We start from the raw sequence: 57,671 nt of genomic DNA on the forward strand, positions 1-57,671 counted from the left end.
TCCTTGACGACCCAATGATACACGATTGCGCACACGCCTGAAGGCGCTGTCGTGTGAGCGCAAGCGGTTTGGCTATCGGCGTTTGCATGTGATGCTGGTCCGGAAGGGCTGGCATGTGAATCAAAAGAAACTGCGGCGGATCTATCGGGAAGAAGGTCTTCAGGTGCGGAAGCGGGGTGGGCGTAAACGGGCATTGGGAACACGGGCACCGATCCGCCGGCCTGATGCGGTTAACCGGCGGGGGGCACTGGACTTTGTGTCTGACGCCTTCAGTGATTGCCGGCGGTTCCGTATTCTGGCCATTGTTTATGACTATAGTCGCGAGTGTCTGGCCTTGGTAGCCGTCCTTGTCCGGGACGCGCGTCACGCGGGTTCTCAATCAACTGATTACTGCTAGAGGCAAGCCGGAGACCATTGTCAGTGACAACGGTACGGAGCTGACCAGTATAGCCGTCCTCAAATGGGTTCAGGACAATGGTGTCGAGTGGCAGTACTGTACTGGCCGAATGAAGCTGGATTAGAACGCCATCAGCGGCTCATGGTAGCAAAACTCAGCTGAAATTGCCAACCAATCAGGGCATGAATTTAACCAAAGGCTCTACTTATAAATGGATGAAAGTTAGGGCCCAGGTCAACAAGTACCGCAAAGGTACTTCAGGTGCGGTGCTGATGCATCGGCCCTTTTCGTTTCGGCCAAGAAAAAATGGCCGGTATCCGTTAAGGAAAACCGGCCATCAAGTTTGCAGTTTGCATGGCTTCATCGGGGGAGACCGACGAAGCCGAGGGAGGTCTCACCTGTCGAATATCGCGATGTGATCAAGGGTCAGGGGTGCAATCTTCCCCTTGCATCGTCAGGACATCCGCATGCACCGTTCAGGGCGGTACATCGGCGAGAGCATCAGGCCGCTACAGCCTGATCACTGAGCTTCTCGAGGAATTCCAGACATTCCTCGATCTGCGAAATTTCGATAAATTCATTGGCCTTATGGGCCTGTTTGATACTGCCAGGACCGCAGATGATCGACGGGATATTGCCCTGCTTTTCGAAAATCCCGCCTTCGGAACCATAGGAAACCTTGCCCGAAACTTCCGGGACGATGTTGCGAACCAGCTCGAACGCTTCTGCATCCGTGCAATCACCCATTCCGGGATAGGAAAAGATTTCTTCCCATTCAAATCCGGTTTCGGCTTCTTTGGCTTTCATTTCCGCATCAAGGGTTTCAAGGATTTTCTCTTTGATCCCATCAAGGACGGCCTTGGCGTCGTGTTCCGGCAGATGGCGAATTTCGAACGTGAATTCACAGAAATCCGGTGTGACATTGGTCGCTGTTCCGCCGCCAATGGTGGTGGTCAGCATGGTGCTATGCGGCACCGTGAAGTCATTGTCGAAGGGGCCGTTTTCTTCAAATTCACGTGCCAGATCGGAAATCATCGTAATGGCGCGTGCCGCATATTCGATGGCGTTGACATGGCGGGGGGCAAAGGATGAATGCCCGGCTGTTCCGGTGACGGCAACCCGCATCGAAAATTTGCCCTTCTGACCATTGATGACTTTCATCTCGGTCGGTTCGCCAATCACGGCAAGGCGTGGAGGAGTTTTAAGGTTTGCCAGATGATCGACCATCGAACCCACGCCAAGGCAACCGACTTCCTCGTCATAGGACAGGCAAAGATGGAACGGGATCGCGAGATCGCGTTTGACCAGTTCCGGAACCATTGCCAGCGCACAGGCCGAAAAACCTTTCATGTCGGCAGAACCGCGACCAAACAGTTTGCCGTCGCGTTCGGTCAGTTCAAATGCCGGGCTGATCCAGCTTTTTTCAAGGGCGGGAACCACGTCAGTATGCCCCGAAAGCGCGATACCAGGGACATCCTTGGGGCCGATGGTTGCCAGAAGGTTTGCCTTCTCGCCCGTTTCGTCATGGAACAGTGTGCTTTCGATGCCATATTGCGCAAGATAGTCACGGACAAAATGGATCAGACCGAGATTCGAGTTCTTGCTGGTGGTGTCGAACGCCACAAGTTTGCCAAGCAGATCAATGGCATTATGCAAGCGGGACATGTTTGGTTTGCTCATTTTATTATCGCTTCTCGTTTCTCGGAATATTAGGCCGACTGCGCCGTATTGCGGGACTTCTCGCGCCATTTCTGCCATTCACGGCGAATGGTCAGGGCGATGAACAGGACGGTCAGGGCAAAGAACGCCCATGAAATCCACGAATGGAAAAATACGCCCAGATCGCCGCGCGAAATTGCCAGCGACCGGCGCATATTGTCTTCGAACATCGGCCCCAGAATGAAGGCGATCAGGAATGGTGCTGCCGGAATGTTGAGGATCATCATGACGAAGCCGACAATCCCCATGACCAGAAGGACGCTGACATCAAACGGGCTGGCACCGATCGAATAGATGCCAAACACGCACAGAACCAGAATGCACGGCAAAAGCAGCGTTTGGGGAATTCGCGAAATTTTCGCAAAGGCACCTGCCGTCAGTTTGCCGGCAACAAACAGGAACACCGAACTGAACAGGATGCCGATAAACAGCGAATAGACTTCACCGATATTGTTCTGGAATAGCAGCGGACCCGGCGTCAGGCCATGGATCATAAATGCGCCCAGCATCACACCTGTAATGACGTCACCCGGAACACCGAGTGCCAGAAGCGGGATCATGGTCGCCCCGCAACAGCCATTGTTGGCAGACTCGGATGCCGCAACGCCTTCCAGTTCGCCTTCGCCGAATTTATCGCCGTTTTTCGATGTCCGGCGGGCTTCGCTGTAGGAAAAGAAAGCGGCAGTTGACGGCCCGATCCCCGGAATGGCGCCGAGTATCACACCGATAACACTGCCCCGCAGGATCGATTTCACGCTACCGCGGAATTCGGCCATGGTCAGGCGGTTATCGCCAAGCTTCATGGCCGCATTGTTGTCCTCGGGCCGGAAGACGATCATCTTGATCAGTTCAGGCAGGGCGAACAGGCCAATTAGTACCGGCACAACCCCAAGACCCGATTTCATGTCTTCGGTTACCGCAAAGCGGAAAGAGCCATAAATATCCTCGCCCACGGTTGCCAGAAGCAGACCGAGACAGGCGGAAATGATGCCAAGAACAAGTGACCGGCCCGAAATGCTGGCAACGATGGTCAGCGAAAAGGCCATCAGCATGAAATATTCCGGCGGTCCGACCCGAAGTGCAAACATCGCAAGCGGCATTGCCAGGAAGAACAGCGAGATATTCGAAATAAAGTCGCCAATGCAGCTTGAAACCAGCGCCATATTAAGCGCCTTGCCACCTTTGCCCTGTTGGGCAAGGGGATAACCATCAAGAACAGTACAGGCCGCAGACGCGGTGCCCGGTGTCTTGATCAGGATAGCCGAAATCGATCCGCCATAGGTTGATCCCTTGTAAAGGGCTACCAGCAGCAAAATGCTGGTGACCGGCGGCAGATAGAAGGTGAATGGCAGGGCAAGGGTCACGGCCATCGTACCGGTCATGCCCGGTATGGCACCGATGATCACACCACCCCAGATCCCGGCCGCCATGGCAATGAAGTTGGGCAGCGTTGCGACGGCTTCAAAGGCGTAAAGCAGTTCATTCCACATGAAGGGGCGCTTTCAAATCAGATCAGGGTCACAAAATCGGCCGCTAATGCCGAAAACAGATGGCCTTCGGGGAAAGGCGTGTGGGTGACTTCGGTGAAAACAAGATAAAGCAGGATCGGAAATACGATGGTCAGTCCGATCATCCAGATTTTGCGGCTGTAATTGCCGGTCATCAGGAAAAGATAGGCCAGAAGCAGAATGGTCGCGGGGACAAAACCGATCTCTGGCATCGCATAGGTGAATGTGGCAAAGCCGAGCAGGACTCCGGCAAAACGCACAATCAGTTTACGATTTCGGTGCATTGTTGCGCCAATTGACATGACACGGTCGTTCGCGGCCGCCCGCATCTTTGGAATGGCAAAAAGAATGGCAAGGATGCCCATAACCAGCCCGACCACGGTAATAACACGTGGCCACATATCAGGTGGTGGGGCAAATCCGGGAATGAAAGACGGAACCTTCACATAGATCGGGATCAGGACGAACAGGACAAAGGCAAAGAATGCCGTTGCGATCAGTCCGGTATAAAAATCGCGATTGGGAGTCATGGTTCCGTCTCACATTCAGAAAATTAAGGGGTGCGGATTACTGAATGTAACCGAATTTCTTGGCCATGCCGTTATAGAGCTCGTACTGGCTCTTGACGAAGGCAGCCGGGTCCTGGTCACCAACGACCGAGACAGAGCCGCGTTTCTTGGCAAGATCAAGCCACTGGTCGTTGGTTGCAACGTTCGAAAGGATGTCTTTCCATTTTGCAACAATGTCTTCCGGCAGATCTTTCGGGGCGAACAATGCGCTCCAGCCGTCAACCTGTCCGGCAAGATTGTAACCAAGTTCCTTGGCAGTTGGAACGTCAGGAAGGGCATCCATGCGTTTTGGAGCGTAAACCATCAGTGCACGCATTTTGCCAGCTTCAATGTGAGGCATCAGCGAACCGGCCGCAATAGCCAGGAAGTCGACGTGACCGCCAAGAAGAGCTGCGGCAAGGGCGCTGCCGCCTTTGTATGGCACGAGGGTGGAAGCAGACAGCGGATCCAGATCGGCATCGGCGAGAAGGGCCTGAACCGTAAAGCCGTCAATCGCGGTGGGGCCGGATGCAGCATAGGTGGTCGCGCCATTGCTTGATTTGATTTTGGCAAGCAGCTCTTCAACGGTTTTGATGTCCGAGTTTGCATTGACTGCGAGGATCATCGGGGTTGATTCAAGAATGCCAAGGAAGGTGTAATCATCCCAGGCAACTGGGCTGTCGGTGTAAACGGCCGGGTAAAGCGCCATGCCAACGCGTGACAGCAGCAGGGTGTAACCATCCGGCTTCTGTTCGGTGACGTAACGGGCACCATTCATGCCACCATTGCCGGTTTTGTTCACAACCACGACCGGCTGTTCGTTGGTGTAATTGCGCGCGGTTTCAGCCAAGGCACGACCGGCCAGATCCGATGCGCCACCTGCGCCATAAGGCACGACAAGGGTGATGGCTTTTTCTGGATAGTCAGCGGCCTGTGCGGTCGAAACCAGTGTTGTGGTTGCAAGAACTGCAGCCGCAAAAGTCGCGGCCTTTTTGAGCTGTCGAAACATTTTTCATGTCTCCCTGTTTGGTGGTGGCAGGATTGCCCGAGCTCGTCGTTTTTTGTTTTGTATACATTCCATCGCAAACTATAACTCGTGACGCAAAAAATTAATTTCAGTATAACTAATTTACATACTGAAATTAGTCGCAGGCCAACCGATGAATTTGCGAGAACTTGAAAGCTTCAACGCCTTTATGACCTACGGTTCCGTCACCAAGGCGGCACAGGCCATGAATATCAGTCAGCCCATGGTCAGTCGGTTGTTAAACAGTTTTGAAAAATCTGTCGGGTTTGCGTTGTTCAATCGCAAACGAAACCAGCTTTCGCCAACGACCGAGGCATTGCAGTTTCACACAACGGTTCTGCGGTCGCTTAACTCTCTGCGTGAAATCGAAACACAGGCCCGGGCCATTGCCAACGAGCAGCTTGGCAGCATCCGGATCGCGGCCCAGCCGATCTATGTTGATACCTATCTTCTTGATGTGGTTGCAAAGTTCAAGTGTGTCCACACCAATGTTGCTGTCAGTATTACCGATACCGGTCTTGAAGGGATGCTTGATATGGTCACGACCCGGCAATGTGATTTGGGAATCGGCATCACGCTTGATCTTCAGGATCCCAATATGGAAGTCATGCCGCTTGCGCAATGTCGCGCGGTGTGCCTGATGCCGCGCGATCACCGGCTGGCCGGGTTTGAAACCATTGATATCGATCTTTTGCGCGGTGAAAGCTTTGTCGAACTTTCGATCGGATCGCCGCTTCGCACCAAGATTGATTACATTTTCCAGATCGCAGGCTGGCCGCGCAAGATCGCGGTCGAAGCACGCACCATCCGAACCATTTCCCGACTGGTTGAACGCAATGTTGGTATCGCTGTTATTGATCCGTTCGCCACTTTGCTGGTCGATGAGGAAAAGGTTGTCGCACGCCCGCTGACCCCGGCAATTGAATGGGATGTCGCACTTTTCCGATCATCGGGTGAACTCAGCGCGGTCGAACGCAGTTTTCTAAGCTTCCTGCGTGCAGAATTGCCCGACCTGCGAAAGGCGGGCTGTGTTCTGTGATGTGTGTGCTATGCCCGTTTGTCAAAAGCCAGCCGGGCGGCAAGTGCCAGAAATACGCAACCGGTGAAGATCTGGAACGTGCGTGCCAACCGGGCCGAGCGTGACAGAAACTGGCCAAGCTTTCCGGCAAAACCGCCCACCAGACAGTTGATGATCGTGCCGCCGATATTGAGGATCACACCAAGGATCAGAAACTGCACCAGAACCGATCCACGTGCCGGGTCGACGAACTGCGGAATAAAGGCCAATACGAAAACGATGATCTTTGGATTAAGCAGGTTAACCACGATGCCGTCGCGCCAGGCTTTCATGGCGGTTGCCGGTGCAGTTTTCGCCGGTTTTAAAACGCTGCCACCGTCCCGGAACGACTGAAACGCCAGCCATACCAGATAGCCAATCCCCGCCCATCGCAGAATTTCCAGCGCAACCGGATGGGTGGCAACCATTGCTGCCAGTCCCAAGCCAGCCAGAAGCGTATGGATCATGGCCCCCGTCGCAATCCCGAAGCTGGCGGCCAAACCGGCACGCGGCCCGGATTTGATTCCCTGCCCCAGACAAAACAGCATGTCGTTGCCCGGCGTCATGTTCAGCGCCAGCGCGGTCGGAATGAAGATTAGCAGGGTTTCAATAGGGATCAGCATATCAGGGACTCCGGGTGGGGCGTTTAGCTGCCTGCGCCATATCGATGCAGGGCTGAACCGTTCTTTTTTAACCAGTGCTGCTGTTTTTTTGACGGACCATAAAGGTCTTCGACCACTTTCCAGAACCGGGCACTGTGGTTCAGTTCCTGAAGATGGGCGACTTCGTGGGCAACCACGTAATCCAGTACATCTTCAGGGGCGAGGACGAGTCGCCAGCTAAAGGACAGATTGCCGTTCGATGAACAGCTTCCCCAGCGCGTTCGCGTATCTTTCAGCGAAATGCGATTGACCTTCTTGCCGATCTTATCGGCATAGGCGTGCGCACGAGGCGCGATTTCAAGCTTTGCCTGCTTTTTCAGCCAGTCGGAAACCCGGCGATTGGTATGTTCCGGAAGTCCCGAAACCCAGATCACACCGGCTTCGGCCCAAACACCGCGTTTGGCGTCGGGCACCGTACGAATTGCATGTTCGTTGCCCATGAACGGCACCCAGGCCCCCGGAACGAACTGCACACGTTCCGGAAGGCGGCTCATATGGGCGGTGACCCAGTCACCATGCTGATACAGCATCGAGATCGCTGTTTTGCGCGATATGCCGTTCGGAACGACGATTTCAACACCGTCAAAGGCCGGATCGATCCGCAATTTGAGTCGCGTCGCACGCGCGCTTGGCCGCAACCGGACCGGCAAGGGGCCGATTTGAGGCAGATCGATTTCGGTTTCTTCGATATTTCGCAGCATTCAGGGTGAATTTTTCCAAAAGCGGGGTGGAATTTTCGTACTTTTTGCGCCTTTTTGGCCGGAAGGGCATCTTGCCCCTTGCCCGGCAGTAGTGTTTTCCTATACTCCGCGCTCAAGGTCTAGGGGACTTTTGCAATGTGTGTGTTGCAACCCCGCAAGGGACGTTGGCCTGAATGTGCCGCGCCCCGGTTTACATCGGAAGAAGAAAGGCGTCACTCCAATGAGCGATCAGGTCAAAAAGGTGGTGCTTGCCTATTCAGGCGGGCTTGATACCTCCATCATCCTGAAATGGCTGCGCGAAGAATATAACTGCGAAGTCGTGACTTTCACCGCCGATCTCGGCCAGGGCGAGGAACTGGAACCTGCCCGCAAGAAAGCCGAGATGTTTGGCGTCAAACAGATTTTCATCGAAGATCTGCGCGAAGAATTCGTTCGCGACTATGTCTTCCCGATGTTCCGCGCGAACGCCCTTTATGAAGGTGTGTATCTGCTCGGTACCTCAATCGCGCGTCCGCTTATTGCCAAACGCCAGATTGAAATCGCCGAAGAAGTCGGTGCAGATGCCGTTTCCCACGGTGCCACCGGTAAGGGCAACGATCAGGTCCGTTTTGAACTCGGCTATTATGCCCTTAAGCCGAACGTGAAGGTCATTGCGCCTTGGCGTGAATGGAAACTGAATTCGCGTACCGCCCTTCTTAACTTTGCCCGCGAACATCAGATTCCGATCTCGGCTGACAAGCTGGGCGGGGATGAGCCCCCATATTCAACCGATGCCAACCTTCTGCATATTTCCTATGAAGGCAAGGCGCTGGAAGATCCCTGGGTCAAGCCTAACGAACAGATGTTCGAACGTACCGTGTCGCCGCAAAATGCACCCGATGCGATCACCACGATTGAAATCGAGTTTGAACAGGGTAATCCGGTTGCCGTCAATGGCGAACGTATGAGCCCGGCGAACCTTCTGACCAAGCTGAACGACGTTGCGGGCAAAAACGGCATCGGTCGTCTTGATCTGGTCGAAAACCGTTATGTCGGCATGAAATCGCGCGGCGTCTACGAAACCCCGGGCGGTACCATCCTGTCGGTTGCACACCGTGCCATGGAAAGTATCACGCTTGACCGTAACGCCGGTCACCTCAAGGACGAGCTGATGCCGCGTTACGCCGAGATGATCTATAACGGTTACTGGTGGTCGCCGGAACGTCAGGCCCTGCAGCGCCTGATCGATGAAACCCAGAAAACCGTCAATGGTGTTGTTCGCCTTGACCTTTACAAGGGCAACGTCACGGTTACCGGCCGCAAGTCGCCGAACTCGATCTACTCCGAAGAGCATGTCACCTTCGAAGCTGATACCGTTTACAACCAGCGCGACGCAGAAGGCTTCATCAAGCTGAACGCTCTTCGCCTGCGTCTTGGTTTTGACCGCGACGGTGTGAAGTAAGTTTCACCGTTGTGATCCATTACGAAACGAGGGGTGATCATCATCCCTCGTTTTTGTTTTGAAGCTTGGTTATAAGCACCCGATGCAGCGCTATAAATGTACCGTCGAATATAATGGACGTCCCTATCACGGGTGGCAGTTCCAGGATGAGGTGATCTCGGTCCAGCAGGTTTTTGAAACCGCGCTGGAAAAGTTCATCGGTCAATTTGTGCGCGTATATGTATCTGGCCGTACTGATGCCGGGGTACATGCCTTTGGCCAAGTCGTGCATTTTGATCTGCCGCGCACCTATCCCGCCGATGCCGTAATGAATGCAATCAATCATCACCTCAAACCTGACCCGGTTGCCGTGATTGACTGCGTTGAAGTCGGTGAAGACTTTCACGCCCGGTTTTCATCCAAGAAACGGTACTATATGTATCGCATCGTCAATCGGCGGGCGCCGCTAACCGTTGATGCCGGGCTTGCCTGGGGTATTTTCAAGCCGCTTGATATTGATGCGATGAACGAAGCTGCGGCCTATCTTATCGGCACGCATGACTTCACAACCTTCCGCGCAAGCGAATGCCAGGCCAAAAGCCCGATAAAAACACTGGAAAAGCTTGTCGTGACGCGCAGCGAGCATGATCCGCTTGATATTCGTGTTCATACCGAAAGCCGGTCGTTCCTGCATCATCAGGTCCGTAATATGGTTGGAACCCTTGTTCTGGTTGGCAAGGGAAACTGGAAATCGATTGACGTCAAAACAGCACTTGAAGCCCGTGACCGTGCTGCGGGCGGGCCAACGGCCCCGGCTGACGGGCTTTATTTCGTAAAGGTCGATTACTGAAAGCCAGGGCTTTGCCGGGCATGGGCCATTTTGCGTGTTTTGATCATTTTTTGCACAAATGTTCACCAGTTTTGAATTTGCGTTCTTGAACTGCCATTTAAAGATAACCAAATCTCAACTACATAAGCGCGATTGTTAAATCGCTAAAGTGTTCAAGTCTGATCCAGCCTGACTAACAGTCAGGAATCTGGGTTGTGGGCGTGGTTATGCATTGGTGTCATGGGGGCCAATGCAAATGGGGTCAGGGGACGATCGATTATGTCCAGAAGCATTGTCTTCAAGGTTGCACTGGCAGCTTTGATCATTCTAGTCAGCGGTATTTTCCTGCTCGGCTTTGTTATTATGCAGCGCATTGATCAGCAGGTCAGCGATACCAGTCTTGAAACGCAGAAACTGAACCTGCGTGTTGCGGCACTTCTGCTGCAGGATGCGGATCCGGAACTGAAAGTTACCATCGGTGCTGATGGCGAAACGACCAAATTGATTATGCCGGAAATTCCGGATCTTTCATCGCATACTTTGATTGATCGTATCGGAACGGCAACAGGTCAAACCGCAACCGTGTTTTCCTGGGTTCCAGCGGAAAAGGATTTTGTCCGCATTTCCACCAACATCATCAAGCCTGATGGCCAGCGTGCGGTTGGCACAATGTTAGGCAACGGAAGTGCCGCTTATGCGCCGACAACATCGGGAAAAACCTTCCGCGGTGAGGCCGTCATTCTTGGTACTGCCTATGTTACGCAATATACGCCGATCTTCAATCCGGCTGGCGATGTGATTGGCATTCTGTATGTCGGGATCAAAAAGGCCGAAGTTACCGAGGTTGCGTCTGCAATTCAGCTGCGTATCGCGGTTGCAGGTATCATTGTTGCTTTGATTGCTGGTGTCGTGCTGGTTGTCCTGCTGCGTTGGCAGCTTGGTCCGCTACACGTTCTGGGTAATACAATTGCTCGCTTTGTGGATCGCGATTTTTCTGGTGAAGTAGCCTATACAAGCCGAACCGATGAAATTGGCGCAATTGCCGATGGTCTTGTCCGCTGGAAAGAAACAGCAGGCCAGATTAAGGAAGCGGAAGAAGCACGTATTTCTGCCGAAAAGCGTAACGAGGATGAGCGCGTTCAACAGCGCAACCGCCTTGCTAAGGAGCTTGAGGACTCTGTCGGGCAGATCGTTTCGTCGGTTCGTCAGGCAACCGAGGGCATGATGCGTTCAACCCGTCAGATGCGTGAATCGGCGGATCATTCGGTCCGCCAAAGCAGCCATGTCAGCGAAGCCGCCAATGAGTCGGCCCGCAGTGTTCAGACCGTTGCTGCCGCGACCGAGGAACTTTCGGCGTCGATTACCGGCATCGGAAGCCAGGTGGATGAATCAACATCGATTGCGGAGACCGCCGTTACCGAAGCATCGCGAGCCAACGAAATGGTCAGTGGTCTTGCCGATGCGGCCGAACGAATTGGTGAAGTTGTCAGCCTGATTAACGATATCGCAGCGCAGACCAACCTGCTGGCACTGAACGCTACGATCGAGGCCGCACGTGCCGGTGAAGCAGGCAAAGGCTTTGCCGTTGTTGCACAAGAAGTCAAAAACCTTGCCAATCAGACGGCAAAGGCGACCGATGAAATCGCCCAGCAGATCGGTGCGATCCAAAGTGAAACCAAACTGACGGTCGAAGCCATCGAAAAGGTGACGCAGACCATTTCTACCATCAACGAAATCACCAATGGTATTTCGTCGTCGGTATCGGAACAGAATGCCGCCGTTAGTGAAATCGCTAACAGTGCTTCGACCGCATCAAGTGGTTCGACAGAGGTCGTCAGCAATATCGAGGAAATCCATCAGGCCGCTAGTAGCAGCGGTGCTGCTGCAAGCGAACTTGATACAAATGTCGGTGCGCTGTCAGGACAGATCGAAACCCTGCACAGAACCGTATCTGACTTCCTTAAACAGCTACGTGCCGGATAAGGCTTTGGGCTTCGGGTGAGTTTCGGCTCACCCGAAGAACCAATGCCACAGGAATGGCAGGGTGAGAGCGGTGGCCAGCGTATTTAAGCCCATCGCCAATCCTGAAAACGCCCCGGCTGTTTCATTGACCTGAAACGCCCGTGCCGTTCCGATTCCATGTGCGGCAACTCCCATTGCAAATCCGCGCGCCCGCCAGTCTTTCAATCGGGCCAAATTCATCACCATCGGGCCCAGTGTCGCCCCGACAATGCCGGTTGCGATCACGCAAACCGCAGTCAGGGCCGGGACACCACCAATTTCATCGGCAATACCCATCGCAACAGGTGTCGTAACTGATTTCGGTGCCAGGGACGCCAGTGTTTCCGGGCTGGCCCCAAGGACCCAGGCCAGCACAACCGTGCTGACACTCGCAACCAGCGATCCGAACAGCACACCGAAAATAATCACCGGCAATGCCCGTTTCAGTGTTTCCATCTGGCGAAATAGCGGCACGGCAAGGGCGACCGTTGCCGGGCCCAAAAGAAAGTGCACAAACTGCGCCCCTTCGAAATAGGTGGCATACGGCGTGCCCGTGCTTTCCAGCAGAAGCGCAATCAACGCAATGGCGATCACCACCGGATTGCAAACCGGATTGCGGTCGGTTTTCTGATACAGCCAGAACCCGATGGAATAAGCGACAAGCGTAATGGTAAGGCCGGTCAACGGCTTGGTTGAAAGATAAACCCAAAGCTGTGTGATATCTGTCTCGCCCATTATTTTGCCTCCCCTTCGCTAACGGATGCCTTTGGTTTGGGAAGAAGTTTCGACATCAGAAGGGCGGTCAGAACCATCGCAAGCAGGGTGGAAAAAATCAGGGCCGCGGTAATCGGCAACCAGTCCCCACGCAGCCGGTCAAGCTGTGTCACCACACCGACACCGGCCGGAACGAACAGCAGCGAAAAATGGATCAGAAGGTTATCGGCTGCATCCGTCAAAACCCTGGGCGGGCGGCGTTTGACAATCAGCCCGATAAATAAAAGCCCAAGCCCGATCACAGGGCCGGGGACCGGCAGGTCAAACAGTTCCGATATCACCTCGCCAAACAGTTGGCAGACGAGGATCAGGGCAAACGCAGCAATCATCAGCAACCTCCCGACATTTATGTCTTTGGATTAGACATAATGACTTTGCGCCCGTTCGACTTTTATTAATAACGAAAAACGCCCGTGCGGAAATGGCACAGGCGTTTGAAGTCATTCGATATTTCAGGTGACGCTAAAGAATTTCCAAAACACTTTCCGGCGGTCGCCCAATGGTGGCCTTGTGGTCATTGACCACAATCGGGCGTTCAATCGCGCGCGGATGGGCGCAAAGGGCCTCGATCAATGTGTCACCACGAAGATCCCCAATGCCTTCTTCTTTGGCTTCTTTCTTGCGCAGGATATCTTCCGGGGCCATGCCCAGCATGCCAAGAATTTCTTTTAATTCCTGTGGGGTGGGTGGTGTATCCAGATACTGGATCACGTCGGGGGTAATTCGCTGTTCTTCGATCAATGCAAGGGTCTGGCGCGACTTGGAACAACGCGGATTGTGATAGATGCGGACCATCATATTCATGGTTCTCCTTCACGCAAAAGGCAGTCTGTATCGGTTCTTTTTAGGGGCTCGATCCCGAGTGCACCAGTCTGTTGTTGCCTATTTCATCATCATCCAGATCGCCATGGCGACCATCATGATGTTCTCTGTCAGTGAAATGAAACCAAGCGGAACATTGCTGTCCCCACCGACACAGGCGCATTTGAGGTTGCGTTTGTCGATATAAACCGCCTTGAAAACTGATATCGCCCCGATTGTTCCGATGAAAAGGGCAACAGGAACGGCAAGCCACATAAGGGCGCCAAAAATCATAAGGACCCCTGCCAGTGCCTCACCAAACGGGTAAAGATAGGCATATCGTACCCACCGTTGCGCCAGCAGGTCATAACCCAGAAACATGTTCGAAAAGCTTTCCAGATCCCGAAGCTTCAGGATGGCAAGAATGCACATCGACGTCGCGATGAACCACTCAATCGCCCGAACCGTCAGGAAATCGCCAAATGCGGCCCAGCTAAGGCCCAGCGCCATAAGTGCCGCCATGCCGAAAACGGCAATGACCGGCTGATAGGTAACCGAATTGCCATCATTTACCGGCTTGCCGAAATATTCCCGCAATTCGTCATGGCCGCCGATCCGCTCTTCATCAATGAATGTCTGAGGGGTCGTTTCGACATTGTATTCTGCCTGAAAGTCGTCAGTTTCTTTTCGGGTGGTCAGCCAGTGATCATCGACGGCGTATCCTTCCCTTTTTAGAAGGTCGCGCGATTTCAGGCCGAACGGGCAGATATGGTCGTCCATCACCATCCGGTAAAGCGTTGCCTTGCGTGTATGTGCGGTCATGACTTGATCTCTCTCGTCTTGCCTTCGGGTCTACGCCTTTATGGAACTTGTCGGGGTGACATTTGTTCCACGCAATGCGGAAACGCAGTCTTTCGGTGCCCGAAAAACGCCCGCGCAGCAATCAGATGCCGTCAATCATGGATAACAGATCGTTCAGGTGTTCCAGATCGCCATCAATGATCCGGGTGGCGGTGTCATAGCCAAATCCCTGCCGGGCAAGTGCGGCCAGATCCTTGTCGCGTTTTTCATCGCGCTGGTCAGGCCGACGAAATGGTCCAAGCCGACGGCGTCGGGCGTAGGCTGCGGCGGCGGCAAGGTTGGGATCGGTACCCCGGATATCTTCATAGGCCGCCTGATCGGCTTCCTGTCTGAGGTCGGTGATGGTGTCATCAATCATGTGCGATGCAATGCCGCGTGCGTTCAGATCTGCGGCGATAACCCGCATGGCCTTGCCCTTGCGCAAAAGCGATCTGGCACGTCCCTTGGCATAGGCGGTGTCATTGATAAAGCCGGCATTCTCGCAAGTGTTCAGAACGCTTTTCATCCATTCTTCGGCTTCCTGCGGATCGGTGCCGTATTCTGCGACCGAAAGCCTGATCTTACCGCGCATCAGTTTTTCAAGCCGGGCGCGTGACGCGGCAAAGCGTTCCAGATACCAGGTGGCATAATTCATCAGATAGTCGCGCGTTACCCGGCGCGGCTTTTTGGGTTCGCGCGGGTTGCGATCTTTGCCTTTGGCGGCACTTTTGCGGGAAAAACTGGCGTTACCGCCAAATTTTTCCGCCTTGCTGTCAGGCGCTAAATCACTGCGGTTTTCGTGTGATTCTTTCATTTCATCCAATGCTGATCAATACGCACCCTTGCACTTGATGCCCAACTCTCCCTATTTTACCGGCAATTGTCTGCATTTTTCCGAAGGATTTTTCATGCAAGAGCTAGCACCGCGTCAAATGGGCGCGATCAACTGGCTCGGTCTGTGGACGCTTTATGCCAAGGAAGTTCGACGTTTTCTGAACGTCCATCTGCAAACCATCGGAGCACCGGTGGTTACCAGCCTGTTATTCATGGCGGTCTTCCTTCTGGCACTCGGGCGCGCGGTCGAGACGGTCAATGGCGTTCCCTTCGCCACCTTCCTTGCCCCCGGTCTGGTCATGATGACCATGGCCCAGAATGCCTTTGCCAATACCTCAAGCTCGATCATCATTTCGAAGGTACAGGGCAATATTGTCGATGTTCTGATGCCGCCGCTTTCGGCCGGTGAAATGGTTGCCGGTTTTGCATTCGGTGCGGTGACACGCGGGATCATGGTTGGTGTTGCCACCACCATTGTCATGGCGTTCTTTGTTGATGTCGGCATCCACAATATCTGGGCGATCCTGTATTTCGGGATTTCGGCGTCGCTGATGTTGTCGCTTCTGGGTATTGCCGGTGGTGTATGGTCCGAGAAATTCGACCATATCGCGGTTGTCACCAACTTTGTCATTACCCCGCTTTCTTTCCTGTCGGGCACATTCTATAGCGCCGAAAACCTGCCCGAAGCTGGCAAGGTACTGGTCCATTACAACCCGTTCTTCTACATGATTGACGGGTTCCGCTATGGTTTTACCGGGGTTTCGGACGGCACGGTAATGACCGGAGTTGTGGTCTTGGCCGTGGTCAATGTCCTGCTTTGGATTCTGTGCTATCGCATGATCAAAAGCGGCTACAAGCTTAAGGCCTGATCGCCAAAACAGTGCGGCTTTCAGCATTAAATTCCGTTTAAGGGCAGCATTCCGCATCGGATGCTGCTCTTTTTCATATCAGCCCTGTCCGTATACGGGGTTTTGCGTCGTTGACAGAGGTTAGGAATCTCTTGATACTCCGCGGCTTCACGGTATTCTGCCGGAACTGACCTTCTGGTCAGGAATGATTTTTTACCCCTGATTGAGGAATGAAGAAGTGATTACTCCCGTCATGCCGACCTACGCGCGGGCCGATCTGGCCTTTGAGAAAGGTGAAGGACCTTATCTCTATGCGCAGGATGGCCGACGATTCCTCGATTTCGGGTCGGGTATTGCGGTGAATACCCTTGGCCACGCGCATCCGCATCTGGTCGAAGCCCTGACCGAACAGGCCAAAAAGGTTTGGCATACGTCGAACCTGTACCGGATTCCGGGGCAGGAAAAACTGGCGGTACGTCTGGTTGAAAATACCTTTGCCGACACGGTGTTCTTCTGTAACTCCGGGGCGGAGGCCAACGAAGCCGGCATCAAGATGCTGCGCCGCTACCAGTATGTCAGCGGCCATGCCGAAAAGAACCGGATTTTGGTGGCAACCAATGCCTTCCACGGTCGGACGCTTGGTACCCTGACGGCTGGTTACAGCGATAAATACCGTGAGGGCTTTGGCCCGATGCCAGATGGTTTCGACCGCGTTGCATTTGGCAATCTGAACGAATTGCGCGATGCGATCACGCCTGAGACCGCCGGTATTCTGGTCGAACCGATCCAGGGTGAAGGTGGTATCTGCAAGGCCCCTGAAGGGTATCTTGAAGGGCTGCGCAAGGCGGCTGACGAGTTTGGCCTGCTTGTGATGTTTGACGAGGTCCAGACCGGCGTTGGCCGTACGGGCAAGCTTTATGCCTATGAATGGTCGGACATGAAGCCCGATCTGATTTCATCGGCCAAGGGGCTTGGCGGTGGTTTCCCGGTTGGCGCGTTGCTGGCGACCGAACGCGCGGCACAGGCATTGCCTGCGGGGATGCATGGTACGACCTTTGGTGGTAATCCGCTTGCCATGGCGGCGGCCAATGCGGTTCTTGACGTCATCCTTAAACCCGGTTTCATGGACAATGTTCTTGCCATGAGCCAGTTGATCCGTGACGGCCTTGCGGCCATTGCCCGCAAACATCCGGGCTTTATCGCGGAAGTTCGTGGCATGGGCCTGCTTTTGGGCATGAAAACTGTGCCGACCAATGTTGATGTTGTCGCCAAGTTGCGTGAACTGGGTCTTTTGACCGTTCCGGCAGGTGATAATGTGGTGCGCCTGTTGCCGCCGCTTAACATCACCAAAACCCATGTCGACGAGGCGCTGGCAGCAATCGATGCCGCCGCGGCAGCCTTGGCGCAATAAGGAAGACTGAAATGACTGATATCAGGCACTTTCTCGATCTCGACAAAATGTCGGCGGGAACGCTGAACGATATTCTTGAACTTGGAGCGGTGGAAAAGGCAGGCAAGGCACCGTTTGGTGACAAACCGCTGGCGGGCAAAACACTTGCCCTGATCTTTGAAAAACCGTCAACACGTACACGTGTGTCTTTCGAAGTCGGCATGCGACAGCTTGGCGGTGACGTTGTCATCCTTGATGCCGCAAGTTCGCAACTTGGCCGTGGTGAAACCATTGCCGATACCGCGCGTGTCCTGTCGCGGTTTGTCGATGCGATCATGATCCGTACGACGGACGAATCGAAACTGCTGGAATTGGCGAAATATGCCACCGTTCCGGTGATCAATGGCCTGACCGATCAAAGCCACCCCTGCCAGATCATGGCCGACCTTATGACCGTTAAGGAACACAAGGGACGCCTTGATGGGTTGAAATTCGCCTGGGTCGGCGATGGGAACAACGTTTCGGCATCCTTTATACATGCGTCGCCGAAATTCGGGTTCTCGCTTGATATGGCCTGCCCGGCGGGTTATCGCCCCAATCAGGGCCTGATCGAAACGGCCAATGCCGAGGGTGGCAAGGTCCGCATGACCGATATGGACAGCGCGCTGGACGGGGCCGACGTTATCGTTACCGATTGCTGGGTTTCGATGGGGGACGATGACGCCGATGCCCGCATGGAAGCATTGGCCCCCTATCAGGTCAATTCCGCCGCGATGGCAAAGGCAAACAAGGATGCGATCTTCATGCATTGCCTGCCTGCCCATCGTAACGAAGAGGTCACCGACGATGTGATCGACGGGCCGCAATCGGTGGTGTTTGACGAAGCCGAAAACCGTCTGCATGCGCAGAAAGGGGTTCTGCTATACTGCTTTAATGGCTTGCCTTCCTGACGGTGCAGACTAAATAAGCATCAGAATTTCGGGGCGGACAGTGATGTTCGCCCCTTTGTTTTGGCGTGACATGGCTGGACAATGCGGTTCTGCTGTTGTTATACGCCCCGGAACACCTAAAAACGCGGAACCCGAAAATGCAGATCGCTGTCGATTTTTGTCAGCCCTTCACGCTGGATCATTCCAATATTCGCGGCCGTTTCGCCCGGCTTGGCCCGACGGTGCAGACCATCATCGGTCAGCACAGCTATCCTGCGCTTGCAAATCATCTGCTGGGCGAGATTATCGGGCTGGCTGTTCTGCTGTCCTCGGCGCTGAAATATGAAGGCCTGTTTACCCTTCAGACCTCGTCTGACGGTCCGATTGGCATGATGGTTGTCGACGTCGATAGCGACGGCAACATTCGCGCCTGTGCGCGTGTTGACGAAGACCGCCTCAGCACCATGATTGCGGCCGAAGACGGTGGTGAAGATGCCCTGCGCGGACAGGTGCACAAGCTGATGGGGCATGGCCACATCGCCTTCACCGTCGATCAGGGCGGCGATCACGAACGCTATCAGGGTATTGTGTCGCTCGAAGGCAATACGCTTGCGGAATGCGCCGAGTCCTATTTCCGTCAGTCCGAGCAGATCGAAGCTTCCTTCAAGCTTGAAGTCCATCAGGGCGAACAGGCCAATGACTGGTGGGTTGGTGGGCTGTTCCTGCAGCGTCTCCCGGCCAGTGCGTCGGGCGAAGCGGCAACTCCGGAAGACGCCGAAAAGATTACCGAGGACTGGAACCGGTCCAAGATCCTGATGGCGAGTGCGACCGAAAACGAACTGGTCGATATTTCGCTTTCGGCGCATGACCTGATCTGGCGTCTGTTCCACGATGAAGAACCGCGCGTGTTTGATCAGACGGCGTTACAGTTCAAATGCCGTTGTTCGCGTCAGAAAATCGAAGGTGCGCTTGTGTCCTATCCGCTTGAAGAACTTTTGGACATGCGCGAACCCGATAGCGGCGAAGTCGCGGTTTCCTGCCAGTTCTGCAACACGCGCTATGGCTTCAACGAGGCCGACCTGCGTGCGCTTAAATCCGGCGATGAAGCATAAGTTGCTGCATCGGCGCGGTTTTTGATTGTCACAGCCTTGCCTTAATCATCAAGCAACGTCACCATGCCCACACAAAGGTATGGTGGCGTTTTTATTTGAGGCAGGAGAAAGACTTGATGAAGGCATTGTCCATCAATGGAATGCGCGTGGCCCTGGCGGGTGCAGTTGTTGCCCTTCTGGCGGCCTGTACCAGCGCACCGGTGCAGACCTATCCCGATGTGACCTGGCGCCATCTCGACCCGATTGTATTTGCAGCCGGGCCGATTGAAAAAGTGGCGGCCTATCCGGTCGGGGGTGACAACAACCTTGAAAGCTATCTGCCGTTCAGCCTTGGCAAGATGGCGATGAACTGGCCTGATGACCGCATCCAGACGGCAGGCACCAGTGATATTCTGCGTTATAGCGTGACCGAGGCATCCATCACCTCAAACGCGCTTAAAACCACCAAGGGTTTTTCGGGCGTCTTTACTGATGATCAGTCCGAAAAGGTCGAAATGAAAGTTTCCGCCAAGCTTGAGGTTCTTGATCCGAATGGCACCCAGAAGGGCGAAGTTGCCGCAACCGCGGTTCGCACCCGGACCCTTGCAGAATCGATGTCCGTCGCCGAACGTGAAAAGGCGGTCTATGACGAAACCGCAACGCTGCTGATGGACCTTGATCGTGAACTGGAACGCCAGATCAACGCCAATTTGGGACGTTTCCTCTTGCGCTAAGGCGCCGGGCATAGCGATCTAATCAGAACCCCGATGGTCATCCTGCCATCGGGGTTTTCTTTCTCACATATCCGCAAAAGAAAACCCCGGCACATTGGCCGGGGCTCTATGTCGGATCGCTTTGCGATGTGAGCTTTAGCGGAACATCATTACCGGCACATGGCAGGACCGAACCATTTCGGTGGTGGTGCTGCCGATGATCAGGTTGCGGATGCGCGAATGGCCGTATGCGCCCATGATCAGAAGGTCGATGCCATCCGCCTCAATCCGGCTTTTGATCACGTCTTCAGGTTCACCGGCCTCGAAACCGGCGTCAACATCGTACCCTGCCTTGCGCAAAATGGTCGCCGCGTCATCAAGCTTTTCCTGAAGGCTATCTGTTGGTTTGCCAACGCACAGCAAGACGCACGGAAGTCCGGTAAACAGCTTGCCACCCGCAATGTGGCGTACGGCCTTCATCGCACTTTCGCCGCCGTCAAACGCAATCAGGAACTTGTTGATCGGCTTGAATGCGCGCGATGCGACCAGAACCGGTTTGGTCGCGGACCGGACAACCCGTTCAAGATTTGATCCCAGATGCAGTTTGGCAAAATCGGCGGCCTCGCCCCGCTTGCCAATGATGATCAGGTCGGCATCGCCTTCAAACTCACCAATCGCATCAATCAGATCGCCATGGCGAAGTTTGGTCGAAACCGATGAAAGTCCGGCTTCTTCAAGGCCCGATTTGGCTTCTTCAAGCAACAGCCGCCCGCGTTTCAGCTCCAGCTTGGCCTTCTGTTCATCAAGGTCGGCCAGTTCCTGCAAAAGGGCGCTACGTGCACCAAGTTTGAGGTTACCACTAAGGTCGGCGGGTTCGGAGCCCACGCCGCGACGGCCCAGCACATGCATCAGCTCAACCGATGCTTCGTTGCGTTTGGCTACCCAGCAGGTCAGGTCGCGAACGCTTTGCGAATAGCCCGATCCATCGATCAGTGCGATCAGATGTGTCATTGAACGTTCCCCTTAGTGGCCCATCAGGCGTTCAAGCGCGCCGGGCTTGTCATGGATCGCCAGCTTATCAACAATTGTCTCGCTGGCTTCATTGAGACCGATCAACTCGACCTCGGCTCCCTCACGGCGGAATTTCAGCACGACCATATCAAGGGCCGCAACACTTGAAATGTCCCAGATATGGGCGTGGCTGACATCAATCGTGACTTTATCAAGTGCCTCGCGGAAATCGAATGCCTTGGTGAAATCCTCGACCGAGGCAAAGAAAATCTGCCCGCGCACTTCATAGGTCCGCTGCGTGCCATCGTCTGAAAGCGTGCTGGTAACCCGAAAGATCTGCGCGATTTTCCATGCAAAAAATATCCCGGAAAGCAAAACACCGATCAGTACGCCAATTGCAAGGTTATGCGTGCCGACCACGGTTACGACGGTTGCCAGCATCACGATGGATGAACTGCGTGGATGTTCGCGCAGGTTCTTGATCGAAGACCAGCTGAATGTCCCGATTGATACCATGATCATGATCGCGACGAGTGCTGCCATCGGAATGATCGCCACCAGATCGCCCAGAACCACAATCAGGATCAGAAGGAAAATACCGGCAAGGAAGGTCGAAAGGCGGCACCGCCCACCCGATTTCACGTTGATTACCGACTGGCCGATCATCGCACAACCAGCCATGCCACCGATGAAACCGGTAAAGAAGTTGGCAATCCCCTGACCATAGCATTCGCGAATGCGGTTTGACGGTGTATCGGTCAGCTCGTCGACGATCTGCGCGGTCATCAGGCTTTCGAGAAGCCCGACCGCCGCGACCGCCGCCGAATAGGGCAGAATGATCAGGAAGGTATCAAGGTTCAGCGGCACATTAGGCAGATAAATCGCCGGGAAGGCATCAGGCAATGCGCCCATATCACCGACCGTGCGCAAATCACCATCAATAAACAGCGACAGGATCGTCAGAACGATAATGCAGATCAGTGGCGAGGGGACAATTTTCGTGATCCGCGGGAACAGGTAAATAATTGCAAGGCCACCGGCAACCATCACATAGGTCATGATGCTGACATTGGTCAGTTCCGGAAGCTGCGCCATGAAAATCAGAATGGCAAGCGCGTTGACAAAGCCCGTCATCACCGATTTCGAGACAAACCGCATCAGGTTTCCAAGCCGAAGCGCCCCGGCCAGCATCTGGATCACCCCGGCAAGCACGGTTGCCGCCAGCAGGTAATCAAGCCCGTGATCGCGTACAAGCGAGCCCATCAAAACGGCGGTTGCCGCGGTCGCGGCCGAAATCATGCCCGGGCGTCCGCCAAAGATCGCGGTAATCACCGCAATCGAAAAGGATGCATAAAGCCCGACCTTGGGATCTACCCCTGCAATGATCGAAAAGGCAATGGCTTCGGGGATAAGTGCAAGTGCCACCACAAGGCCTGAAAGCACATCACCACGGATATTGCCAAGCCATTCGGCTCGCAAACGCGGAAGGAAATCGGTATTCACAGAATTTCTCCGTATCAAACAGCCCAGTCTGTCCCCGGGGCTGGAGTATCATGTGGCGGCATGAAAGCCGTCCCTAGCGGTCAGTGTTGCAATGCAGAAGGCTGTACCTATACCAATTTAAAATATGGCACAACCGCAGGGGACGTTATCCGTGCAGCGTATTTTTCGCGGAATGACACAGAAAGCGAAAAAACCCGCCGAAATGTCGGCGGGTTTTGTCCTGAAGTCCTGATCGGTCTGAATTGCGCAGATCCGTCTATTTGCGGTTCTGGCGATTTTCGATCAGATCATCAACCACACCCGGATCGGCAAGGGTTGATGTATCGCCAAGCTGGTCATATTCATTCGCGGCAATCTTGCGCAGGATACGGCGCATGATTTTGCCCGAACGGGTTTTCGGCAGTCCCGGCGACCACTGGATGTAATCGGGGCTGGCAATCGGGCCGATTTCCTTGCGCACCCACTGAACCAGTTCCTTGCGCAGTTCTTCGGTCGGTTCTTCACCGGCATTCAGCGTGACATAAGCATAGATGCCCTGTCCTTTGATGTCGTGGGGAACACCGACCACGGCGGCCTCGGCCACCTTGGAATGCGCGACCAGTGCACTTTCAACCTCGGCGGTGCCCATCCGGTGGCCTGAAACGTTGATCACGTCATCAACGCGGCCCGTGATCCAGTAATAGCCGTCCTCGTCCCGCCGTGCACCGTCGCCGGTGGTATAGACATTGGCGAAGGTGCTGAAATAGGTCTGGATGAACCGTTCATGATCGCCATAAACCGTGCGCATCTGCCCCGGCCAGCTATCCTTGATCACAAGGTTGCCATCGGTTGCGCCGGTCAGTTCCTTGCCTTCATTATCCAGAAGGGCAGGCTGAACACCAAAGAACGGAAGCGTCGCTGACCCCGGTTTAAGGTCGGTTGCCCCCGGAAGCGGAGTGATCAGGATGCCGCCGGTTTCGGTCTGCCACCAGGTATCGACAATCGGGCAATTCCGTTTGCCGACATGCTCGTGATACCATTCCCATGCCTCGGGGTTGATCGGCTCGCCCACCGAACCAAGGATCCGCAGGGACGAAAGATCCGCCTTGTTGACCCAGCTTTCGCCTTCGCGCATCAGGGCACGGATTGCGGTCGGCGCGGTATAGAAAATATTGACCTTGTGCTTCTCGCACACCTGCCAGAAACGCGATGCATCCGGATAGCTCGGCACACCCTCAAACATCAGGGTCGTTGCCCCGTTGGCAAGCGGCCCGTAAACGATATAGCTGTGTCCGGTGACCCAGCCAACATCGGCCGTACACCAGTAAATATCGCCTTCGTGATAATCAAAGACATACTGATGGGTCATCGATGCATAAACAAGGTAACCGCCCGACGTATGCAGAACGCCCTTCGGCTTGCCGGTCGAACCCGAGGTATACAGAACAAAAAGCGGGTCTTCGGCATTGACCTCGGTCGGCGGGCAATCAGGGGATGCTGCCTCGCAGACCTCGTGATACCAGACGTCGCGCGCATCGTTCCACGCAATGTCCTTGCCGGTATGTTTGACGACAACAAGCTTTTCGACGGATTTGACGCCCGGATGCGAAAGCGCTTCGTCCGCATTGCGTTTTAGCGGCACACCGCGACCGCCACGAAGGCCTTCGTCCGATGTGATGACAACCTTCGCACCACAATCTTCAACGCGCCCGGCCAATGCTTCGGGGGAAAATCCGCCAAATACGATGGAATGGATCGCACCGATGCGCGCGCAGGCCAGCATCGAAACCGCTGCGGCCGGGATCATCGGCAGATAAATGACAACGCGGTCGCCCTTACCCACACCCATCGATTTAAGCGCGTTGGCAAACCGGCAGACACGTTCATGCAAATCTTTGTAGGAGATATGTTCGGAAACGGACGGATCGTCGCCTTCGAAAATGATCGCGGTCTGATCACCGCGTTTTGCCAGATGACGATCAAGGCAGTTGGCCGCAACGTTCAGCGTGCCGTCTTCATACCATTTGATATAAAGGTCCTTGGTGTCAAAGCTGACATTCTTGACCTTGGTAAACGGCTTGATCCAGTCGATGCGTTTGCCATGTTCGCCCCAGAAGCCTTCGGGGTCTTCGACCGACTGCTTGTACATGGCGTCGTATTTTGCCTTGTCGATCAGCGCGCCCTTCGCGATGTCGTCGGATACGGGATAAACGTTCGCAGACATATGTGGCCTCTTGTTCGTTTCCTGTTGTCTGTACGTTCGCACCGGTTACCTGCCCGCTGAAAGGTCTTTGGGCCGGTGCGATATTCTTGTGCGTTTCAGGTACCGGTTTTCGCAGTCGCAATAATTGGTGCTGGACAACCGAACGGGCGATGCAAGATCATCCGGTCGATATGGCGTAAATCGTTTCCTGTCGCTTGCGCCCTATGCTAGTGCGCTGATGGATTTCAGGGAATACAACTTAAGGCGGGGGGCAAAATGGCGCGCAACTGCCGCGGCACCGTCCTGATTTCCCTGCCTTGCGTTTGGATGCATTGTTGCAACACAACCAATCCATCCCTGCAATCCTGTCTGGATGCTGACAAACGAGCATTCCCTGAAGTAGGTAATTGAAACATAGTGATATTATTGCGATTTCGCCAGTCACGATCTGACGTTTTGCGACGTTTCACAGCGATATATCAAATCGGTTGCGTTCTGGATTTAATGGAACAAAACAGATACAAAGAAATCAGGTTATAACCAAACGGTGGGAATATGGATCCGATCTCTCTTGCAGCGGGCGCAATTGCGGCACTTGTCGTCGCACTGGTTTTCAGTGTGCTGATGGTCAAACGCACCAAAGAAGCCGTGATGGCAGAGGCAGAGTCGCGAACCGCCTTGCTGGCAGCACAACTCGATCAGGTCGATGCAGCCCGGCGTGAACTGGCAAACGAATTGGCAACCACGCGTAACCGGCTTTCCGAAGAATCTGAAAAGCGCGCCATTGCCGAAACCAGACTGGAAAAGGAACGCGAGGCCACCACCGAAAAGCTCGCAATGCTTGATGATGCGCGCACCAAACTGCTTGATAGCTTCAAGGCATTGTCGTCTGACGCGCTTAAAGTCAACAATGACGAGTTCATGAAGCTGGCGCGTGAGAATTTCTCGCGCATGCAGGAAGGGGCCAAAGGCGATCTGGAAAAGCGCCAGCAGGCCATCGACAGCCTCGTCAAACCGATTCAGGAACGTTTGCAGGCGTTTGATACCAAGGTCAACGAACTGGAAAATTCGCGCAAGGAAGCTTACGGCGAATTGCGTAATCAGGTCGGTCAGCTGGTTGAATCGCAAAGCCGTCTGTCCAAGGAAACCCAGACGCTAAGCTCTGCCCTGCGGTCTAGTTCGTCGGTATCAGGCAAATGGGGTGAATTGCAGCTGCGCCGGATCGTTGAGCTGGCCGGCATGCTCAAACATTGCGATTTCGAAGAACAGGTGCATTTCAATACCGATGAAGGCGCGCAGAAGCCCGATATGGTCATTCATCTGCCGGGTGGTAAAAACATCGTTGTCGATGCCAAGGCCCCGACATCGGCCTATCTTGAGGCGATCGATGAAAAGCACGACGACATCCGTCGCGAGGCCCTGATGGGCACCTATGTGACCAATGTGCGCAAGGTGATTTCCGACCTGTCAAAAAAATCCTATTGGAAATCGGTCGATTCGCCCGAATTTGTTGTTCTGTTTCTGCCCGGCGAAAGCTTCTTTTCGGCGGCCCTTGAACGAGACCCCCGCCTGATCGAAGACAGTTTCCGCGATGGTGTCATTCTGGCTACCCCGACAACCTTGTTGGGACTTCTGAAGGCGGTGGCTTATGGCTGGCGCCAGGAAGCCCTGGCCGAAAATGCCCGCGATATCAGCGAAATCGGTCAGCAGCTTTTTGATCGCCTGGGGACTCTTGCCAAAAACTTTGCCTTGATGGGCAAGTCGCTTGAAAGCACGGTCAAAAACTACAACAAGACTCTTGGCACGCTTGAAGGAACGGTTCTGGTTTCAGCGCGCAAGCTCAAGGAAAAGCATATCGTTGCCGACGACCGCGCCATCGAAGAACCACTTCATGCGGAAACCCATGTCCGCGAAATCACCAAAACCGAATTGCTTGGCGCACCTTCTGATGTTTTGACGGCCCAAACCGATGATGATGACGATGAAACGCCCCATACCGGTACCGATCATGGGTGAGTTGCACGTTAATCGCGTTAATATGGGGCTGTTGCTTGACTAACCTGCGACGAAACCTTATCTCGAAGCGCTGATTTCGCTATAATGCGATGAACGCATAGATTTCCAGACCGGACAAAAGACACATGGCCCTGCGCGACATTCTCATTGTTCCCGATCCCCGCCTCAAGCAGGAATGCGAAGAGGTGGCAGAGGTGAATGACGAAATCCGTGAATTGCTCGATGACATGCTTGAAACCATGTATGCGGCACCGGGTATCGGACTTGCCGCGCCCCAGATCGGCGTGATGAAGCGTGTGGTTGTCATGGATGTGTCCGATGACAAGGACAAACCCCAGCCGCTGAAACTCGTGAACCCGGAAATCATCTGGGAATCCGAGGATACATCGGTTTATCAGGAAGGCTGCCTGTCGATCCCGGAACAATATGCCGATGTCGAACGCCCTGCCGAAGTTGGCCTGCGCTATCTGGATGAAAACGGCAAGGAGCATGAAATTGAGGCCGATGGCCTGCTCGCCACCTGCATCCAGCATGAACTTGATCACCTTGATGGCATTCTGTTCACGGATTATCTCAGTGCGCTCAAGCGCAACATGATCCTGAAAAAAGTGCAGAAGCTGCAAAAGACGAAAAAGTCTGCCTGATCAGAAACGCATCACAGAATTCAGGGGCCGGATTTTCCGGCCCTTTTGTTTTGGAAATCTGACAATGCGGTCGCCTGCCTTTTAAGGCTTGGCTTGTCATTTGGCCAAGATAACGCCAAATTGCCGCCAACCACCTGATTGATGACGATAGGACGTGACCGATGACCAAGCTGCGCATTGCCTTTATGGGAACCCCGGATTTCGCCCTTGTGGCACTTAAGCAACTGGTCGCAGCCGGTCATGATGTTGTCTGTGTCTATTCCCAGCCGCCCCGTCCTGCCGGTCGCGGGCAAAAGGAAACGCCGACCCCGGTTCATGCATGGGCGCAAGAACAGGGGATCGAGGTCCGCACGCCTGTTTCCCTGAAATCAGACGAGCAGAAAAAGGCCTTTGCCGACCTTGATCTCGATGTTGCGGTGGTCGCGGCCTATGGCCTGATCCTGCCAAAGGCTATTCTCGATGCGCCGAAATATGGCTGCCTGAACATCCACGCATCCCTTCTGCCGCGCTGGCGTGGGGCGGCCCCGATCCAGCGCGCCATACTGGCGGGGGATGACAAGACCGGTGTGACCATCATGCAGATGGATGTCGGGCTTGATACCGGTGACATGCTGTTGGTCGGTGATATTCCGATCACGTCCGAAACTTATGCCAATGCCCTGCATGACGATCTTGCCGAGCTGGGGGGCAAAATGATTGTCGAAGCGCTTGAAAAGCTTCCGCTTGGCGGATTACGGGCAACCAAACAGCCTGAAGACGGCGTGACATACGCTGCCAAGCTTGAAAAATCCGAGGCAAAGCTTGATTTCACCGATGATGCTGCGGCACTTGAACGCAAGATCCGCGCATTTACCCCATGGCCGGGTGCCTATTTCGAATTCGGCAAGGAACGTATCAAGGTGCAGGCTGCCATCGTTACCGATCAATCCGGTCCGGCAGGCACCATCCTTGACGATCATCTGACGATTGCATGCGGTAGCGGCGCCCTGCGCCCGACCCGTATTCAACGGCCGGGCAAGGCGGTTATGGATACCGATGCCGTTCTGCGAGGCTATGACAAGCTTGCCAAGGGCGTTGTCTTACAGGGTTAGGTCTATGGAAATGGTATTCGACATTCGCAAAGCCACCAATCGGGATGGTGATCAGATCGCGACCCTGATTGCGGACGTCTTTGCTGATTATCCCGGTTGCATCTTTGATCGTGCGGGCGAGTTTTCCGAACTTGATGCCATCGCTGATGATTTTAGTGCTGATCACGGCTGCATCTGGGTGGTCGAGGGGCATGGGCGTGTCCTGGGATGCCTTGGCATCAAATACGATCCGGCGCAAAAGCAGGCGGAATTGCACAAGGTCTATCTGGATCGCGCCACCCGCGGGCAGGGCGTTGCACAACGCATGCTGACAAAGGCCCTTGATTGGCTGGTGCAAACCCATCCCGATTGCACCGAACTTGTCCTTTGGACCGATACACGGTTTGAAGCCGGGCATCGCTTTTATGAAAAATGCGAGTTCACCCGAACTGGCGAAACCCGCATTCTTGATGATCTTAGTGCCTCGTCGGAATACCGGTTCAAAGCTCGACCGAACGATGTTCTGCTTCGGATTACCTGACCGTTTGCGAACTCAGCTTTGCTGTCCGGTAACGGGGGCTGTAATGGCCTTGGTTTCGGTAACGGCTTCGGGTTTGCGGACCGAACGCGCATCGCGCAGGCCCAGTTCCCATGGCGGGATCGGGGTGAATTTTTCGGCCAGAAAGTCTACAAAGGCACGAACCTTTGGTGACAGGTGACGTTTGTGTGGATACACAGCTGAAATCCAGGCCAGATCGTGAACATATTCCGTCAGAACCGGCGTCAGGCGGCCTGCACGGATATCTTCATGGACCAGATATTCCGCCAGTCGCGCCATGCCCAGTCCGGCAACGACTGCTTCGTGCAATGCGTCACCGTCATTGGCGGAAAAGCTGCCCTGTGCGCGGAATGAAACATGGCCTTCGGGGGTATCGAAATGCCAGTCGTTAAAGCTTTCGCGCGATGACAGATGCAGACAGTCGTGGTTTTCAAGTTCCTGTGGTTTACGCGGAATACCGTTCTTTTCCAGATATTCCGGCGATGCGACGATCATGCGGCGGTTGACCGCATATTTGCGTGCGATCAGGGATGAATCTTCAAGCGCGGACAGGCGAATCGCCAGATCGTAACCATCGTTGACCAGATCGGTGAATTTATCATCCAGCGTCAATTCAATCCTTACATCGGGATAACGCGCCAGAAATTCCGGAATCAGCGGCACGACCTGATATTTGGTGAAGGCCACCGATGCGTTGATACGTAACGTTCCGCGCGGGGCTGCGTAAAGCTGGGTTACGACTTCTTCAGCTTCTTCGATCTCGTTTAGGATCGTGCGGGCGCGCTCGTAAAAGGCACGGCCTTCTTCCGTCAGGCTAAGCTGGCGGGTGGTGCGCATCAAAAGACGCGCGCCAAGCCTGTCTTCAAGGCGCGAAATGTATTTTGAAACCGCCGAAGGTGACAGACGCATGGTCCGTGCAGCAGCTGAAAAGCTGCCTTCTTCAACGGCATGGACAAAGATTTCCATTTCTGCGGCGCGATCCATCGGCATGTTTCCTATTTATGACGCATATTCACAAGTAATGTGCATATTGAGGTAATTCTCTTCTGCCGTAAAGGAAATTAGATTGGGTTCATCAAACGCGACACGTTGTCGCAATGAACCAAATTCTCAAAGGAGGTCTGCCATGACCACTTATGCTGACATCACCAAGCTGAACATCAAAACCAGCGAGATTGAAGCTGGCGTGCGCAAAGGCCAACAGCTTCGCGCTGAATATATCGGCAGCCTGTTCCGCAGCCTGTTCAAAGGCTCTGACAAGTCCGCCGACATCAAGCATCCGGCTGGCACCGTTGGCGGTGCTGCCTAATTGACGACCTCGCGGTCGAGCGACGTTTGATCTTCCTCCCCAAACGACGCTCCCGCGATAGACTACCGCGTTTTTTCTAGCGTCTTCCTCCCTAGACGACGCTGTTTTCCCGACTGGCCCGGGCTCTTTTGAGCTCCGGGCCATTTTTTTATCTCATCGTCGATTTCCGACTTTGAAATCCCCCGGCCTTATTCACCGGTTTGGCGGGCGACGCCCGGCGGGATATAGAAGCCCGGCCGTTCCGACATCCATGACAGCACCGAAACAACCGCCATTGCCACGATGGTGATCCAAAGCGTCGTGCCGATATCAATATCGGCGGCAAACATCCAGCCATAGATCGCTGGGCCAATCGCCGATGCCAGAACCATTACCGCAGTCAAAGTGCTTCGAACCGCACCAATTTCATCCAGTGGCACCAGTTCCGGGATAATCGCGGTACGTAATGTTGTGGCAAAGCCGGTGGTGATCCCCAGCATCCCCATATAAACCGGGATCATGACCGGGGTTTCGGTGATCGCCAGCAACGATACCGCCCCGATGGCCGGGATCAGATGATAGGGGAACAGCTTGCGAGCGGTATGGCTGTCAATCAGCGGTCCGCTGCCAAAGGCCCCGATCACCGATGTGATAGCGAAAACCGTAAAGCCCGCTGCAAACCAGGTGAGGTCGATGTCTTTACTGGCTGAAATCGATCCCTGATGGAAGAACAGGGCGGTCATCACCAGCGGTGGGGCGGCCAGCATCGGCATGCAGAACCAGATATAGCGCGACCGGAACAGGCGCGGATGGCTGCTTGCGGGGGATGCGTCCTGATCGGTGCTGTGATCAGTACTGGCGGCTTTGCCATCTTTTTCTGTTTTGCCCGGTGCCTCACGGAATTTTGGATTATCGCGGATCAGCAGTATCGCAATCGGCATCAGGATAACCACGATAAAAATACCGGCCCCGGCATAGGTCGCCCGCCAGCCAAATCCGGCGATAAGTGCCAGCAGAGTTACGGGCATGATTGCCTCTGCCAACGGAAAGCCGAAGCTTGCAATGGCGAGGGCACGTCCACGGCTGCGGTCAAAATAACGCGCAATGCCGGTCATGCTGACATGGCTCATCAATCCCTGTCCAGCCAGACGCAGAATAAACAGGGCCGCAATCAACATCCAGGCCGACTGTGCGGCGGCAATCACAAGGCAGCCGATGGTCAGCAACACCATGGTCGCCAGGCTGTAGCGCAGCATATCGATGCGGTCGATCAATCGCCCGATGAAAGGCAGGCAGAGTGCGCTTGCGATGGTGATCCCGGCATAGATATTGGCAAACTCGGTTTCATTGATCGAAAGGCTGGCGCCGATGAACGGAACGAAAAGGGCGACCAGAAAGGTCTGGCCGAATGACGAGCCAAAACTATGAAGCGCCCCGAATGCCAACGGGCGGGGTGCCTGACGCAAAAGACTGAGGAATTGCATGAGGTTCAATCAATAGTATGAGGAATTCTTCCGGCGATATTATCTATGGCGGTGAAAAGCGTCTACTGCCCGAATGCATAGGTATTATGTAAGCAAATAGTACGAAAAAGCCCCCGCAAGACATGTTCTTGCGGGGGCTTTCGGATCAAAGGTAAGTCGTTTCAGCGGGGAAATCAGGCGGCTATTTTGGCTGCCGGACCATCCGAATGACGGCCTTTCCACCAGTTCAGGCCCAGTATCGCCAGAATGACGACCGTTCCTGCGATCTCTGCCCGAATGTCAGGATAGAAGATGCCAATTGTCGCCGGAACAATCAGAATGCGTGACACCAGATCAATCTTGGCAAACATGAAGCCTTCGAGTGCAGCGGCAAAGGCCGCCAGCGACAGGATCGCGGTAAAGCCAGTCCAGAGCACAAGCGGCAGCGGGCCGCCAGTGATGATTTCCGGATTGAACACCATGAAGGCCGGGATCAGATAGAGGCCCTTGGCAAATTTCCAGGCCTGCATACTGGTTTCCAATGGACTGGCTCCGGCAATCGCGGCCCCGGCAAAGCCGGCCAATGCAATGGGCGGTGTCACGTTACTGTCCTGAGAATACCAGAACACCACCAGATGCGCGATCAGCAACGGAATGCCGAACTCGTTGGACAGTGCCGGTCCGACCAGAACGATCAGAACGATATAGGATGCCGTCACCGGCAGGCCCATACCGAGAATCAGGCTGGCGATCAACACCAGAACCAGTGCCAGAACGATATTGCCACCTGAAAACGCGATCATCATCGACGAGAATTTCAGACCCAAACCGGTCAGTCCGACGACGCCGACAATAATACCGGCAACAGCGCAGGCCATGCTGACCGCAACCGCATTTTTTGCACCGAGTTCAAGGGCGGCAATTGTAATCCTGACGCCATTGGCAAGTGCAGCCTTGAGGCGGTCATGGCTTGCCTTTTCGCCGTTCTGGGGCGCGACATAGAAGAACCAGATCACGTATCGCAGGGCGGCAACCGCAAGGACCGAAATGATCGCCCAGAAACCGACACGCATCGGTGAAATGTTCAGCACCAGAAGGTAAATCAGAACGCCGAGCGGCAGAATGAATTGCCAGCCTTCCTTAAGCACCTGCTTCCAATCGGGCAGTTCTTCGACCGGCATGCCGCGCATACCGTTTTTCAGCGCGACGATATGGACAAACAGATAAACCGTGCCGAGATACAGGATCGCCGGGAAGATCGAAATCATGACGATTTCAAGATACGGAACCTGTGTATATTCGGAAATCAGGAATGCACCTGCCCCCATGAGAGGTGGCGTGATCTGGCCGCCGGTCGAGGCAGCGGCTTCGATACCACCGGCCTGTGCGGGGCGATAACCCAATTTTTTCATCAGTGGAATGGTAAAGGCCCCGGTGGTGACAACGTTGGCAATCGCCGAACCGCTGATTGATCCCATACCTGCAGACGCCAGCACCGCGGCCTTTGCGGGACCGCCAGCCTTTCTGCCGGTCGCCGCATAGGCCATGTCGATAAAGAATTTACCCGCACCGGTCACTTCAAGGAATGCGCCAAACAGGACGAACATGAAGATGTAAGTCGCTGCAACTCCCATCGGCAGGCCATAAATGCCTTCCTGACCAAGATAAAGCTGACCGACTAGGCGATCCACATCAGCGCCCCGGTGGCTAAGGATGCCGGGCAGCCATTCACCAAGCCATGGCAATGCACCACGTGGACCGGAAAGTGCATAGACGATTGCAACGATGCCAATCACAGTCATGCCAAGGCCAACAGCACGACGGCTGGCTTCGAGTACGGTGACGGTTGCAATGATGCCGATGATCAGATCGGTACTGGTCCAGAAACCCGCACGGTTGAAAATCTCGTCCAGATAGAAGGACAGATAGAACCCCGTAATGAACGCACCAGCCAGAAATCCCAGATCGATGACCCAGCCAAGAACGCCCCGTTTGCGGTTCGATCCGAAAACGGGGAACATCAGAAAGGCCAGAAACATCACAAAGGCCAGATGGATCGAACGCTGATAAAACAGGCCAAGCGGCTCGATCCCAGCGCCATACATCTGGAACAGTGAAAGTGCAACGGCGACAACAGAAATTGCCAGTACAACCAGTTTGGGTTGTGGCAGTTTGTCCGCCAAGGACGGAAGCGGTGCCGGTTCAGACATGAAACTTATTCCCCGGTATCAAGGCGGATGGTGACACGGGTGTGTTCAGCCATCTTTGAAAGATATATTTCGTCACCCTCTGTCGTGACGATACGATGGTCGACTGCAAGACTTCCGACGCGCAGGGCATAGGCATTGCCCGGCACAGGTTCGTCGATGTCCTCGATCCAGTATCCGCCACCTTTGGCGCTGGTCAGGACTCCACGACCCGGATAATGGCCAAGACCTGCTGCAAAATCGGGTTGGTATGTACGATGCAGGACCATCCTGCCCAGATCATCGACATAACAATCGATAACCCCGTCACCAGTGACCGAATGGTTCCAGTAAAGGCACCAGCCAGATTGGCGTGGAATTCGTGTTCTGGCCAAAACCGATCCGTCAGCTGCAATGACTTCCAGGTAGTCCGTTGCCGTACCCGGCGTGGTTTCAGCATATGGAGCTGGCCCGCTGCATGCCGATATCAGAAGGGTAAAGGCGGCCAATGCTGGCCGCCCCCAATTTAGTGAAATCATGGATAAAGCTTAGGCGGAATCGGTGAACCGGTTTCTTCGTAGTAACGAAGGGCACCCGGATGCATCGGAATCGGCGTCGAGTTCAGAGCGAAATCAACGGTGGTGTCGTTGGCAGCCGGGTGAATGGCGATCAGTTCATCAACTTTTTCAAACAGGGTTTTGGTGATCTGATAGGCCAGTTCGTCATCCATTTCTGCATTCACGAACAGAACGTTCGGGGTTGAAACGGTGTTTACCGGTGCGGTTACACCGTCATAGAGCCCTTTACGCAGCGCATAAGGTGCGAAGGTCGGTTCAGCATCAAGGGCTGCAACGATCTCCTCGTCGCTCAGAGCGATCAGCTTGATCTCACGCGTGGTTGCGAGGTTGAGGATCGAGCTGGTGGGCGGGCCGACGCTCCAGAAACCTGCATCGATATCGCCGTCACGAAGTGCGTCGGCGGTTTCGTTGAAGTTCAGGCGCTGTTCTTCGATGTCATCATAAGAAATGCCGTTGGCTTCAAGCAGGGTTTTGGCAGAAACTTCGGTGCCGGAACCTGGCGCACCAACAGAAACGCGTTTGCCTTTAAGATCGGCAAGGCTGCTGATGCCGCTATCTGCCATTGTCACGATCTGAACGGCATTCGGATAGATCGAAGCCAAAGCGCGAACATTATCAAGTTTGCGGCCTTCGAATTTGCCTGTACCCGTGAAGCCAGCATAAACAGTGTCGGCCAGACCGATTGCAATGTCACTGTCGCCACGGGAAATAAGGCCCATGTTTTCAACAGATGCACCGGTGACTTCGGCAACTGCGGTCGTACCATCAACATATTTGCTGATCAGTTCCGCAAGACCGCCGCCATACGGATAATAAACGCCACCGGTACCGCCGGTCGCGATGGAAAGCTGACTTTGGGCGAATGCCGGGGCACCGAACATCATCAGTGCTGCCGCTGCAGAAAGCAGATTCCGCAATTTCATACTTAGTCCTCCCTAGGATTAGTGTTTACTGCGTTGATAACAACAGAAACGGTCAATAAAGAAATATTGGCAGTTATCTTTTGGTATCTCCTCAGTTGCTGGTCGTCCTGTTCTCTAACGAATATGGTGTCGGGTGGGCACTTAACAGGTCGTTGGGATAATAAAGCAGTGTCCGATCCGGTCGCCAAATACGCCACGCGCAAATCGCCCGTGAAACTGATTCACAAGGATGCTGTCAGAAATCCGACAAAATGCGGTAGCGTTCAAATGCGATTGACCCGTTATCGGGCCGATCAAGCGTCATGCGATGAAAGCATGCCTTCCCGGACATTGGTTATTCTCCCTGACGAATGTTGTTTATTGTTTTGCCCTAGTGATTGGCAAACATCATGCCAACCGGGGATTCTATTTTTCTTTTTATATATCAATCAGATACAAAAATCAGCCTGATCATGTCGGCGGAATCTTGCCGATGTACCATTTCTTTTTCGGCGGATTTTTGCCGATAGACCTTATTCACAAATATCCTAACACGTTAAAGCTGCGGGACAAATTATCGCTATTCAATGGTATCACGGCGAATGTTCAGCTTTTTCATTTTTTCGTTCAGGGTGCGGCGTGGAATGTCGAGTTCGTCCATTACTGTTTTGACGTTGCCGTTATGGCGTGTCAGTGCATCGCGGATGATGTGCTGTTCGAAATGGCGAAGCTGATCTGCGAGTGATCCGGTTTTGTCGGCAGGATCGGCGGCACTATTGCCAATGCTGTTGCCAAACAGGCGCGCCCAGCGTTCTTCGGCGTTGCCGGTCAGGAGCACGTAGCGTTCCGCGAGGTTTTTGAGTTCGCGCACATTTCCCGACCATTCATGAGCCAGAAGTCCGCCCCAAAGTTTTGCCGGCGGTTTTTCATACGGGCGATCAAAATTTTCGGCCGCCCGTTCGGCAAAAATGTCAAACAGCAGCGGCAGGTCATCCTTGCGCTGGCGAAGGGGGGCGATTTGCAGTTCGAATGTGTTGATCCGAAACAGAAGGTCTTCGCGGAAACGTTTATCAGCAACGGCGGTCGGCAAATCTTCGTTGGTGGCGCAGATCAGCCGGAAATTAACCTTTACCGGGGTGTTTGACCCAAGTCGGACGACTTCGCGCTGTTCAATGACGCGCAGAAGCTTGGCCTGCAAGGCCAGCGGCATGCTTGATAATTCATCAAGAAACAGGGTGCCATTATCGGCATGTTCGATCCAACCGATCCGGCGGTTGGCTGCGCCGGTAAAGGCCCCTTTTTCATGACCGAAAAGTTCGCTTTCGGCAGTGCTTTCAGGAATGGCCGCACAGTTGACGGCAACAAATCGCCGATCATGTCGGACACTCAGATCATGGATGGCACGCGCTACAAGTTCCTTACCGGTACCGGTTTCGCCGGAAACCAGAACTGGAACTTCGGTCGGGGCGATATTGGCGATTTCGGCCTTTAGCGCACGCATCGACGGGCTGTTGCCGATCAGGCGGCTGTCAAGCGTGCCCTGTTGGGCGATTTGCGTGCGCAGGGCGCGGTTTTCGATGACAAGTTTGCGTTTTTCAATCGCGCGCTCAAGACTTTCGAGGATGTCGGTCGGCTCAAACGGTTTTTCAACGAAATCATAGGCCCCGCTTTTCATCGCTTCGACCGCCATCGGGACATCGCCATGACCGGTCATCAGGATCACCGGAATGTCACGGTCGATTGCCAGAACCGATTTGGTAAAGGCGATGCCATCAAGCTTTGGCATTTTGACATCGGTCAGGATGACGCCAGCGAAATCGGGTGTGATATCTTCAAGGGCTGAAATCGCGTCGGCATGAACACAGATGGTGTAGCCTGATAGGTCAAGCCATTGCGACAGGGAAACACGCAGGGCTTCTTCATCATCGACGATGATCACCTGTGCCGTTTGTGGTTTTGCGCTGGTCGTATCAATTTTTGAGTGCGGCATTACTTTTGCGTCCCCCGCATCAGTGGCAATTGTATTTCAAAGCAGGCCCCGCCACCCGCCCGGTTATAGGCGCGGATCGTTCCGCCAAAGTCACGTACAATCCCGTATGTCACCGAAAGCCCGAGCCCTACCCCTTGCCCCGGATCCTTGGTGGTGAAGAACGGGTCGAACAGCAAACCAAGGGTTTCCTCGCCAATGCCCGGACCGGTATCGGATATGCGAATGGTGGCCTGATCGCGTGTTCCTGACAGGTCGATGATGATCCGTTTTTTTGCCTTTGGATCCTTGTCATCGATGCTGGCCATGGCATCAAGGGCATTGCGGATGATATTGACGAAAACCTGTTCGATCCGAACCAGATCGGCATGGACAATCAGATCACCGTCAAATGCCGACTGTTCAAGCACGCAGCCCTCGTTATGCAACTGCGATGACAGCAGCTGTATCACATTATCAAGGGCGGCCCGGATATTGACGGGTTCAAGCACGCCGGTTGATTTGCGCGAGAAGGTTTTAAGTTGCCCGGTGATCGATCCCATGCGTTCGGTCAGGGCAGAAATCTGTTCGATATTGGGGCCCAGGTTTTCCGGCTTTCCGCGTTCCAGCATCAGTCTGGCACTGGCGCAAAAGGTTCGGATTGCAGCAATTGGTTGATTGATTTCATGAGCAATTGCGGCCGACATCTGACCCAATGCAGCCAGTTTACCCGCCTGAACCAGTTCATCCTGTGTGCCGCGCAATTCCGCCTCTGTCTTGCGGCGTTCGGTGATTTCCTGTTCAAGACGGGTGTTAAGCGCCTGAATGCGGGCAAATTCCATGGATTTGCGCTGGGATGCCAGTTTCAATTCACGTTCGCGCAGGAACAGCACAATCAGTATGATCAATCCCGATCCGATCAGGGTGATCAGCATGACGCTTGTGCGTCGCTCTGCGACATAGTCCATCGGTGTCAGATAAAACAGATTCCACTCACTGCCGCTGATCGGTTTGATGTCAAACAGGAAGCGTTCATTACCGATTTCAAGCAAGCCATCCTCGCCAGAAGGATTTTCATCAATGTTCAGTGACCGGAGTTCCTGACCGGAATATTGGCGATTGCGCAAGATGCGCTCACGGTCGGTTTCGGTCAGCGGGCGAATGGTGCGATATTTCCAGTCGCCGCGACTGGTTAACATGATCACACCGTCGGCATCTGAAACAAAGACTGTTTCGCCCCCGTCCTGCCAGTTCCGTTCAAGCTCATCGAGTTCAATTTTGACAGCAACCACCCCGACAATTTCGCCGGATTTTGATATCGGATGGGAAATGAACAGGCCTGATCGCCCGGTGGTCACACCGATCCCGTAGAAAAATCCTTCCTGCCCGTCGAAAGCTTCGGTGAAATAGGGTCGGAAACTGTAATCCTGACCTACGAAACTGTCGGGCGTTCCCCAGTTGCTTGCCGCGACCGTTTTGCCGGTTCGGTCCATGACATAAAGTGCGGCCGCGCCCGACCGGCCGTTGACCTTTTGCAGATATTGGTTGGCAATATCGACGGTGCCGCTTCCGGTGACGACATTGACGATTTCATGATTGCGGGCCACGACATAGGGCAGATATCGATAACGATCGACAGCGGCGCGCAATGTGCTTTCATAAAGTGCAAGGCGGGCCTGGGATGTTTGCTGTAACTGGCTGATGGCAAGGGTTTCGGTCGAATTGACAGCAAGCCAGACGACCAGTCCGGCGATGATAATCCCGGTAAAACTCAACGATGCGCGACTATAGGTGCTTAACCAGTAGAACAATCCTGCCTCTCGCGCGTTAGAGTTTGGTCTTTTGATTCAGACCGGGTGCTGTGGCGTCCGATCTGCTGACGGGGATACCGGTTTTCCTGTTCGGGTGCACGATAGTTATGTGGCATCGGGATGGGGAGTCAATAAAGACGCAGGGCAATACCGATATTGAATGTCGCTTTCCCATAGGGTGGAGCAGCAGAAATCAGGTAGGGTCTTTGTGTCGTACATGAACAAAGCCTCAAATATGCCTCAAGTGGTTATTTTTTCGCCACAATGGGATGTATTTTGTTAGGCTTGTTTCAAATTTTAATCTGTCTAACTGACGAGGTTCAGGTGAGTAAGATCGCACTTGTTGATGACGACCGTAATATCCTGACATCGGTTTCGATGGCGCTTGAAGAAGAAGGTTATGAGGTCCAGACATATTCCGACGGGTCTGAAGCGCTGCATGCGTTGACCAAGGAAGAGCCCGATCTTGCCGTGCTCGATATCAAGATGCCGCGCATGGATGGCTTGGAGCTTCTGACGCATCTTCGCAAAAAGACCCAGATGCCGGTCATTTTCCTGACATCCAAGGATGACGAGGTCGATGAATTGACCGGTCTGCGTCTTGGGGCAGATGACTATATTAAAAAGCCGTTCTCTCAGCGTTTGCTGATCGAGCGTATCCGTACCTTGCTGCGCCGTGCCGAAATCATGCGCGCAGGCGGTGTTCGCCCGAGCGGTTCGGAAGACGTTATTCAGCGCGGGGAACTGGTTCTTGATCCATCACGCCACATGTGCAGCTGGAAAGGCCAGCATGTGAACCTGACAGTGACGGAATTCCTTCTGATTCAGGCGTTGGCAAAACATCCGGGCCACGTGAAAAACCGTGATCAGCTGATTGATGCGGCATACGGCGAACATATTTATGTTGATGATCGTACCATCGACAGTCACATCAAGCGTCTGCGCAAGAAATTCCGCGAGACAGACAAGGAATTCAAGGAAATCGAAACCCTCTATGGTGTCGGTTACCGTTACCGCGATACGGCAACGGTTGCGGGTTGATAGCATAACACTCTTGTCGCAGTGCCGGGCCGGTTGGCCCGGCCAGAATTGCGGGTCTGAATGAGCGATTTACCTGCCTCGGCTGAACAGCAATCCGTGCCGCAACACGAAACCCGTGTTGCGCGGATAGAGGAACGTCACGGACTTTTTTCCCCGTTAACCTGGCGCATTCTGGCGGTGAATGCGCTGGCTCTTTTTGTGCTGGTTGCGGGTATCCTTTATCTTGGCCGTTACAAGCAGGAACTGATCCATTCCGAACTTGAAGCCATGGCCGTGCAGGCGGAAATGTATGCTGCGGCATTGTCGACGTCGGCAGTTGGGCAGGGCGATGACGCGACCAATCGGGTGAAGCTTGAAGTCGCGCGTGAAATGGTGCGCCGTCTTGTCGGGATTACCGGGGCACGGGCGCGACTGTTCGGGGCGAATGGCCAGCTGATTGCGGATAGCCGTAATGTCCGGACATTTGGCAGCGGTGCGGTTCAGGCAGAAGAGCTGCCAGCACCGGGTGAAGATGACCAGCTAGCCGAAATCATGCGCAAACTGACCGAGGGGATTCTTTCGGTTTTTGAAGGCGAGCAGCCGCTTCCGCTTTATGTCGATCCCCCGGTCGCAAGTGCCAGTGATTATCCGGAAGTACGTGCTGCCCTTGCCGGATATTCACGGGGCGTGGTCCGTGTGGATAGCCAGGGGCGCCGGGTTTTGTCGGTTTCGGTGCCAGTGCAGCGTTTCAAGCAGGTTCTGGCGTCGATCATGCTGACCAAAAATGGTGATGCGATCGAAAATGCCCTGCATGCGGTTCGGCTTGATATCCTGAAAATCTTTGTTTTTGCGTTTGGTATTACGGTTCTGCTGTCGATTTATCTGGCCGGGGTGATTACGCGCCCGCTAAACCGGTTGGCACGTGCGGCCGAACGGGTCCGGCGCAGCAAGAACCGTCAGTTTACCATCCCCGATCTTTCGGATCGTCGCGATGAAATCGGTGATCTTTCGACAACGCTTCGTGATATGACCGAAACGCTTTGGGATCGTATGGATGCGATTGAACGTTTTGCCGCCGACGTCGCACATGAAATCAAGAACCCGCTGACGTCGCTTCGCAGTGCGGTTGAAACCGCTACCCGTCTGAAAGACCCGGAACGCCAGCGCCGTCTGATGGAAATCATTGCCGAAGACGTTCAGCGCCTTGATCGCCTGATCAGCGATATTTCCGATTATTCACGCATGGATGCCGAATTGTCGCGTGCAGAAACCGAAGAAGTTGATCTGCGTGTTTTGCTGCAAACCCTTTGCGAGCTTTATAACGCCGATGCGGATGGCCCGCCGGTCAAGGCATCGGTGCCTGAAAACCTCATTGTCCCGGCCCTTGAAAGCCGATTGGTGCAGGTGTTCCGCAACCTGATTTCAAACGCGATCACCTTTACCCCCGAAGGCGGGTCGGTGCGGGTGCGTGCATGGCGGGATAAGGATCAGGCGGTGGTAACGGTCGAAGATGACGGACCCGGCATTCCCCCCGGCAAGGAAGAAGCAATTTTCAATCGGTTCTATACCGAACGCCCATCAGGCGAAAAATTTGGTCAGCATTCCGGTCTGGGACTTTCGATTTCCAAACGCATCGCCGGGGCGCATAACGGCGACCTGACAGCGACGAACCGAATCCTCGATGGCGAGGTCAAAGGCGCGATCTTTACCCTGCGCTTGCCGCTTGAAGAAGGTGTGTAATCCGTCAAATTGCCGGTAATTTCTATCCATGAGGATAGACCTGCATGTTTCACGTTTGACAAGCCGGTATCACCCGCGCATCGTTTTGGCCGCTATGACACAAATCCATGCAAATTGTGTCGCGCTTGGGTCCTATGCGATTTTGTTGCGCGGGCCATCAGGCAGCGGCAAATCCAACCTTTCGCTGCGGCTTGTCCGGGCCGGAGGGCGGCTTGTTTCTGATGACAGGACCGACATTTTGGCGCGCGATGGCAAGCTGATTGCCAGCGCGCCGACACAGATTGCACGATTGTGCGAAGTGCGCGGGATTGGTATCGTCCGCGGGCTTGCCCATCAGGCAGCAGGCGATGTGAGGGTTTTGTTCGATCTGGTGACCGATCCGGCCGAGGTGGATCGGATGCCCGAGCCCCGTTTTGAAACGTTTTATGGTATTTCGATTCCGTCATGGAAAATCTGGCCATTCGATATGGCAGTCGACGCCAAGATTGAGGTCGCCTTGTCCTTGGCAACAGGTGAGATGCAGCTCGAAACATGACCGATGCAGACAATGCAATAGGCCCGATAAACACCGATGGCGGCACCGGCGAGAATAGCGAGGATACGCGACTTGTCCTGGTGACCGGGGTTTCCGGTGCCGGACGAACGACGTCGCTGAAAATCTTCGAGGATTTCGGCTTTGACGCGGTCGACAACCTGCCGTTGCGGTTGCTGCCAGCTCTGCTGAGCGGGGGGACCGACCTTGATCAGCCGCTGGCGATTGGCCTTGATATCCGTACGCGCGATTTCGGTGTCGATCAGTTTGTCAACATCGTCAGCTCTTTGCGCGAGCAACCTGGCGTTAACCCGATGGTGGTTTTTGTCGATGCCGAGACAGGCATTTTGCAGCGTCGCTTTACCGAAAGCAGACGACCCCATCCTTTGACCCATGACCGGCCGCTTGTCGATGCGATTGAACATGAAAAACGCCTGATGGCGCCGATTGCGGCGACGGCGGACATGATTATCGATACCTCGCGGCTTAAATCGGCCGAGCTTCGCAAGATCCTTCAGGACCAGTTTGCGATTGGTGAAAAGGATGCGATGGCGATCTTTGTCAAAAGCTTTTCGTTCCGTCAGGGCGTGCCCGGCGAAGCCGACCTTGTTTTTGACGTTCGTTTTCTGCGTAACCCACATTATGATCCCGAACTTCGTTTGCTGACCGGGCTTGATGACCGGGTTGGTGCCTATATTGAAACGGATCAGGATTTCGCCGGTTTCATGGATCGGTTAAAAGGCCTTATCGGCCCTGTTCTGCCGCGTTATGCGCAGGAAGGGAAAAGCTATCTGACCATCGCGGTCGGTTGTACGGGCGGCCAGCATCGTTCCGTTTATATCGCGCGCATGCTAAACGACTGGATTGCCGGTCTGGGATATGATGTTCATCTCAGTCATCGTGACAAGCCAGATGAACCAAAAACGGGGGAGTGAATTGATGGAGAAAACGGCATGATCGGGATGGTGCTCGTCACCCATGGCGATCTCGCGAAGGAATTCGTATCGGCCTTGCAGCATGTTGTCGGCGAACAGGAAAATGTCGCTGCCGTCTGCATCGGACCGGACGACGACATGGAACAACGCCGTGCCGACATTCTTGCGAGTGTCGAGGCTGTCGACGATGGCAAGGGTGTTGTGCTGTTGACCGATATGTTCGGCGGAACACCGTCGAACCTGGCGATTTCCATTATGGAACAGGCCAATGTCGAAGTGATCGCAGGGGTTAATTTACCTTTGTTGATCAAACTGGCATCGGTGCGCATCGATGGCACGCTGGCCGAAACGGTCAATGCAGCGCAGGAAGCGGGCCGGAAATATATCAATGTGGCGTCGCGCCTGCTAAGCGGCGAGGAATAAACAACAAAAACAGAAGTTCGGGCGATCGGGGATGGCCCGGATCTTTTGAAAGTTTGCCGACGGGGACTTGAAGTCGGGACTAAGGCGGGACAAATATGGCGCAGACGGAAAAGCGGATCGTAACCATCAGCAATCAACGCGGATTGCACGCGCGGGCGGCCGCAAAATTTGTTAAACTTGCCGGTGAATTCGAATCTCGGATCATGGTTCGCAATCGCGGAACAGAGGTTTCGGGCGTATCGATCATGGGGCTTATGATGCTTGCAGCATCGACTGGCACGGAAATCGAGATCGAAGCATCAGGCCCGGATGCCAAAAAGGCGATTGATGCGCTTAACGAACTTGTTGATGCCAAGTTCCACGAAGAATAATACGCAGAATGAATAGAATTTCCGCATAGGCGGGAACGGGAATTTCTGGAAACAACAAGAACGAGTTGGCAGCAAACCAGGCTTGCAAGTTCCACCAAAAGACCAGACCACAATCGATGACCAGTCGCCGTCCGACCGCCGGGTAATTACCGGGCTTGGGGCATCGGGGGGGATTGTAATAGGTCGGGCCTTTGTCATGGACCGGCAATATGTCGATGTCAGTCGCGCGCGTATCGATGCGGCGGCCATCCCGACGGAAACCGAACGTCTGCATAAAGGCGTTTCGGAAAGCATTGAACAGCTTAAACGTCTTAAATCGCAATCAGCCAATGTTGGTGGGGCCGCGTCCGAGGAACTTGGTTTTCTGCTGGATGCCTATGTTCATATGCTGACCCAGTCGCGCCTTGTGCGCGGTGCTGAAGAGCTGATCCAGACGCGTAAAATGAACGCCGTGCACGCTGTTAGCGAAGTTATTGACGCCATCGCGACCCAGTTTTCCGGTATTGATGATCGTTACATCGCTTCGCGGGCGTCTGACATCCGCGAGGTTGGCCTGCGTCTGATGCGGTGCCTGATCGGGGAAACTGACCGGGCATTTGAAACTGCGCCCAAAGGTGCCATTCTGATCGCCGAGGAAGTCAGCCCGGCCGATATGGCGCGCCTTCAACCCGGCCAGATTACAGCGTTTGTCACCGCGCTTGGCGGGGCGGAAGGCCATACCGCGATCATGGCCCGGTCGCTTGGCATTCCAGCGATTTTGGGTGCGGCCGATATCATTCGCGGGGTTTCGGGCGGTGATCTGATCATTGTTGATGGCGGTCGGGGTGAAGTTATCCTTCGTCCGACCGAGGATGATCTGGCCCATTATAGCCAGCGTCGCGAAGACTGGCGGGCGGCACGCGCCAAGCTGGTGAGTCTGCGCGATGTCCCATCGGCGACCCGCGATGGGGTCGAAATTGACCTGCATGCCAATATCGAATTGCCCATTGAACTGTCGGCAGCATTGGAAAACGGGGCGACCGGTATCGGGCTTCTGCGCAGCGAGTTCATGTTCATGAACAAGGACTATCTGCCGGACGAAGACGAACAATATGCTGAACTGGCCGATATCGTGACCCGGATGAATGGCAAGCCGGTGACGATCCGCACCCTTGATATCGGTGGTGAAAAGCTTGCGGTGTCATTGCAGGCAGAAATCGGATCCGGCCCGAACCCGGCACTGGGACTGCGTGGTATTCGGTTGTCATTGCGCAAGCCCGAATTGCTTGAAACACAATTGGCTGCGATCCTGCGCGCATCCCTCCATGGTTCTGTCCGGGTGTTGATACCGATGGTGGTTAGTGTTCATGAAATGAGCCGTGTACGTCAGATTTACCAATCGGTCGCAAAGCGACTGCGCAAGGAAGGTCATGCCATCCCGGATGTTCTGCCGCCGTTGGGTGCCATGATTGAAATACCGGCCGCCGCACTTGCGATTGATGCCTTGGCACGTGAAAGCGATTTCTTTGCCATCGGGACTAACGATCTGACGCAATATACGTTGGCGATTGATCGTAGCGACGATCAGGTGGCCGGGCTTTATGACCCGCTGCATCCGTCGGTTTTGCGCCTGATCCGTGATGTGATCAAATCATCGCAGGATCGCGACATCCCGATCAGTGTTTGCGGTGAAATGGCTGGTGATCCGCGATATACGCCGCTTTTCCTTGGCTTTGGGTTGCGTAATCTGTCGATGTCATCGGTTAGTCTTTTGCCGGTCAAACAGCGCCTGCGGCGACTTGATACCCGTAACACAGAACAGCAGGCAGCACGCGTGATGGAACAATGGGATTCAGCGCGCATCGCCATGATGCTGGATGATTTCAACGATCTTGCCTGACCGGCGATCATAATACCTAATAAATCAATCGGTTATGGAATGAGCCCATATAGCATGGGCGCTGTGTATCTGCGTTTATTTTTCCGGCATTGAAAATTCATCAAAGAAAAGACTTGAAATCGATATAAAGAAATCTTTATATGTCTTCTATCGCGAACGGGAAAACCGTCGCACAGGAATTTTCGGGCGTATCTGCAAGACCATGTGGTCGGCAGTTGCGCTGTTTTTGTTTGATTGGAGACGACATGTCGAACTTTACCGATTGCAAGGTCGCAGACATCTCGCTGGCCGCATGGGGCCGCAAGGAAATCGCGATTGCCGAAACCGAGATGCCGGGCCTGATGGCGCTGCGTGAAGAATATGGCGCGGCCAAGCCGCTTGCTGGCGCGCGCATCGTCGGTTGCCTGCACATGACCATTCAGACTGCGGTTCTGATCGAAACCCTGACAGCACTTGGTGCAGAAGTTCGCTGGTCGTCGTGCAACATCTTCTCGACCCAGGATCAGGCTGCTGCTGCGATTGCGGCAACCGGCGTTCCCGTCTTTGCCTGGAAGGGCGAGACCGAGGAAGAGTTCTGGTGGTGCATCGAGCAGACCATCACTGGCCCGAACGGCTGGAAACCGAACCTGATCCTTGATGACGGCGGCGATGTTACCCAGCTGATCCACGACAAATATCCGGAACTTCTTGAAGACATCAAAGGTCTTTCCGAAGAAACCACCACCGGTGTGCATCGCCTGTATGAAATGGCGAAAAAAGGCACGCTCAAGGTTCCGGCGATCAACGTCAATGACTCGGTCACCAAGTCGAAATTCGACAACCTGTATGGCTGCCGCGAAAGCTTGGTTGATGGCATCAAACGTGCAACCGATGTCATGGTTGCCGGTAAAATCGGTGTGGTCGCAGGTTTTGGTGATGTTGGCAAAGGTTCGGCTGCGTCGCTGCGCAGCCAGGGTGCCCGCGTTCTTGTGACTGAAATCGATCCGATCTGCGCGCTTCAGGCCGCAATGGAAGGTTACGAAGTCACCACCATGGAAGATGCCGCACCGGTTGGTGATATCTTTGTCACCACCACGGGCAACATCGACATCATCACGCTCGACCATATGCGTGCGATGAAAGACCGTGCAATCGTTTGCAACATCGGTCACTTCGATTCTGAAATTCAGATCGGTTCGCTGCGCAACTACAAGTGGGACAATGTCAAGCCGCAGGTCGACGAAGTCGAATTCCCGGATGGCAAACGTCTGATCGTTCTGGCCGAAGGCCGTCTGGTCAACCTTGGTTGCGCAACCGGTCATCCGAGCTTCGTGATGTCGGCATCCTTTACCAACCAGGTGCTGGCCCAGATCGAACTGTGGAAAAACCACGCGAACTACGAAAACAAGGTCTATGTCCTGCCGAAACACCTCGACGAGAAAGTTGCCGCCCTGCATCTCGACCGTCTTGGCGTGAAACTGACCAAGCTTTCGAACGAACAGGCCGAATATATCGGCGTGCCGCAGGCTGGTCCGTTCAAGCCGGATCATTACCGCTACTAAGCGCAATCGCGTTTTGCATCAAAGCCGGTCCGTTCATTCGGACCGGCTTTTTTGTATTTTACGGGGGCGTGTTCGGGTAAGAAAGAGAACACCACAACAGGGAAGCAAGCCATGCCCCAGCTTGAAATCGAATATTCCGCCAATTTGCCAATTGCCGGGCAGCTTCGCGGTTTGGCGATCAGCCTGCATCGTGAAATTGCCAAGGCCGCCGATGCCGATCTGGAAAGTTTCAAAACACGTTTATCGCCACTTGAAAATGTCGTGATTGCTGATGGCGGGCCAAAGCATGGCATGGTGCATCTTGATGTGCGGCTGTTGTCGGGGCGCTCTGACGATGTCAAACATGCCGTTGGTGCCATCGCACTTGAAACCGTGCGCGCGCATCTGGAAAATCTGGTCGGGAATTTCGATGTACAGTTTACTGTTGAAGTCCATGATCTGGACCGGGCCAATTACCACAAGCATGTGGCGAACGCCTGACGGCCCGATCGGGTTTGCAGTTACATCAAAAGTGCTTCATGGATCGGGTGATCGGGGCCGTAACGATCATTCATCAGTTTGATCAGCTCGCGCGAAAACTGCTTGCCTGCATCCAGCAGGGAACGGAGTTCGGTGTCACTGCGATCATTCGGGCCGACTTTTTCAAGCCGTTTGCGGACATCCGGATCGCTCAGTTCGCGCAGAAACCGGTCATAGAGTTCGAGCGCGGGAAGGCTTTTGTCACCAAAAACCGTTTGAACACGTGTGATCGGCGGTAACTGCAAAAGTTCCGACAGTTTCGCCCGTTTACCGATATAATCACGACCTGCGGTTTCCGCGGCTGCGATAATGCCGCCGAAATAAAGCATCTTGCGCGAGAAGACGAGTTTAAGGCGTCTGGGGGCCCATGCCTTGCTGGCGTCGCCTTCGCGGGTTTTGATTTCGAAATCGACGCTGATGGTGCGGTAATAGCGGATGACGTCATTGACCAGAAAACGCGCGATGGATTCCCGTGTAACCGTTTCGGTGACGTAGTTGGCAATCAGTTCGTCAAAGAAGGCACGTTTGCCGACTTCGTTATAAAGCCATTCACATTCCAGCAGAAAGAGCAGGCGGCGTGTGGTGATCGAATTGGTGTCGCCATCAAGGCCGATGCGGTTGACCAGTTCCTCGGCCGGGACATAGGATGAAAACGGTCCGTTAACGGCCGCCTTTTTGGTCACCATGGCACCAAGAATTTCGGAAACGTCACGGTGGGGGGCCAGATCACGGTCAACTTCACGACCGATGATGAAGTAATCCAGATCCGATTGTTCTGATGCCTCGTGCCGACCGAACGACCCGGTAACGACAACGCAGAAAGCGCTGCCATGCAGCTGATTGGCGAGTGCGCTTCGCATCTCGTCGAGCCGCTTTGCGGTATAGGCCTGATTACTGGCGATGGTATCTGGCAACAAGGTTGAAATGATTCCGTTGAATGCGGCAATTAATTCAGTATCGACCTAAAGGTGAAAGATTAAAACCGCGTTTATGGGATAACTGCGGAGTCCCTTGTAAAACCGGACCGGATTTCACAATCCGGCAGAGGCTTGGCACATAATTGCCATTACTTGCCGATAAAACGGCCTTAAAGGCGAATAACCATGTGCCATATGTCGTTTGTCGGGGCCGTTGGCCAAAAGACCTTTTGCATATTTCCCCGATTGGAAATCACCTTGGATTATGGAGAAGTCCGATCAAAAATCTTCATCGCACCCTGCTTGCCGTTCCGCTTCTTGGCCTGATGGCAATGCCTGCCTTTGCCCAGTCTGCCGATATGAAATCGCCCGAGGAGATGAAGGATATGGAACCCGATGCGTTGCGCGACGGGATCGAAAACCGCCATCCATCGGCCTATTACATTCTGGCAGCCAAGCAGTTTAATGCAGGCGAACGTGATGACGCGGTTTTCTGGTTCTATACCGGTCAGTTGCGCTATCGCACGCTTTTGGGCTGCAATCCCGATCTCGCCCCGGATCAGGATCCGGCATTGTTCGCGTCCCTGAACGAAACCGTCGGTCGCCCACTTAATGGGTATGCCTTTGGGGATGTGGATGAACTAAGCAGCACGATCGAGGATGTCCTCGAATGGGATGCCGCGCATGCCAATGGCTATGTCGCCAAAGCCGAATGCGAACAGGTCATTACTGCCGAGCGCGCCGGACTGGACGAGTTGCGTGAAATGATCGTCGCCAAGGCAGATGAAATCCGCAAGCAGCGCGAAGAAAACGGGCTGGAAAACCGGTAAATCATTTTACGAAGATTTATAAAAGCCCGGTCCGCGTGCCGGGCTTTGTCTTTGGCTGGATGTGTTGACGGGAAGTTTGGAAACGCGATAGCGTCATGAAATTGTTATCCGGTTCCTGGTGGCAGTTGCCCCGCATATCTCGTGAAAGATTACCATGGAAATTTCCGATCTCCCGTTCGGCACGACCGACTGGTCGTCAATCACGCCAACCGAGCATTCCGGCGATACCGGCATGGCATATTGGCGCACACAGCAATTTGGCCCGATCCGGGTGCGGATGGTGACTTATACGCCGGGTTATCTTGCCGATCATTGGTGCAAGAAGGGCCATATCCTGCTGTGCCTTGAAGGTGAATTGGTCACCGAACTGGAAGACGGGCGGGTTTTCACCCTTACACCGGGCATGAGTTATCAGGTGGCTGATAACGCCGAGGCCCATCGTTCATCAACAGAGCCGGGTGCCACATTGTTTGTCGTTGACTGACATTGAATATCTGGCGGCCCAGGTTTGTCAGGGCCGCCAGATATTTTCAGGTCAAATATTGCCCGCAGTTGCCAGGTGGCGCTGGCGCCTGCGTATTTGCAGTATCAGTGCCAGCAACGTCACGAATACAAGGACGATGCCATATCCTTCGGCTGTTCTGACAAGGCCGAAGACGGATACCATCCTGCCGGCCAGCAGTGCCGGAATACAGAATGACAGATAGGACATCACGTAAAACGCTGCCATCAGGCCACCGCGTTCGTGTGGCTGCGCGCGGGGCAATAGGGTTCTGACCGATCCAAGGAAGCTGGCACCAAAGCCAAACCCGGCCAGAAGTGACCCGGCTAGAAAAAGCCAAAGCATTCCCAATCCGATACCCGAAACCGATACTGCAATGCCCAGTGTCTGAATGAATGTTCCGGCAAGAAGGGCATCAGCCGGTTGTCTTTTTTGCGCAAACAGAACGGACACAGCACCCGACAACATCAGGCAGGCGACCGCAATTCCGCCGCTCAGAGATGGTGGAGCATTGGTTGCGCTGGCGATGACGGATGGCGCAAGCGACAGATAAAATCCACCCAGTGCCCATGCACTGCCATTTGCCGGGGCAATTTCCAGCATGGTTGATCGTGCCGCTGGGGGGACAAAAACCCGCGGTGTCAGGGACCTTAGAACGCCAGGTCGGTGTGCCGCGGTTTCGGGTAAGCCCCAAAGAAACAGGGCCAGCACAATCATCAGCAGCATCAAACCGATATAGCTTAGATGCAGGGGCATAGGGGCATATTCAACCAGAGCGCCGGCAATGACAGCACCGCTGGCAAGGCCAAGCAGGGGGGCGATGCTGTTGGTGATTGGCCCTTTGTGGTGGTCATTGTCAAAAAGTGCCGCGCCAAGGGCGGCAGTGGCAAGACCGGTGGCAAAGCCCTGTACCGCGCGTGCGATTAGCAGCATCGTAAGATTTTCCGCCGTGATAAAAAGGCTCATTGCCGCGATTTCAATTATCAGGGCGGCGAAAATAACCGGCTTGCGTCCGACAAAGTCGGAAGATGATCCGAAGACCAGAAGTGAAATCAGTAACGTCAGAACATAGATCGCAAAGACCAGTGTCAGCATGGTTGGCGAGAAATGCCAGTTCTGTTGATAAAGCTGATACATCGGCGTGGGGACCGATGACGCAGCGGTAAAGATGATAATGACAAAAGCCAGAAACCATCTGGCCGGTGCATTTGTCGGTGGTGACGACGGGGCGTGCATGGGAACGTCCTTAAAGCGAAATATTTGCGTTTAATGCAGTTTGCGTGAAATTCTCGCTTAACGCAAATTATTTGTGTTAAGGTCGGTTTCATGAAAGTCCACAAAGGCATACGCACTGGTGGCCGTAGTGCTCGCGTCCAGAAGGCAGTTCATGAAGCGGTTCATGAACTGTTATCGAGTCATGATCGCGAGGCTCTTACGGTGCCGATGATTGCACAGATGTCGGGTGTAACACCGTCAACGATTTACCGTCGCTGGGGTGATTTGCCATCCTTATTGGCGGATGCGGCACTGGATCGATTGCGCCCGGATGACGATCCGGTGGATACCGGGGCGCTTGCGACCGATCTTAAACAGTTCGCAGAAGCCTATCTTGATGAAACCGGTTCCGAGCTTGGCAAGACGATGCTTCGTGATGTTGTTGCATCCGGGGATAACGGCACGACGATGCGTTGCGCGGAAATTGCGCGGTGCCGACTGGCGGTGATTGTCGAACGCGCGCAAAAACGCGGACAATGGACCCCCAGCGTCGATCAGCTGGTTGACGGTATTATCGCACCCATGACCTATCGCATTCTGTTTGATCGGCAACCGCCAACCACGAAAGAGCTTTTCGTCATGGTTGATCGATGCCTGATCCGTGAAAAAGTCGAAAAACCGAAAGACTGAAGGTTTCGGGAATTACCCCAGATACACCTGACTTGACGGATAGGAAATGCGCGGCGGAACACGACGGGCAAGGAAGAATCCCAGTGTCAGAGGTCCGACACGGCCAATGAACATGATCAGTTCGATCACGATCCGGCCCAGTGTATCGAGTTCGCCGGTCGTCCCGCGCGAAAGACCGACCGTGCCAAAGGCCGACGTCACTTCAAAGACAAGATCAAGAAAATCGCCATCGTGGGACATGGTGATCAGAAAGATACCGCTCATGACGACGAACATGGAAATCATCGTCAGGGCCAGCACCTTCATCACTTCTTCAAGGCCGATGCTGCGCCCAAAGGCATGCAGCTGATTATGGCGTTTGAAAAAGGCGATGGTTGCCAGAACCAGTACGATAAAGGTGGTGACCTTGATCCCGCCGGCTGTTGATGTACTGCCCGCCCCGATCACCATCAGAAGGATGAACATCAATGCGGTGGTGTCGTGAATGGATCCGATATCGACCGTGTTGAACCCGGCAGTGCGGGTTGTCAGACCCTGAAACCAGCTGATTTGAAGTTTGTCGATCGGGTTGGCAAAAGCCCCGAGCGTGTCGGGATTGTGCCATTCAAGGATGGCAAACATCGTGACAGACCAGACGATCAGAATGGCAGAGCCGGTCAGCATCAATTTGCTGTGCAGGGATAAATGACGCCAGCCGCGATGAATCCACAGATCGGAAATCACGCTGAACCCGATCCCGCCAATCAGAAGCAATGTCGGGATTGTGAGGTTGATCACCGGGTTTGTAGCCCATCGGCTCAGGCTGTCGGGCATAAGGGCAAAGCCCGCATTGTTGAAGGCCGATACCGAATGGAATACCGCAAACCACGTTCCGCGTGCCCAGCCAAAATCGGGGACAAAAACGGTCAGCAACAGGATGCCGCCGATCAATTCACAGAAAAGCACAACGGCAAGGATCGTTTTGACCAGCCCCACGAGCTGATGCAGCGAGGTCTGGTTCAAATCTTCGCGCAGGAAGCTGTGATGACGCAGACCAATTGGCAAGCCAAGTGCGGATAAAACAAGGGCTGCAAATGTCATAAGACCAAGACCGCCAAGCTGGATCAGGATCAGGATGATAGCTTGCCCGAACAGCGTGAAGCTTGACCCGGTATCAACCACGGCAAGGCCGGTGACGGTGACGGCGGACGTGGCCGTAAACAAGGCGTCGGAAAAGCTGATCGGATGGGTGACCGCAACAGGGAGGACCAAAACAACAGCGCCGATCAGGATCAAGGCCAGATACAGGATGGCTAGCAAAAGCGGCGGTGGTATTCGGATCAGTTTTCCGGTGCGGTTCGGAAAATAAAACGGCATGGCTCAGATGCCGTCACTGAAGTCGCGCAAATTCTGGCGGCGACCAAGGATCAGGATCTTGTCACTGGCTTCCATCGTGACGGTCCCGGTATCACAGCCGATAAATTCCGATCCGCGCAAAATGCCCAGGCACCGCAGTTCGTGGGACTTTTCAAGATCAAGCGACTCAATGGTTTTGCCCGCCATGCTTTCCGGAACTTCCAGATTGATGACATGCATGCCGTTACCAAGACTAAGGTAATCGCGTACGGCGGGGTTATGCAGTTTCTGGGCGATGTGCTGGCCGATTTCCTGTTCGGGCAAAATGACCCGGTCGGGTTCAAGTTTGGTCAGGATGCGATGATGCGTTTTGTTGATCGCCTTTACCCAGACGGTTTTGACCCCCAGCATTTTGACATTCATCGTGCACAGGATATTGGCTTCAAGGTCTTCGCCAATGGCAATCAGGGCGACGTCATATTTGTCGACCCCGGCCTCACGGAGGGCTTCTTCATCGCGGCCATCGGCGATGATCGCTTCGGACAGGACATCCGACAGGGCGGCGACGGATTTCTCGTTAATGTCGATGCCAAGGACGTGATTGCCACTTCGTGCCAAATCGGTCGCAACCGTGCTGCCAACGGTTCCAAGCCCGATGATGACAAAGGTTCGGTTGCGCTTCTTTTCGGCTTTGGGGGCCATATCGGTTACTCCCTTTGCAATGGATTGCCCGATGCAGCGAAATTCGCACGGCACTGTTATGTCCGAAGGACAAGCATATCAGTCAAACAGACTTGCTGCAGCAGCCTGTTGTGCGGGATCGGTCAGATTGCCGACACGGCGCAGGAACGAGTTCTTTTCCTCGTAATAGCGTTTGCCAAGATCGGCAAAGCTTTTGACCTCGGCATTGGTATTGATGTGAAATTCGCGCTTGGGCACTTTGGTTGCGGTTTCATCCATCAGGACCGCGCTGATTTCCGGATCGATAACATCGGCAACACCGTCAAGCTCGATCCGGTTTTTCAGACTGAACAGAAACTTTTTGAAAGCCGGATGGCGCTGCAAAAATGCTTTTTCGGTCAGAAGGAAATCATTGGCGGCAAAGTCGGGTGCGTTTTTGACAACGAATTCGCGGCAAAGATGATCGGTGGCAAAACACATCGGGCCGAAAATGAAATTGCGATAGATGTCTTCTTTAAGCTGCCAGAACTTATCAAGGCGTTTCAGGGCATCTTCATCAAGCTTTACCGCCGCCTCAAGCAACAGGCGCGGATGGCAATGGACATAGTTCGGATGCACATAGGTCTTGGTCCGGCTGATGCCTTCGAGTGTGTCGATATTGACCGGACCCGACAGCAGGCTGGCATGGGGGTGGGTCGATTTTTTCGACAGAAGGGCAATGACCTCGTCCGGATCAACACCGTGTTTCACCAGTAAATGATTGACCGAAAGATCAAGCTGAACTTCGCCGGTGATGATCTTTTCGGTCAACTGGTGATGGTTCAGGTTGAACCGGCGGGCAAATTCCGGTTCCAGCGTATGGGAAAACGGACCATGGCCGATATCATGCAAAAGGGCCGCTGCCCCCAGAAGGTCGCGGTCGGCTTCCGAAAGACCCATCAGGCGGCAATATTGCTGCGACAGCAGGGCAACACCAATGGTGTGGTCGTATCGCGAATGGCGGATATTGGCCGGGCGTCCGTTGGGGTGGAACAGGTAATCAATCGCCCCCAGAAACGAAATTTCCCGCAGCCGTTCAAACGCGTGTGACGCGATCAGCTTTTTATGCAGCGGACGATCAAAGGCCGATGCGATCTGCGAACGTTTGAAATGATAGTTATATTGCGGCGCGTCGCGAAACAGCAGTTCCCATTCGGCGATGTCATCGGCGTTGAAATTGGTGTCGAACAGATCGCGCATTTCCGGTCCCGCCGGTTTGGCTGCGGCAGACTCCTTTTGGGGCGCGGCCGGTCTGGCTGCCACGCGCGGCGCAAAAAGGTCTAGCTGCGGTTTGGGACTCATTTTTGAAATGACGAGATCGTTATAGCTGTTGTTTCGACAATAGCGCAGACATAGCCCGATTTGGGGTATATGTCATCGCGGATTTTCCTGCGATCACGGGCGTTCGGCCGGGTATCGGGAAAACGTCGTGAAACAGTGGTAAAAGCAAGACGTTTTCACCATAATAATAGCTCATAAACACAAACGGTTAACAACACGTGACACGGGCTACATCCAACCATCAAAGGGGGAAAGAACCAATTGGTTCCCGCAAAGGGGGATCAAACAGGTTTGGTTTGTCCAGACTGTGGCAATGGGGATGCTATGGTCTGACGTCGCTTTTCATCGCAGCCGACCTGCATGCACAGGAAAAATTCCGTGTTGGCAGCGCACCGGAAGCCGCGCCGAACGCGGGCACTGTACCAGACGGGGCCTCGATCTTAGGCAGTTTTGCTGATCTGAGTGATCGCGATTGGCTGGTTGTTGGTTTGGCGGCAATTGGTGGTGCTGCGATTGCCGGGGGAATCGGGTGGCGATTATCGCTGCGCATGCGCCGCCATCTTGAAGAGGCGGAAGATCACGAATCCGAATTGGCGGATTCGACCGAACAATTTACCCATCTGTTCTATGCCGGGCCGGACCCGGTTTATTATTGGAGCCAGGCCGGCTTTGCCGAGGGGGCAAGCCCGTCGCTGAAACGTGCGTTCCAGCTTGGCAAGGATGGGCGTTTCCCCGATGTGCTCGACCAGTTGCGCGATGATGATGCCAGGACCCTTAAGGAACGTGTGCGAAACCTGAAATCCACCCACGAGCGGTTTGAGCTTTGGGTAACAGCTGTTGATGAACGCAAGTTCCACGTCACCGGGGCGATGGCACGCAAGGACCGGACTTCACCGGTTCTGGCCCATGCGCTTTGGTTCCGTGATGAAACCCGCCATACCCGTGAACGCGAAAGCCAGTTCGGCGATTTTACCGCGCTCAAACGCGAAGTCAGCGGGTTGCGGCTTTTGATTGATAGTCTTCCGTTTCCGGTGTGGCGGCGCGATGGCGATTTGCGTTTGATTGATTGTAATGCGGCCTATGCGACCGCGGTGGAACTCGACACGGTCAAGGATGCGCTTGCCAGACAGGCGGAACTAGGCGGCGGGGTGATCCCCGATAAGGGCAGGTCATTGGCGGCGTCGGCATTGCGCAACGGCGAAACCATGACACGCGATTATCATATCGTGATCAAGGGTGACCGGAAGCTTCTGCGCATTACCGAATGTCCGTCGCAAACGCCCGAAGACCTTGATGGTCTGATTGGCTTTGCGATTGATTGCACTGCGATCGAGGAATTGCAATCGGACCTGTCGCGTCATATTCGTGCCCATGCTGAAGTATTGGAAAACCTTGGAACCGCGATTGCGATTTATGGCGGTGACAAGCGGCTTATCTTCTTTAACACCGCGTTCACCAAACTTTGGGACATGGATGAGGATTGGCTCTGGGCGGAACCGTCGCTTGATGATGTGCTGCGCCGGATGCGCGATGAGCGCAAACTGCCTGAAGTCACCGACTTCACGCAGTTCCGCAATATTGAAAACCAGCGCTTTACCGATCTTCTCAAGCCAGAAGAAGATTTGATGCATTTGCCAAACGGCATGACCTTGCGCCGGTTCATTTCACCGCATCCGTTTGGCGGACTGATGTTTGCGTTCGAGGATGTCACCGACAAGCTGGTCCTCGAAAGCAGTTACAACACCCTGATCGCGGTTCAGCGCGAGACGCTTGAAAACCTGCATGAAGCGGTTGGCGTGATCAGTGGCGATGGCCGGTTGCGGCTTTACAATCACGGTTTTGCCGATGTCTGGGGCCTCGAAGACAGCTTCCTTTCAGGTGCGCCCCATATCAGCGAAGTGGTCGAAGAAGCCCGTGATTACTGGCACGAGCGCGAAGACTGGGACAAATTCA

53 protein-coding genes and 1 pseudogene (1 of these 54 running past the window's edge) are annotated in these 57,671 nt (G+C 54.2%); 28 read left to right on the plus strand and 26 right to left on the minus strand.

Annotated features, from left to right (window positions below):
- Window positions 1-7: 7 nt before the first annotated feature.
- Window positions 8-494, plus strand: a pseudogene (locus TH468_RS18575) (DDE-type integrase/transposase/recombinase); the annotation flags it as partial.
- Between the two features lie 404 nt (window positions 495-898).
- Here the strand turns inward: TH468_RS18575 and argE are convergent.
- The 4 genes from argE to TH468_RS18595 are packed head-to-tail and all read right to left on the minus strand — an operon-like array spanning window position 899 to window position 5,181.
- A complete protein-coding gene (argE, locus tag TH468_RS18580; protein ID WP_230729507.1) occupies window positions 899-2,062 on the minus strand; it encodes an acetylornithine deacetylase in 1,164 nt (387 codons plus the stop codon).
- Window positions 2,063-2,106: 44 nt separating this feature from the next.
- A complete protein-coding gene (locus TH468_RS18585; protein ID WP_085646044.1) occupies window positions 2,107-3,606 on the minus strand; it encodes a tripartite tricarboxylate transporter permease in 1,500 nt (499 codons plus the stop codon).
- Between the two features lie 17 nt (window positions 3,607-3,623).
- On the minus strand, window positions 3,624-4,154 hold the full coding sequence (locus tag TH468_RS18590; RefSeq protein ID WP_085646045.1) for a tripartite tricarboxylate transporter TctB family protein: 531 nt from the start codon (window positions 4,152-4,154) through the stop codon (window positions 3,624-3,626).
- A gap of 37 nt (window positions 4,155-4,191) precedes the next feature.
- Window positions 4,192-5,181 (minus strand): tripartite tricarboxylate transporter substrate binding protein, encoded by a 990-nt coding sequence (locus TH468_RS18595; RefSeq protein WP_085646046.1) that lies wholly within the window; start codon window positions 5,179-5,181, stop codon window positions 4,192-4,194.
- 151 nt (window positions 5,182-5,332) lie between these two features.
- Between TH468_RS18595 and TH468_RS18600 the strand changes: the two genes are divergently transcribed.
- Window positions 5,333-6,238 carry a LysR family transcriptional regulator gene (locus tag TH468_RS18600; RefSeq protein ID WP_085646047.1) on the plus strand — a complete coding sequence of 302 codons (906 nt, stop codon included), beginning with the start codon at window positions 5,333-5,335 and terminating at the stop codon, window positions 6,236-6,238.
- An 8-nt stretch (window positions 6,239-6,246) separates the two neighbouring features.
- On the opposite strand, the gene TH468_RS18605 is transcribed toward TH468_RS18600, so the two are convergent.
- Together TH468_RS18605 and TH468_RS18610 are read right to left on the minus strand one after the other, a co-directional pair.
- Window positions 6,247-6,879, minus strand: coding sequence for a LysE family translocator (locus TH468_RS18605; protein ID WP_085646048.1), 633 nt, complete (start codon window positions 6,877-6,879; stop codon window positions 6,247-6,249).
- A 23-nt stretch (window positions 6,880-6,902) separates the two neighbouring features.
- Entirely contained in the window at window positions 6,903-7,619 is a 717-nt protein-coding gene (locus tag TH468_RS18610) for a M48 family metallopeptidase (protein WP_085646049.1), read from the minus strand.
- Window positions 7,620-7,839: 220 nt separating this feature from the next.
- On the opposite strand from TH468_RS18610, the gene TH468_RS18615 reads away from it, so the two are divergent.
- The 3 genes from TH468_RS18615 (at window position 7,840) to TH468_RS18625 (ending at window position 11,851) form a co-directional block, all read left to right on the plus strand.
- The gene (locus TH468_RS18615; RefSeq protein ID WP_085646050.1) at window positions 7,840-9,060 is read left to right on the plus strand and encodes an argininosuccinate synthase; all 1,221 of its coding nucleotides are present in this window, start codon (window positions 7,840-7,842) and stop codon (window positions 9,058-9,060) included.
- An 82-nt stretch (window positions 9,061-9,142) separates the two neighbouring features.
- Entirely contained in the window at window positions 9,143-9,889 is a 747-nt protein-coding gene (gene truA, locus TH468_RS18620) for a tRNA pseudouridine(38-40) synthase TruA (protein WP_085646051.1), read from the plus strand.
- Window positions 9,890-10,147: 258 nt separating this feature from the next.
- Window positions 10,148-11,851, plus strand: a complete 1,704-nt coding sequence (locus tag TH468_RS18625) for a methyl-accepting chemotaxis protein (protein ID WP_085646135.1) — start codon at window positions 10,148-10,150, stop codon at window positions 11,849-11,851.
- Window positions 11,852-11,878: 27 nt separating this feature from the next.
- On the opposite strand, the gene TH468_RS18630 is transcribed toward TH468_RS18625, so the two are convergent.
- The 5 genes from TH468_RS18630 to TH468_RS18650 all read right to left on the minus strand — a co-directional run bounded on the left by TH468_RS18630 (window position 11,879) and on the right by TH468_RS18650 (window position 15,098).
- Window positions 11,879-12,604 (minus strand): LrgB family protein, encoded by a 726-nt coding sequence (locus tag TH468_RS18630; RefSeq protein WP_085646052.1) that lies wholly within the window; start codon window positions 12,602-12,604, stop codon window positions 11,879-11,881.
- Window positions 12,604-12,972 (minus strand): CidA/LrgA family protein, encoded by a 369-nt coding sequence (locus tag TH468_RS18635; RefSeq protein ID WP_085646136.1) that lies wholly within the window; start codon window positions 12,970-12,972, stop codon window positions 12,604-12,606. The genes TH468_RS18630 and TH468_RS18635 overlap by 1 nt, the downstream gene beginning before the upstream one ends.
- A gap of 133 nt (window positions 12,973-13,105) precedes the next feature.
- Entirely contained in the window at window positions 13,106-13,447 is a 342-nt protein-coding gene (arsC, locus tag TH468_RS18640; RefSeq protein ID WP_085646053.1) for an arsenate reductase (glutaredoxin), read from the minus strand.
- Between the two features lie 78 nt (window positions 13,448-13,525).
- Window positions 13,526-14,266, minus strand: coding sequence for a MauE/DoxX family redox-associated membrane protein (locus TH468_RS18645; RefSeq protein WP_085646054.1), 741 nt, complete (start codon window positions 14,264-14,266; stop codon window positions 13,526-13,528).
- Window positions 14,267-14,387: 121 nt separating this feature from the next.
- Entirely contained in the window at window positions 14,388-15,098 is a 711-nt protein-coding gene (locus TH468_RS18650) for a regulatory protein RecX (RefSeq protein WP_085646055.1), read from the minus strand.
- A gap of 94 nt (window positions 15,099-15,192) precedes the next feature.
- On the opposite strand from TH468_RS18650, the gene TH468_RS18655 reads away from it, so the two are divergent.
- From TH468_RS18655 to TH468_RS18675, 5 genes are all read left to right on the plus strand, one after another.
- Window positions 15,193-15,987, plus strand: a complete 795-nt coding sequence (locus TH468_RS18655) for an ABC transporter permease (protein ID WP_037989340.1) — start codon at window positions 15,193-15,195, stop codon at window positions 15,985-15,987.
- A 232-nt stretch (window positions 15,988-16,219) separates the two neighbouring features.
- Entirely contained in the window at window positions 16,220-17,377 is a 1,158-nt protein-coding gene (locus TH468_RS18660) for an aspartate aminotransferase family protein (RefSeq protein ID WP_085646056.1), read from the plus strand.
- An 11-nt stretch (window positions 17,378-17,388) separates the two neighbouring features.
- Window positions 17,389-18,306 carry an ornithine carbamoyltransferase gene (gene argF, locus TH468_RS18665; protein WP_085646057.1) on the plus strand — a complete coding sequence of 306 codons (918 nt, stop codon included), beginning with the start codon at window positions 17,389-17,391 and terminating at the stop codon, window positions 18,304-18,306.
- Between the two features lie 137 nt (window positions 18,307-18,443).
- Window positions 18,444-19,397 carry an Hsp33 family molecular chaperone HslO gene (locus tag TH468_RS18670; protein ID WP_085646137.1) on the plus strand — a complete coding sequence of 318 codons (954 nt, stop codon included), beginning with the start codon at window positions 18,444-18,446 and terminating at the stop codon, window positions 19,395-19,397.
- A 116-nt stretch (window positions 19,398-19,513) separates the two neighbouring features.
- The gene (locus TH468_RS18675) at window positions 19,514-20,110 is read left to right on the plus strand and encodes a hypothetical protein (protein ID WP_085646058.1); all 597 of its coding nucleotides are present in this window, start codon (window positions 19,514-19,516) and stop codon (window positions 20,108-20,110) included.
- Window positions 20,111-20,245: 135 nt separating this feature from the next.
- On the opposite strand, the gene TH468_RS18680 is transcribed toward TH468_RS18675, so the two are convergent.
- The 3 genes from TH468_RS18680 to acs form a co-directional block, all read right to left on the minus strand.
- Window positions 20,246-21,100 carry a universal stress protein gene (locus TH468_RS18680; RefSeq protein ID WP_085646059.1) on the minus strand — a complete coding sequence of 285 codons (855 nt, stop codon included), beginning with the start codon at window positions 21,098-21,100 and terminating at the stop codon, window positions 20,246-20,248.
- Window positions 21,101-21,112: 12 nt separating this feature from the next.
- Window positions 21,113-22,603, minus strand: coding sequence for a SulP family inorganic anion transporter (locus TH468_RS18685; protein ID WP_085646060.1), 1,491 nt, complete (start codon window positions 22,601-22,603; stop codon window positions 21,113-21,115).
- Between the two features lie 256 nt (window positions 22,604-22,859).
- Entirely contained in the window at window positions 22,860-24,806 is a 1,947-nt protein-coding gene (gene acs / locus TH468_RS18690) for an acetate--CoA ligase (RefSeq protein ID WP_085646061.1), read from the minus strand.
- Between the two features lie 534 nt (window positions 24,807-25,340).
- Here acs and rmuC point away from each other — a divergent pair.
- The 4 genes from rmuC (at window position 25,341) to TH468_RS18710 (ending at window position 29,056) form a co-directional block, all read left to right on the plus strand.
- Window positions 25,341-26,801, plus strand: a complete 1,461-nt coding sequence (rmuC, locus tag TH468_RS18695; protein ID WP_085646062.1) for a DNA recombination protein RmuC — start codon at window positions 25,341-25,343, stop codon at window positions 26,799-26,801.
- Between the two features lie 125 nt (window positions 26,802-26,926).
- On the plus strand, window positions 26,927-27,445 hold the full coding sequence (def, locus tag TH468_RS18700; RefSeq protein WP_085646063.1) for a peptide deformylase: 519 nt from the start codon (window positions 26,927-26,929) through the stop codon (window positions 27,443-27,445).
- A gap of 161 nt (window positions 27,446-27,606) precedes the next feature.
- Window positions 27,607-28,536 carry a methionyl-tRNA formyltransferase gene (gene fmt, locus TH468_RS18705; protein ID WP_085646064.1) on the plus strand — a complete coding sequence of 310 codons (930 nt, stop codon included), beginning with the start codon at window positions 27,607-27,609 and terminating at the stop codon, window positions 28,534-28,536.
- A gap of 4 nt (window positions 28,537-28,540) precedes the next feature.
- Window positions 28,541-29,056, plus strand: a complete 516-nt coding sequence (locus TH468_RS18710; RefSeq protein ID WP_085646065.1) for a GNAT family N-acetyltransferase — start codon at window positions 28,541-28,543, stop codon at window positions 29,054-29,056.
- Window positions 29,057-29,068: 12 nt separating this feature from the next.
- Here TH468_RS18710 and TH468_RS18715 read toward each other — a convergent pair whose 3' ends face one another.
- Window positions 29,069-30,058, minus strand: a complete 990-nt coding sequence (locus TH468_RS18715; protein ID WP_085646138.1) for a LysR family transcriptional regulator — start codon at window positions 30,056-30,058, stop codon at window positions 29,069-29,071.
- A gap of 142 nt (window positions 30,059-30,200) precedes the next feature.
- On the opposite strand from TH468_RS18715, the gene TH468_RS18720 reads away from it, so the two are divergent.
- Window positions 30,201-30,383 carry a hypothetical protein gene (locus tag TH468_RS18720; RefSeq protein ID WP_007088277.1) on the plus strand — a complete coding sequence of 61 codons (183 nt, stop codon included), beginning with the start codon at window positions 30,201-30,203 and terminating at the stop codon, window positions 30,381-30,383.
- Window positions 30,384-30,571: 188 nt separating this feature from the next.
- On the opposite strand, the gene TH468_RS18725 is transcribed toward TH468_RS18720, so the two are convergent.
- From TH468_RS18725 to TH468_RS18750, 6 genes are all read right to left on the minus strand, one after another.
- Window positions 30,572-31,846: an MFS transporter gene (locus TH468_RS18725; protein ID WP_085646066.1), complete on the minus strand. Its 1,275-nt coding sequence runs from the start codon at window positions 31,844-31,846 to the stop codon at window positions 30,572-30,574.
- Between the two features lie 173 nt (window positions 31,847-32,019).
- Entirely contained in the window at window positions 32,020-34,035 is a 2,016-nt protein-coding gene (locus TH468_RS18730) for a TRAP transporter permease (protein WP_085646067.1), read from the minus strand.
- Between the two features lie 5 nt (window positions 34,036-34,040).
- On the minus strand, window positions 34,041-34,550 hold the full coding sequence (locus TH468_RS18735) for a DUF1850 domain-containing protein (RefSeq protein ID WP_085646068.1): 510 nt from the start codon (window positions 34,548-34,550) through the stop codon (window positions 34,041-34,043).
- Window positions 34,547-35,512, minus strand: a complete 966-nt coding sequence (locus tag TH468_RS18740) for a TAXI family TRAP transporter solute-binding subunit (protein ID WP_085646069.1) — start codon at window positions 35,510-35,512, stop codon at window positions 34,547-34,549. Before TH468_RS18740 ends, TH468_RS18735 begins: the two co-directional genes overlap by 4 nt.
- A 559-nt stretch (window positions 35,513-36,071) precedes the next feature.
- Window positions 36,072-37,481, minus strand: a complete 1,410-nt coding sequence (locus tag TH468_RS18745; protein ID WP_085646070.1) for a sigma-54 dependent transcriptional regulator — start codon at window positions 37,479-37,481, stop codon at window positions 36,072-36,074.
- Window positions 37,481-39,268 carry an ATP-binding protein gene (locus tag TH468_RS18750; RefSeq protein ID WP_085646071.1) on the minus strand — a complete coding sequence of 596 codons (1,788 nt, stop codon included), beginning with the start codon at window positions 39,266-39,268 and terminating at the stop codon, window positions 37,481-37,483. The genes TH468_RS18745 and TH468_RS18750 overlap by 1 nt, the downstream gene beginning before the upstream one ends.
- A 324-nt stretch (window positions 39,269-39,592) precedes the next feature.
- On the opposite strand from TH468_RS18750, the gene TH468_RS18755 reads away from it, so the two are divergent.
- The 9 genes from TH468_RS18755 to TH468_RS18795 all read left to right on the plus strand — a co-directional run bounded on the left by TH468_RS18755 (window position 39,593) and on the right by TH468_RS18795 (window position 48,189).
- Window positions 39,593-40,309: a response regulator transcription factor gene (locus tag TH468_RS18755; RefSeq protein ID WP_082824671.1), complete on the plus strand. Its 717-nt coding sequence runs from the start codon at window positions 39,593-39,595 to the stop codon at window positions 40,307-40,309.
- Window positions 40,310-40,369: 60 nt separating this feature from the next.
- Entirely contained in the window at window positions 40,370-42,028 is a 1,659-nt protein-coding gene (locus tag TH468_RS18760) for a stimulus-sensing domain-containing protein (RefSeq protein WP_085646072.1), read from the plus strand.
- A gap of 94 nt (window positions 42,029-42,122) precedes the next feature.
- Window positions 42,123-42,563, plus strand: coding sequence for an HPr kinase/phosphorylase (locus tag TH468_RS18765; RefSeq protein WP_168177189.1), 441 nt, complete (start codon window positions 42,123-42,125; stop codon window positions 42,561-42,563).
- The gene (rapZ, locus tag TH468_RS18770; RefSeq protein WP_085646073.1) at window positions 42,560-43,495 is read left to right on the plus strand and encodes an RNase adapter RapZ; all 936 of its coding nucleotides are present in this window, start codon (window positions 42,560-42,562) and stop codon (window positions 43,493-43,495) included. Before TH468_RS18765 ends, rapZ begins: the two co-directional genes overlap by 4 nt.
- 18 nt (window positions 43,496-43,513) lie before the next feature.
- Window positions 43,514-43,918, plus strand: a complete 405-nt coding sequence (locus TH468_RS18775; RefSeq protein WP_037989365.1) for a PTS sugar transporter subunit IIA — start codon at window positions 43,514-43,516, stop codon at window positions 43,916-43,918.
- Between the two features lie 95 nt (window positions 43,919-44,013).
- A complete protein-coding gene (locus TH468_RS18780) occupies window positions 44,014-44,289 on the plus strand; it encodes an HPr family phosphocarrier protein (RefSeq protein WP_007088265.1) in 276 nt (91 codons plus the stop codon).
- Between the two features lie 82 nt (window positions 44,290-44,371).
- Entirely contained in the window at window positions 44,372-46,168 is a 1,797-nt protein-coding gene (gene ptsP / locus TH468_RS18785; protein ID WP_085646074.1) for a phosphoenolpyruvate--protein phosphotransferase, read from the plus strand.
- 245 nt (window positions 46,169-46,413) lie between these two features.
- On the plus strand, window positions 46,414-47,709 hold the full coding sequence (ahcY, locus tag TH468_RS18790; RefSeq protein ID WP_007088263.1) for an adenosylhomocysteinase: 1,296 nt from the start codon (window positions 46,414-46,416) through the stop codon (window positions 47,707-47,709).
- A 111-nt stretch (window positions 47,710-47,820) separates the two neighbouring features.
- Window positions 47,821-48,189 carry a 5-carboxymethyl-2-hydroxymuconate Delta-isomerase gene (locus TH468_RS18795; protein WP_085646075.1) on the plus strand — a complete coding sequence of 123 codons (369 nt, stop codon included), beginning with the start codon at window positions 47,821-47,823 and terminating at the stop codon, window positions 48,187-48,189.
- 20 nt (window positions 48,190-48,209) lie between these two features.
- Here TH468_RS18795 and TH468_RS18800 read toward each other — a convergent pair whose 3' ends face one another.
- Entirely contained in the window at window positions 48,210-49,145 is a 936-nt protein-coding gene (locus TH468_RS18800) for a DUF294 nucleotidyltransferase-like domain-containing protein (protein ID WP_063092127.1), read from the minus strand.
- Between the two features lie 230 nt (window positions 49,146-49,375).
- Here TH468_RS18800 and TH468_RS18805 point away from each other — a divergent pair, with 230 nt between their 5' ends.
- Both TH468_RS18805 and TH468_RS18810 read left to right on the plus strand, forming a co-directional pair.
- Complete coding sequence (locus TH468_RS18805) at window positions 49,376-49,975, plus strand: hypothetical protein (protein ID WP_139834766.1); 600 nt, start codon at window positions 49,376-49,378, stop codon at window positions 49,973-49,975.
- 154 nt (window positions 49,976-50,129) lie between these two features.
- Window positions 50,130-50,459 carry a DHCW motif cupin fold protein gene (locus tag TH468_RS18810; protein WP_085646077.1) on the plus strand — a complete coding sequence of 110 codons (330 nt, stop codon included), beginning with the start codon at window positions 50,130-50,132 and terminating at the stop codon, window positions 50,457-50,459.
- A 51-nt stretch (window positions 50,460-50,510) separates the two neighbouring features.
- Here TH468_RS18810 and TH468_RS18815 read toward each other — a convergent pair whose 3' ends face one another.
- Window positions 50,511-51,713, minus strand: a complete 1,203-nt coding sequence (locus TH468_RS18815; protein ID WP_085646078.1) for an MFS transporter — start codon at window positions 51,711-51,713, stop codon at window positions 50,511-50,513.
- Between the two features lie 90 nt (window positions 51,714-51,803).
- Here TH468_RS18815 and TH468_RS18820 point away from each other — a divergent pair, with 90 nt between their 5' ends.
- Window positions 51,804-52,382: a TetR/AcrR family transcriptional regulator gene (locus TH468_RS18820; RefSeq protein ID WP_085646079.1), complete on the plus strand. Its 579-nt coding sequence runs from the start codon at window positions 51,804-51,806 to the stop codon at window positions 52,380-52,382.
- A 12-nt stretch (window positions 52,383-52,394) separates the two neighbouring features.
- Here the strand turns inward: TH468_RS18820 and TH468_RS18825 are convergent, their stop codons facing one another.
- From TH468_RS18825 to TH468_RS18835, 3 genes are all read right to left on the minus strand, one after another.
- Entirely contained in the window at window positions 52,395-53,738 is a 1,344-nt protein-coding gene (locus TH468_RS18825; protein ID WP_085646080.1) for a TrkH family potassium uptake protein, read from the minus strand.
- Window positions 53,739-53,741: 3 nt separating this feature from the next.
- A complete protein-coding gene (locus TH468_RS18830) occupies window positions 53,742-54,419 on the minus strand; it encodes a TrkA family potassium uptake protein (RefSeq protein WP_085646081.1) in 678 nt (225 codons plus the stop codon).
- A gap of 78 nt (window positions 54,420-54,497) precedes the next feature.
- Window positions 54,498-55,637 carry an HD domain-containing protein gene (locus TH468_RS18835; RefSeq protein ID WP_246832382.1) on the minus strand — a complete coding sequence of 380 codons (1,140 nt, stop codon included), beginning with the start codon at window positions 55,635-55,637 and terminating at the stop codon, window positions 54,498-54,500.
- A 377-nt stretch (window positions 55,638-56,014) separates the two neighbouring features.
- On the opposite strand from TH468_RS18835, the gene TH468_RS18840 reads away from it, so the two are divergent.
- A protein-coding gene (locus TH468_RS18840; RefSeq protein WP_085646083.1) for a PAS domain-containing sensor histidine kinase crosses the window boundary here: on the plus strand, window positions 56,015-57,671 show its 5' portion. It continues 854 nt past the right edge of the window; 1,657 of the gene's 2,511 nt are visible here — the first part of the coding sequence; the start codon lies at window positions 56,015-56,017; its stop codon lies beyond the right edge, outside the window.

It is taken from the genome of Thalassospira sp. MCCC 1A03138, assembly GCF_002115785.1.
Classification (GTDB): domain Bacteria; phylum Pseudomonadota; class Alphaproteobacteria; order Rhodospirillales; family Thalassospiraceae; genus Thalassospira.

Excerpts from the sequence above, each read along its gene's own strand:
- TH468_RS18680 (WP_085646059.1), bottom strand. The coding sequence starts at position 21,100 with ATGACACATCTGATCGCACTGATCGATGGATCGGGCTATTCGCAAAGC.
- TH468_RS18610 (WP_085646049.1), bottom strand. The coding sequence starts at position 7,619 with ATGCTGCGAAATATCGAAGAAACCGAAATCGATCTGCCTCAAATCGGC.
- TH468_RS18735 (WP_085646068.1), bottom strand. The coding sequence starts at position 34,550 with ATGATTTCACTAAATTGGGGGCGGCCAGCATTGGCCGCCTTTACCCTT.
- TH468_RS18820 (WP_085646079.1), top strand. The coding sequence starts at position 51,804 with ATGAAAGTCCACAAAGGCATACGCACTGGTGGCCGTAGTGCTCGCGTC.
- TH468_RS18655 (WP_037989340.1), top strand. The coding sequence starts at position 15,193 with ATGCAAGAGCTAGCACCGCGTCAAATGGGCGCGATCAACTGGCTCGGT.
- TH468_RS18720 (WP_007088277.1), top strand. The coding sequence starts at position 30,201 with ATGACCACTTATGCTGACATCACCAAGCTGAACATCAAAACCAGCGAG.
- TH468_RS18595 (WP_085646046.1), bottom strand. The coding sequence starts at position 5,181 with ATGTTTCGACAGCTCAAAAAGGCCGCGACTTTTGCGGCTGCAGTTCTT.
- TH468_RS18765 (WP_168177189.1), top strand. The coding sequence starts at position 42,123 with ATGACACAAATCCATGCAAATTGTGTCGCGCTTGGGTCCTATGCGATT.
- def (WP_085646063.1), top strand. The coding sequence starts at position 26,927 with ATGGCCCTGCGCGACATTCTCATTGTTCCCGATCCCCGCCTCAAGCAG.
- rmuC (WP_085646062.1), top strand. The coding sequence starts at position 25,341 with ATGGATCCGATCTCTCTTGCAGCGGGCGCAATTGCGGCACTTGTCGTC.
- ahcY (WP_007088263.1), top strand. The coding sequence starts at position 46,414 with ATGTCGAACTTTACCGATTGCAAGGTCGCAGACATCTCGCTGGCCGCA.
- TH468_RS18775 (WP_037989365.1), top strand. The coding sequence starts at position 43,514 with ATGATCGGGATGGTGCTCGTCACCCATGGCGATCTCGCGAAGGAATTC.
- TH468_RS18660 (WP_085646056.1), top strand. The coding sequence starts at position 16,220 with ATGCCGACCTACGCGCGGGCCGATCTGGCCTTTGAGAAAGGTGAAGGA.
- TH468_RS18825 (WP_085646080.1), bottom strand. The coding sequence starts at position 53,738 with ATGCCGTTTTATTTTCCGAACCGCACCGGAAAACTGATCCGAATACCA.
- TH468_RS18625 (WP_085646135.1), top strand. The coding sequence starts at position 10,148 with ATGTCCAGAAGCATTGTCTTCAAGGTTGCACTGGCAGCTTTGATCATT.
- argE (WP_230729507.1), bottom strand. The coding sequence starts at position 2,062 with ATGTCCCGCTTGCATAATGCCATTGATCTGCTTGGCAAACTTGTGGCG.
- TH468_RS18830 (WP_085646081.1), bottom strand. The coding sequence starts at position 54,419 with ATGGCCCCCAAAGCCGAAAAGAAGCGCAACCGAACCTTTGTCATCATC.
- fmt (WP_085646064.1), top strand. The coding sequence starts at position 27,607 with ATGACCAAGCTGCGCATTGCCTTTATGGGAACCCCGGATTTCGCCCTT.
- TH468_RS18795 (WP_085646075.1), top strand. The coding sequence starts at position 47,821 with ATGCCCCAGCTTGAAATCGAATATTCCGCCAATTTGCCAATTGCCGGG.
- TH468_RS18635 (WP_085646136.1), bottom strand. The coding sequence starts at position 12,972 with ATGATTGCTGCGTTTGCCCTGATCCTCGTCTGCCAACTGTTTGGCGAG.
- rapZ (WP_085646073.1), top strand. The coding sequence starts at position 42,560 with ATGACCGATGCAGACAATGCAATAGGCCCGATAAACACCGATGGCGGC.
- TH468_RS18760 (WP_085646072.1), top strand. The coding sequence starts at position 40,370 with ATGAGCGATTTACCTGCCTCGGCTGAACAGCAATCCGTGCCGCAACAC.
- TH468_RS18600 (WP_085646047.1), top strand. The coding sequence starts at position 5,333 with ATGAATTTGCGAGAACTTGAAAGCTTCAACGCCTTTATGACCTACGGT.
- TH468_RS18740 (WP_085646069.1), bottom strand. The coding sequence starts at position 35,512 with ATGAAATTGCGGAATCTGCTTTCTGCAGCGGCAGCACTGATGATGTTC.
- TH468_RS18585 (WP_085646044.1), bottom strand. The coding sequence starts at position 3,606 with ATGTGGAATGAACTGCTTTACGCCTTTGAAGCCGTCGCAACGCTGCCC.
- TH468_RS18835 (WP_246832382.1), bottom strand. The coding sequence starts at position 55,637 with ATGCGCGATCTGTTCGACACCAATTTCAACGCCGATGACATCGCCGAA.
- TH468_RS18645 (WP_085646054.1), bottom strand. The coding sequence starts at position 14,266 with ATGACCGCACATACACGCAAGGCAACGCTTTACCGGATGGTGATGGAC.
- arsC (WP_085646053.1), bottom strand. The coding sequence starts at position 13,447 with ATGAATATGATGGTCCGCATCTATCACAATCCGCGTTGTTCCAAGTCG.
- TH468_RS18605 (WP_085646048.1), bottom strand. The coding sequence starts at position 6,879 with ATGCTGATCCCTATTGAAACCCTGCTAATCTTCATTCCGACCGCGCTG.
- argF (WP_085646057.1), top strand. The coding sequence starts at position 17,389 with ATGACTGATATCAGGCACTTTCTCGATCTCGACAAAATGTCGGCGGGA.
- TH468_RS18725 (WP_085646066.1), bottom strand. The coding sequence starts at position 31,846 with ATGCAATTCCTCAGTCTTTTGCGTCAGGCACCCCGCCCGTTGGCATTC.
- TH468_RS18815 (WP_085646078.1), bottom strand. The coding sequence starts at position 51,713 with ATGCACGCCCCGTCGTCACCACCGACAAATGCACCGGCCAGATGGTTT.
- TH468_RS18670 (WP_085646137.1), top strand. The coding sequence starts at position 18,444 with ATGCAGATCGCTGTCGATTTTTGTCAGCCCTTCACGCTGGATCATTCC.
- TH468_RS18745 (WP_085646070.1), bottom strand. The coding sequence starts at position 37,481 with ATGCCGCACTCAAAAATTGATACGACCAGCGCAAAACCACAAACGGCA.
- TH468_RS18675 (WP_085646058.1), top strand. The coding sequence starts at position 19,514 with ATGAAGGCATTGTCCATCAATGGAATGCGCGTGGCCCTGGCGGGTGCA.
- TH468_RS18615 (WP_085646050.1), top strand. The coding sequence starts at position 7,840 with ATGAGCGATCAGGTCAAAAAGGTGGTGCTTGCCTATTCAGGCGGGCTT.
- TH468_RS18650 (WP_085646055.1), bottom strand. The coding sequence starts at position 15,098 with ATGAAAGAATCACACGAAAACCGCAGTGATTTAGCGCCTGACAGCAAG.
- TH468_RS18590 (WP_085646045.1), bottom strand. The coding sequence starts at position 4,154 with ATGACTCCCAATCGCGATTTTTATACCGGACTGATCGCAACGGCATTC.
- TH468_RS18715 (WP_085646138.1), bottom strand. The coding sequence starts at position 30,058 with ATGGATCGCGCCGCAGAAATGGAAATCTTTGTCCATGCCGTTGAAGAA.
- TH468_RS18630 (WP_085646052.1), bottom strand. The coding sequence starts at position 12,604 with ATGGGCGAGACAGATATCACACAGCTTTGGGTTTATCTTTCAACCAAG.
- TH468_RS18730 (WP_085646067.1), bottom strand. The coding sequence starts at position 34,035 with ATGTCTGAACCGGCACCGCTTCCGTCCTTGGCGGACAAACTGCCACAA.
- TH468_RS18810 (WP_085646077.1), top strand. The coding sequence starts at position 50,130 with ATGGAAATTTCCGATCTCCCGTTCGGCACGACCGACTGGTCGTCAATC.
- acs (WP_085646061.1), bottom strand. The coding sequence starts at position 24,806 with ATGTCTGCGAACGTTTATCCCGTATCCGACGACATCGCGAAGGGCGCG.
- TH468_RS18710 (WP_085646065.1), top strand. The coding sequence starts at position 28,541 with ATGGAAATGGTATTCGACATTCGCAAAGCCACCAATCGGGATGGTGAT.
- truA (WP_085646051.1), top strand. The coding sequence starts at position 9,143 with ATGCAGCGCTATAAATGTACCGTCGAATATAATGGACGTCCCTATCAC.
- TH468_RS18780 (WP_007088265.1), top strand. The coding sequence starts at position 44,014 with ATGGCGCAGACGGAAAAGCGGATCGTAACCATCAGCAATCAACGCGGA.